38 protein-coding genes, 1 tRNA gene and 1 pseudogene are annotated in these 50,073 nt (G+C 39.8%); 21 read left to right on the forward strand and 19 right to left on the reverse strand.

All coding sequences use genetic code 11. The features are described 5' to 3' along the window. The first annotated feature begins 492 nt into the window (after positions 1-492). The 5 genes from VB620_RS17720 to VB620_RS17740 all read left to right on the forward strand — a co-directional run bounded on the left by VB620_RS17720 (position 493) and on the right by VB620_RS17740 (position 5,667). Positions 493-2,235: an iron uptake porin gene (locus tag VB620_RS17720; RefSeq protein ID WP_323197473.1), complete on the forward strand. Its 1,743-nt coding sequence runs from the start codon at positions 493-495 to the stop codon at positions 2,233-2,235. A 183-nt stretch (positions 2,236-2,418) separates the two neighbouring features. Then, on the forward strand, positions 2,419-2,856 hold the full coding sequence (locus tag VB620_RS17725) for an RrF2 family transcriptional regulator (RefSeq protein ID WP_323197474.1): 438 nt from the start codon (positions 2,419-2,421) through the stop codon (positions 2,854-2,856). A 44-nt stretch (positions 2,857-2,900) separates the two neighbouring features. Beyond that, positions 2,901-3,863 (forward strand): cysteine synthase A, encoded by a 963-nt coding sequence (gene cysK / locus VB620_RS17730; RefSeq protein ID WP_323197475.1) that lies wholly within the window; start codon positions 2,901-2,903, stop codon positions 3,861-3,863. Positions 3,864-3,878: 15 nt separating this feature from the next. Beyond that, positions 3,879-4,580, forward strand: coding sequence for a J domain-containing protein (locus tag VB620_RS17735; RefSeq protein ID WP_323197476.1), 702 nt, complete (start codon positions 3,879-3,881; stop codon positions 4,578-4,580). Positions 4,581-4,800: 220 nt separating this feature from the next. Next, positions 4,801-5,667 carry a 6-carboxytetrahydropterin synthase gene (locus tag VB620_RS17740; RefSeq protein WP_323197477.1) on the forward strand — a complete coding sequence of 289 codons (867 nt, stop codon included), beginning with the start codon at positions 4,801-4,803 and terminating at the stop codon, positions 5,665-5,667. A 48-nt stretch (positions 5,668-5,715) separates the two neighbouring features. Here VB620_RS17740 and VB620_RS17745 read toward each other — a convergent pair whose 3' ends face one another. Together VB620_RS17745 and VB620_RS17750 are read right to left on the reverse strand one after the other, a co-directional pair. Then, positions 5,716-6,636, reverse strand: a complete 921-nt coding sequence (locus VB620_RS17745) for a class I SAM-dependent methyltransferase (protein ID WP_323197478.1) — start codon at positions 6,634-6,636, stop codon at positions 5,716-5,718. A gap of 306 nt (positions 6,637-6,942) precedes the next feature. Further along, the gene (locus VB620_RS17750) at positions 6,943-8,604 is read right to left on the reverse strand and encodes a DUF3352 domain-containing protein (RefSeq protein WP_323197479.1); all 1,662 of its coding nucleotides are present in this window, start codon (positions 8,602-8,604) and stop codon (positions 6,943-6,945) included. 506 nt (positions 8,605-9,110) lie between these two features. On the opposite strand from VB620_RS17750, the gene VB620_RS17755 reads away from it, so the two are divergent. Beyond that, the gene (locus VB620_RS17755) at positions 9,111-9,344 is read left to right on the forward strand and encodes a DUF3134 domain-containing protein (protein WP_323197480.1); all 234 of its coding nucleotides are present in this window, start codon (positions 9,111-9,113) and stop codon (positions 9,342-9,344) included. A gap of 175 nt (positions 9,345-9,519) precedes the next feature. Here the strand turns inward: VB620_RS17755 and VB620_RS17760 are convergent, their stop codons facing one another. Beyond that, entirely contained in the window at positions 9,520-10,932 is a 1,413-nt protein-coding gene (locus VB620_RS17760; protein WP_323197481.1) for a 1-acyl-sn-glycerol-3-phosphate acyltransferase, read from the reverse strand. An 82-nt stretch (positions 10,933-11,014) separates the two neighbouring features. Here VB620_RS17760 and VB620_RS17765 point away from each other — a divergent pair, with 82 nt between their 5' ends. Then, a complete protein-coding gene (locus VB620_RS17765) occupies positions 11,015-11,650 on the forward strand; it encodes a DUF938 domain-containing protein (RefSeq protein WP_323197482.1) in 636 nt (211 codons plus the stop codon). On the opposite strand, the gene VB620_RS17770 is transcribed toward VB620_RS17765, so the two are convergent. Then, positions 11,651-11,723, reverse strand: a tRNA-Ala gene (locus VB620_RS17770). Positions 11,724-11,779: 56 nt separating this feature from the next. Here VB620_RS17770 and trhO point away from each other — a divergent pair. After that, positions 11,780-12,676 (forward strand): oxygen-dependent tRNA uridine(34) hydroxylase TrhO, encoded by an 897-nt coding sequence (gene trhO, locus VB620_RS17775; RefSeq protein WP_323197483.1) that lies wholly within the window; start codon positions 11,780-11,782, stop codon positions 12,674-12,676. Between the two features lie 119 nt (positions 12,677-12,795). Here trhO and VB620_RS17780 read toward each other — a convergent pair whose 3' ends face one another. Beyond that, positions 12,796-13,458: a class I SAM-dependent methyltransferase gene (locus VB620_RS17780; protein ID WP_323197484.1), complete on the reverse strand. Its 663-nt coding sequence runs from the start codon at positions 13,456-13,458 to the stop codon at positions 12,796-12,798. A gap of 653 nt (positions 13,459-14,111) precedes the next feature. Here VB620_RS17780 and VB620_RS17785 point away from each other — a divergent pair. Continuing rightward, entirely contained in the window at positions 14,112-14,369 is a 258-nt protein-coding gene (locus tag VB620_RS17785) for a hypothetical protein (protein ID WP_323197485.1), read from the forward strand. Positions 14,370-14,377: 8 nt separating this feature from the next. On the opposite strand, the gene mgtE is transcribed toward VB620_RS17785, so the two are convergent. The 5 genes and pseudogenes from mgtE to VB620_RS17810 form a co-directional block, all read right to left on the reverse strand. Next, the gene (gene mgtE, locus VB620_RS17790; protein WP_323197486.1) at positions 14,378-15,778 is read right to left on the reverse strand and encodes a magnesium transporter; all 1,401 of its coding nucleotides are present in this window, start codon (positions 15,776-15,778) and stop codon (positions 14,378-14,380) included. Between the two features lie 564 nt (positions 15,779-16,342). Next, entirely contained in the window at positions 16,343-17,089 is a 747-nt protein-coding gene (locus VB620_RS17795; protein WP_323197487.1) for a TVP38/TMEM64 family protein, read from the reverse strand. Positions 17,090-17,197: 108 nt separating this feature from the next. Next, on the reverse strand, positions 17,198-17,920 hold the full coding sequence (locus tag VB620_RS17800) for a TIGR04283 family arsenosugar biosynthesis glycosyltransferase (protein ID WP_323197488.1): 723 nt from the start codon (positions 17,918-17,920) through the stop codon (positions 17,198-17,200). A gap of 154 nt (positions 17,921-18,074) precedes the next feature. Continuing rightward, positions 18,075-19,058: a PRC-barrel domain-containing protein gene (locus tag VB620_RS17805; RefSeq protein WP_323197489.1), complete on the reverse strand. Its 984-nt coding sequence runs from the start codon at positions 19,056-19,058 to the stop codon at positions 18,075-18,077. 57 nt (positions 19,059-19,115) lie between these two features. Beyond that, a pseudogene (locus tag VB620_RS17810) lies at positions 19,116-19,346 on the reverse strand (hypothetical protein); the annotation flags it as partial. A gap of 25 nt (positions 19,347-19,371) precedes the next feature. Here VB620_RS17810 and VB620_RS17815 point away from each other — a divergent pair. The 9 genes from VB620_RS17815 to VB620_RS17855 all read left to right on the forward strand — a co-directional run bounded on the left by VB620_RS17815 (position 19,372) and on the right by VB620_RS17855 (position 30,258). Continuing rightward, complete coding sequence (locus tag VB620_RS17815) at positions 19,372-20,355, forward strand: glycosyltransferase (RefSeq protein WP_323197490.1); 984 nt, start codon at positions 19,372-19,374, stop codon at positions 20,353-20,355. A gap of 46 nt (positions 20,356-20,401) precedes the next feature. Beyond that, a complete protein-coding gene (locus tag VB620_RS17820; RefSeq protein WP_323197491.1) occupies positions 20,402-21,850 on the forward strand; it encodes an NAD(P)/FAD-dependent oxidoreductase in 1,449 nt (482 codons plus the stop codon). After that, positions 21,838-22,785 carry an NAD-dependent epimerase/dehydratase family protein gene (locus VB620_RS17825; protein ID WP_323197492.1) on the forward strand — a complete coding sequence of 316 codons (948 nt, stop codon included), beginning with the start codon at positions 21,838-21,840 and terminating at the stop codon, positions 22,783-22,785. Before VB620_RS17820 ends, VB620_RS17825 begins: the two co-directional genes overlap by 13 nt. 67 nt (positions 22,786-22,852) lie before the next feature. Beyond that, on the forward strand, positions 22,853-23,761 hold the full coding sequence (locus VB620_RS17830) for a glycosyltransferase family 2 protein (RefSeq protein ID WP_323197493.1): 909 nt from the start codon (positions 22,853-22,855) through the stop codon (positions 23,759-23,761). A 10-nt stretch (positions 23,762-23,771) separates the two neighbouring features. After that, entirely contained in the window at positions 23,772-24,866 is a 1,095-nt protein-coding gene (locus VB620_RS17835) for a glycosyltransferase family 4 protein (protein ID WP_323197494.1), read from the forward strand. A 342-nt stretch (positions 24,867-25,208) separates the two neighbouring features. Beyond that, the gene (locus VB620_RS17840) at positions 25,209-26,171 is read left to right on the forward strand and encodes a glycosyltransferase family 2 protein (RefSeq protein WP_323197495.1); all 963 of its coding nucleotides are present in this window, start codon (positions 25,209-25,211) and stop codon (positions 26,169-26,171) included. Positions 26,172-26,329: 158 nt separating this feature from the next. Beyond that, complete coding sequence (locus VB620_RS17845) at positions 26,330-28,120, forward strand: ABC transporter ATP-binding protein (RefSeq protein WP_323197496.1); 1,791 nt, start codon at positions 26,330-26,332, stop codon at positions 28,118-28,120. Positions 28,121-28,148: 28 nt separating this feature from the next. Further along, on the forward strand, positions 28,149-29,189 hold the full coding sequence (locus VB620_RS17850; protein ID WP_323197497.1) for a glycosyltransferase family 10 domain-containing protein: 1,041 nt from the start codon (positions 28,149-28,151) through the stop codon (positions 29,187-29,189). 118 nt (positions 29,190-29,307) lie between these two features. Beyond that, positions 29,308-30,258 (forward strand): glycosyltransferase family 2 protein, encoded by a 951-nt coding sequence (locus VB620_RS17855; protein ID WP_323197498.1) that lies wholly within the window; start codon positions 29,308-29,310, stop codon positions 30,256-30,258. A 35-nt stretch (positions 30,259-30,293) separates the two neighbouring features. Here VB620_RS17855 and VB620_RS17860 read toward each other — a convergent pair whose 3' ends face one another. Continuing rightward, complete coding sequence (locus tag VB620_RS17860) at positions 30,294-31,178, reverse strand: beta-1,6-N-acetylglucosaminyltransferase (protein WP_323197499.1); 885 nt, start codon at positions 31,176-31,178, stop codon at positions 30,294-30,296. A 321-nt stretch (positions 31,179-31,499) separates the two neighbouring features. On the opposite strand from VB620_RS17860, the gene VB620_RS17865 reads away from it, so the two are divergent. Further along, positions 31,500-32,471, forward strand: a complete 972-nt coding sequence (locus tag VB620_RS17865) for a glycosyltransferase family 2 protein (RefSeq protein ID WP_323197500.1) — start codon at positions 31,500-31,502, stop codon at positions 32,469-32,471. A gap of 187 nt (positions 32,472-32,658) precedes the next feature. Here the strand turns inward: VB620_RS17865 and VB620_RS17870 are convergent, their stop codons facing one another. Then, positions 32,659-33,483, reverse strand: a complete 825-nt coding sequence (locus VB620_RS17870) for a glycosyltransferase family 92 protein (RefSeq protein ID WP_323197501.1) — start codon at positions 33,481-33,483, stop codon at positions 32,659-32,661. A gap of 238 nt (positions 33,484-33,721) precedes the next feature. On the opposite strand from VB620_RS17870, the gene VB620_RS17875 reads away from it, so the two are divergent. Further along, on the forward strand, positions 33,722-34,894 hold the full coding sequence (locus VB620_RS17875) for a glycosyltransferase 87 family protein (protein ID WP_323197502.1): 1,173 nt from the start codon (positions 33,722-33,724) through the stop codon (positions 34,892-34,894). On the opposite strand, the gene smc is transcribed toward VB620_RS17875, so the two are convergent. The 4 genes from smc to VB620_RS17895 form a co-directional block, all read right to left on the reverse strand. Beyond that, a complete protein-coding gene (gene smc, locus VB620_RS17880) occupies positions 34,887-38,555 on the reverse strand; it encodes a chromosome segregation protein SMC (RefSeq protein WP_323197503.1) in 3,669 nt (1,222 codons plus the stop codon). The two genes, VB620_RS17875 and smc, sit on opposite strands and share 8 nt — an antisense overlap. Positions 38,556-38,777: 222 nt before the next feature. Beyond that, on the reverse strand, positions 38,778-39,851 hold the full coding sequence (locus tag VB620_RS17885) for a tetratricopeptide repeat protein (protein ID WP_323197504.1): 1,074 nt from the start codon (positions 39,849-39,851) through the stop codon (positions 38,778-38,780). A gap of 240 nt (positions 39,852-40,091) precedes the next feature. Beyond that, entirely contained in the window at positions 40,092-41,378 is a 1,287-nt protein-coding gene (locus tag VB620_RS17890; RefSeq protein WP_323197505.1) for a tetratricopeptide repeat protein, read from the reverse strand. Between the two features lie 214 nt (positions 41,379-41,592). After that, complete coding sequence (locus VB620_RS17895; protein WP_323197506.1) at positions 41,593-43,416, reverse strand: aspartate kinase; 1,824 nt, start codon at positions 43,414-43,416, stop codon at positions 41,593-41,595. Positions 43,417-43,933: 517 nt separating this feature from the next. Between VB620_RS17895 and VB620_RS17900 the strand changes: the two genes are divergently transcribed. Further along, positions 43,934-46,135 (forward strand): HAD-IIB family hydrolase, encoded by a 2,202-nt coding sequence (locus tag VB620_RS17900; protein ID WP_323197507.1) that lies wholly within the window; start codon positions 43,934-43,936, stop codon positions 46,133-46,135. A gap of 97 nt (positions 46,136-46,232) precedes the next feature. Here VB620_RS17900 and VB620_RS17905 read toward each other — a convergent pair whose 3' ends face one another. The 3 genes from VB620_RS17905 to ftsY all read right to left on the reverse strand — a co-directional run bounded on the left by VB620_RS17905 (position 46,233) and on the right by ftsY (position 49,898). Beyond that, on the reverse strand, positions 46,233-47,615 hold the full coding sequence (locus tag VB620_RS17905) for a PP2C family protein-serine/threonine phosphatase (protein WP_323197508.1): 1,383 nt from the start codon (positions 47,613-47,615) through the stop codon (positions 46,233-46,235). A gap of 63 nt (positions 47,616-47,678) precedes the next feature. Then, a complete protein-coding gene (locus tag VB620_RS17910; RefSeq protein ID WP_323197509.1) occupies positions 47,679-47,807 on the reverse strand; it encodes a hypothetical protein in 129 nt (42 codons plus the stop codon). 432 nt (positions 47,808-48,239) lie between these two features. Next, entirely contained in the window at positions 48,240-49,898 is a 1,659-nt protein-coding gene (gene ftsY, locus VB620_RS17915; RefSeq protein WP_323197510.1) for a signal recognition particle-docking protein FtsY, read from the reverse strand. Positions 49,899-50,073 lie beyond the last annotated feature (175 nt).

Consider the following 50,073-nt stretch of genomic DNA (forward strand, 5'->3'; position numbering starts at 1 on the left):
TTTCTCATACATCTAGTATTTGTTTTTGCCTAGCAAAAAAGCAATACTAGATGCAATCGTTATCACCCACCTTATATCCCGCCACTGATTCGGAGTACCAAATTCAGTGGGGGACTTACGGCGTAACTGTTAAAAGCCTGACGATATAGGCTTTTTCAGGAATCTATTCGGATAGGGAACATATAAATTCTGGGATCGTCTCTTTCTTTCAAGATGATTGTGTGTGACAGTCTAATGAGGTAGTCACTCATATGTTGCCATATACTTCAGATGCCCTATAATGGTATGCTAAGAGGTTCTGTTTTTGCATTAGTTAATCACATTAATTTAATTTGTAATTTTTAAGTTAATTAGCTATTAGCTTTGCAAAAATAAAAATTGTAGTAGTGGTAACTATCCCTCACGAAAAAAGTTCAACAGTTGTTGAATACTTCTTGAGAGTTAAGTACAGCAACAACAATTATCTATACAAGGTGTGAGGAAAAAGTGAAGATGTCTAATATCTTGTGGAAATCCCTGGTGGTTAGCCCAGCAGTTTTGGGAGCAACATTGTTAGTTTCAGGAACAGCAATTGCAGATCCAAGTACCACCACAGAAGTTTCGGTAACTGAACAACAAACCGCTACTGAAGTTGTTCAACAGCCAGAAATTTTTGCTCAGGTTACCAATGGTACCAATGTTATTAACGAAGTTAATGGCTACAGCAATGAAGGCAGAGAAAATACTACTCTGTCTCAAGTAACATCGGTTTCCCAATTTTCTGACGTACAACCCACAGACTGGGCATTCCAAGCGTTGCAGTCTTTAGTGGAGCGTTATGGTTGTATTGCTGGTTACCCAGATGCGACTTATCGCGGGAACAGGTCTTTAACCCGTTACGAATTTGCTGCTGGTTTAAACGCCTGTTTGGATAGGGTCAACGAATTGATCGCCACAGCAACAGCTGATATGGTGAGCAGACAAGATTTAGCTACCCTACAACGTTTACAAGAAGAATTTTCCGCAGAGTTGGCAACTCTTCGCGGTCGCGTAGACTCTCTAGAAGCGCGGACTGCTGAATTGGAAGCCAATCAGTTCTCCACCACTACCAAGTTGACTGGTGAAGCAATTTTTGCTGTTACCGATGCCTTTGGTGATACAGCTGGTGACAATAATAATACTGTTTTTCAAAACAGAGTGCGTTTAGGCTTACAAAGCAGTTTCACTGGTCGGGACCTTTTGACCACCCGTTTGGTCTCTGGTAATGCGAACACCCTTGACCTGGGTACTGCTACACCTTTCGGTACTGGTGCGCCTAGTGGTGAAGGTCTGCAAACCTTTAACATTGATAACACTGGTGGAAATAACGTTGAGATAGACAGACTGACCTACCAAGCACCTGTAGGGCCGGCTCAAGTTTATTTGGCGGCGAATGGTGGTAAACATAGTCATTATGCGGCTGTTAACAATCCTTATTTTGCTGACGGAACTGACGGTGGTAACGGTGCTTTAACTACCTTTGCTTCTGAAAGCCCCATTTATCGGATTGGTGGTGGTGCTGGTGCTGCCTTTACCTTACCTTTTGGTCAAGGTGGCGGTCTTTTCAAACCTAGCTCAGTAACTGTAGGTTATTTGGGATCAGAAGCTAACGAAGCGACTCCCGGTCAAGGCATATTCCAAGGTAACTATGCGGCTCTGGGACAGTTGAACTTTAGCGTGAGCGATCGCCTAGCTTTAGCTGCAACCTACGTTCACGGTTATCATGGTGCTGGTAGCACTATCTTTGACGCAGGGGAAAATAACTCTGCGGTCGTTGGTACTTCCATCGCCAACCGGGGAGGTATTGATAGAGCCAATGGTAGCCCCAATCCCTTCGCCACTAATTCTTACGGTGTTTCCGCCGCTTTCCGACCCAGCAATAAACTATCGGTCAGTGGTTTTGTCTCTTACACCGATGTCAATGGTTTTGGTGCTAACGACGCTAGCGAAGTTTGGAGTTACGGTGTTGGTTTAGCTTTACCTGACTTTGGTAAAAGAGGTAATGTTTTAGGTATCTTTGGTGGTGCTGTGCCTTATGCACACGGCGCTCAAGATGGTTTCAACAAAGTTCCATACCAAGTAGAAGGCTTCTACAAGTATCGCGTTTCTGATAACGTCTCAGTGACTCCTGGCGTAATCTGGGTAACCAACCCTGGACAAAGCAGCGACAACGATGATGCATTTATCGGTACTCTCAGAACCACCTTCACTTTCTAGAGTGTTGTAAATCTGGGAGAAATTTTTAACTTAAACTTCATTACGCCCCGCTATTATGCGGGGTTTTTTATGCTCAATTACAGTAAATAACAAACCCCAGTGGGGAACCGGAGTATACTAGAAAAGGTTAAACAGATTGATCACTTTTAACTTTTTTCTCATCCCTTACTCATATTGCTGCCTGTGGAACTATCCTGTAAATCTGAATACGCCATTCTCGCCTTAATCGAAATGGCAACTCATTATCAAAGTGGCGAACCGATGCAAATTCGCCAAATCGCCGCCCAACAAAGCATACCCGACCGCTATCTAGAACAACTATTGGCAACATTAAGACGAGGAGGTATAGTCAAAAGTCAACGCGGTTCCAAAGGAGGCTATTTTTTGACCCGCGAACCGTGGAAAATCACTGTCTTCGATGTTTTAGAATGTTTGGAAGGGTTAGATGTGCGGAACTGTGAAGAAGATGCCAATCCTAAAAGTATAGATACTTCTGTGATTAAGGAAATCTGGCAAGAAGCCCGTCAAGCGGCTAATTTAGTTTTACAAAACTATACACTTCAAGACCTTTGTGACAAAAGAGATTCCCGCCGCCAATTGGATATTATGTATTACATTTAGCCTCCTCTATTGTTGATTAATAACTAAATAAATTAGGAAAAATTATGAACACTGCACGTAACATTACAGAATTAGTTGGTCGTACACCCCTTGTACAGTTGAATCGCATCCCCCAAGCGGAAGGATGTGTGGCGCAAATACTGGTGAAACTGGAAAGCATGAATCCATCAGCATCAGTTAAAGACCGAATTGGGGTAAGTATGATTAACGCCGCAGAAGCGGAAAAGTTAATTACTCCCGGAAAAACCCTATTGGTAGAACCGACATCGGGAAATACGGGTATTGCTTTAGCTATGGCCGCAGCCGCTAAGGGTTATCGGTTAATTCTGACTATGCCAGAAACTATGAGTGGGGAACGCCGGGCGATGTTGCGGGCTTATGGGGCAGAATTAGAACTGACACCGGGAATTGAAGGTATGACTGGAGCAATTCGCCGCGCGCAGGAAATAGTTGACACTACACCACATAGTTATATGTTGCAGCAGTTTCGCAACCCTGCTAATACCAAAGTGCATCGAGAAACGACAGCTGAGGAAATCTGGTCAGATACTGATGGTCAGGTAGATATGATTGTGGCAGGTGTGGGTACTGGTGGTACTATTACTGGTGTAGCGGAAATTCTCAAAGCTCGGAAATCTAGCTTTCAAGCGATCGCAGTGGAACCAAGCAATAGCCCAATTTTATCAGGCGGACGACCAGGCCCCCACAAAATCCAAGGCATTGGCGCTGGGTTTGTACCTCAAGTTCTGAAAGTAGAATTGATTGATGAAGTAATTACCGTCAGCGATGATGAGGCGATCGCATACGGTCGGCGTTTAGCTAGAGAAGAAGGGCTACTATCCGGTATTTCCACTGGTGCAGCCTTATGTGCAGCCATTCGTGTTGCCCAACGGAAAGAAAATGAGGGACGCTTAATAGTGATGATTCAGCCCAGTTTTGGGGAAAGATATTTAAGTACACCTTTGTTCCAAGACTTGGAAGCGAAAGTAGCCACTAGCATCAGCTAACGTTACATTGGATAAATGGTCGATTTTAAACAGGTTTCTAATTACTACGAAACGCTAAAAGTTAATGCCAATGCTAGCCAAGCGGAGATTAAGCAATCCTATCGCCGCTTGGTAAAGTTATTTCATCCCGACAGCAATCAGGAAACCGCAGATAACGAGCAGATTATTCGGATTAATGCAGCTTATGAGGTCTTAGGAGATACTCAGAATCGGCTCAGATATGACCAAAAATTGCAAGAAAATTCCGAAAAATTAAATAGTAATTATCAACAACGGGCTGCATCCGCCCAAAAACGTTACCAAAGAACCAGACAAACCGGACGAGATGCGGATAAACAGGTAGAAGAATGGCTACGCTTAGTTTATCAACCAGTTAATGATCTACTTGACTGTATTCTCAATTCTTTGGAAGCTCAAATTGATGAACTAGCCGCCGACCCCTTTGATGATGAATTATTAGAAGAATTTCAAGAATACTTAAACGCCTGTCGAGATGACCTCAAGCAAGCCCAACTGACTTTTCGTTCTCTTCCAAATCCCCCTAGTTTAGCGAAAACCGCCGCTTATCTTTACCACAGTCTCAGTCAAGTAGGAGATGGAGTAGAAGAGTTAGCTTATTTTCCTTTGAGTTACGATGAGCGTTATTTGCATACAGGACAAGAATTATTCCGGATTGCTGCGAGATTGCATTACGAGGTACAAGAATCTGTAAGTTAATGGTTAAAACTATATTACGAATTACGCAAAATCATGAAAAAACGTTCGCGTAGCGTGCGCGAAGCGCATACCACAAAGGACACAAAGAACACGAAGTGAAGAGGGTTTCAGAGAGTCCTTGCATAAGTCCTACTAATTACGAATTACGAACTACGAATTATAGTTTATGCTGGAAATAGTGAAAGTTTAAGAAATTTTAAGCTCTGTTTACAGAATACTCATGCAATGTATTGTTAATCGCCGCGCTCAGTTTTCGGCTAGTCATCGGTATTGGTTACCAGAACTGAGTGAAGCCGAGAATACTGAGAAATTTGGTGCTTGTTCTAGATTTCCCGGACATGGACACAACTATGTTTTATTTATCTCTATGGCTGGAGAATTAGATAAATATGGCATGGTACTCAACTTGTCTGATGTGAAACACGTAATTAAGCACGAAGTTACCAGTCAACTGGACTTTTCTTACCTGAATGATGTGTGGGCGGAATTTCAAGAAACTCTACCCACTACTGAAAATATTGCACGGGTGATTTGGCAGCGTCTAGCACCGCATTTACCCTTAGTGCGTGTGCAGTTATTTGAACATCCTGAACTTTGGGCAGATTATATAGGAAACGACATGGAAGCCTACCTTACCATCAGTACTCATTTTAGCGCCGCTCATCGGCTGGCTCATCCTCAACTTAGTAACGAAGAAAATACTGAAATTTATGGTAAATGCGCCCGTCCTCATGGTCACGGTCATAATTACCATTTAGAAGTGACTGTGAAAGGTGAAATTGATCCACGCACGGGGATGATTGTTGATTTAGGGGGTTTAAATCAGGCTATTGAAGATTATGTGCTGGAAGCATTCGATCATAGTTTTTTAAACAAAGATATTTCTTTCTTTGAGGAAGTTGTACCCACTGCTGAGAATATCGCACTTTATATTAGTAATTTACTGCGATCGCCTATTCAAGAATTGGGAGGTACGCTTCACAAAATTAAACTGATCGAAAGTCCCAATAACTCCTGTGAAATTTACTGCACAGAATCGGATGCAAAAACCGAGAATGCAGTCAAATCTGAGCCAGTTTTAGTTTAAATCACCTCACCCCAACTCCTCTCCTAGTTCGGGAGAGGGGACTAGTAATCAGACACTCACTTGAGCAATGATAGTGCGATGACGAGGAGTGTTACTAGTGATGCTAGGAAGCTGAAAACCAGCCTCAACTAAGGTTTGCTCAATATCCAACGCGAAATATTGGTCTAAATAAGGTTCGGTACTTTTGAGCAGGGTCAAAATGTAGGGAGGCATTTTCTTGTAAATTTCTGATTGGGGATTCATGTCCATAATTGCCAAGTGACCACCAGGACGCAGCACCCGCCGCATTTCGGCAAAAATTTCTCTAGTAGCTGACTGGGGCAGTTCGTGGCACATTAAGGAAATAGAGACTAAATCAAAGGAAGCATCTGGTAAGCCAGTATTTTCAGCTGTGCTATGCAGCCAATTAATTTGAGCCTGATTCTCTTGGGCGCGATAATTAGCAACAGCTAAAAAGTAAGGAGATAAATCTAAACCTGTAATTTGAGACTGGGGATAAATTTCTTGCAGGGCGAAGCTACTTAAACCAACACTGCACCCCACATCGAGAATATTTTGGGGAGTGTGAGGAAGGGAGGCTGTGAGAATATTATGGTAACTCTGGCGTAGTTTCGCATCACCTTGGGGTTGTGCATCCTGCCAAATTTTAGCGTGAACAGCTTGAGCCGCAGGTCTTACCTCAAATGCAGCTTGCCAACTGAGATTTCCATGTTCGTAAGCATGAAATGAACTCACGTAATAGTCTGGGTAGGAAACACGAAGATTTTGGACTTGAGCTAATTCTGGCGACCAATCACGGGCTTGTAAGGTTTTGACTTCTTCTGTCCAGGGAACACCAATTCCTTCAGCGCGTTTAATCATCATTTGTCTGGCTTGATGCTTGGCTAGATTGGCTAAAGGTTTGATGGAGAGGATACCATTCACCAAACGGGAGGCTAAACCAGGAGTTGTTGTTACAGCAGTAGTCATAAATTTTCTAGTTTGGGTTTAACGCCATTTTTCACTGATGACATAATTATTGCAGGCTAGTCTAGCGTTTCATTTGCTTGTTACTAGATATTTAATTTTTAACTGGGGCTTTGGATAGACTGAGTGAGACTTGAGAATCTGATAATACTTAGGCAGGACTTACGCAAAATTATGAAAAACGAACCACAAAGGACACAAAGGACACGAAGTGAAGAGGGTTTAAGAGAGTTTTTGCGTAAGTCCTATTAGGTTTTATAGCAGTTGGGGATGGGGAAGAAGTCCCCAAATATAGCCCCTGAAATGTTCCTACTCAGCCGTTTTCGGTTTGAGAGCCAACAACATTTCTAATTCAGTCGTAAATTTATCGGGACTGGTGGCGGTGACACCAAAACCATGAATGGAATTTAGGACTGTGTTGAGTTCAGGTGGGAGAGGTTTTCCCTGTGGCGCAACGGAATTAATTAGGGACGTAGTTTTTGCGACATCTATATAAAAGTAACCTGCATTGGATTGTGGTAGTGAACCAGTTACAGTTTTAAAGGTGTCGCTACTATCGAGTTTGGGAGTATTATTTGTGGCGATCGCCTCCGCTACGGAACCACCAACGGCTAAAAATAGGGTGTCTTGGTTGAGCCAACCATGAGATAATAAAGCTCTTTGTCCCCGTAGTTGCCATTCAGTGACATCTTTACCGTCGATTTTTGTTTTCGTGACGTTGATTTGTTGCGTTTTGGCGAGATTATCTAGTTTGGTTAAAGTTGCGGATGCTGTTTGGCGATCGCTCGTTCCTAATAGTAATGCTCCTCCAACTCCCAAGTTTGGTAAAATCCCTGGATTTGAGGGAATAGTTGCAAAGGCAAATTCCTGATCCATCCAGCCAAAAACATCCTGTTCTAAGTCAATATCGACAAAATTCAGTTGTCCCCGCAGCAATTGTAATATTTGGTTAAACTGGGGATCGTCTTGAGATTGTTCTACTATCGCCGACCAACTACGACTGATATTATTACCACTGATCATCCCCAAGGTATCCAAGGGTAATTGACCGATGATTTTAGCTGGAGTTGGCTGATACTCCAATTTATTCAATTCTGGATCTAAATTAGCGATCGCCCTCATCCGCACTCCCTGATCATCCACTCCCACACGCGCCACCAGAGATTTTACTTGTTTAAATTGTTGCAGAGTTTGTGGTGGTAATTGCCTATTCTGGGGACTTGCCGCCACTAATTTTTCCATCATGTCTGCATAGTCTGGGATATACACTTGGGCGAGAATATTTTTCATGTCTGCGTTAGCAGTGAGAATCTTATTTCGACCTTCTTGACTAGCAAAAGATGGCTCTCCTTGAAAAGTTTCAATGGCATTTTCTACAGCTAGCTTTTCCCCAGACAATACTAAATAATCATTATTTAAGATAGCACTATAAGTCTGTCTACCATTTTGTGTAACTGCCGTGATTGTTTCACCTTTGTAGTCAGATTCCTCAACTGTAATCTCTTTTTCTGCTTTTAATTTATTAGCAAAACTCAAAGCTTTGACTTTATCTTTTATTCCCACCACCATCAAGACACCAGTTTTTGACTGTTTAGCTTGATTCGATTGTGCAACCGTAGTAGGATTGGGCGGTATTATAGCCAGCATCACACCACCAATCCAAGGCTTTAAATCCTGTTCGTAAGAAATATTACCTTCGCTAAATACATCTTCTTGAAAAGCTGCTAAACCTTCTGCTACTATCTTTTGGGCTTCTGGAGTGCCAAACTCTTCTAACTTCTCCCAGGCTTGAGAGTCAGTAGTAATGTAAGTAGCCATAACTGCTGTAGCAGGGACTAATTTAGCACTTCCCAAAGCACCTGAGCTATCTCCAGATGGCCCTTGAAAATACAAATAAGTTGCTACACTTCCTGCCAAAAGTACAGTAGCACCAACTACAGGAATTAATAAATTAGATTTACGTTCAGGCATTATTACTACTCTTATTGGTTAAAATTCTAACTATCGAAACTAATATTTCTGTGAAACAATTCCTGGATTTACTAAACAGCGACTTAATTTACTCAGATTAGGGCTTTTTCTCGCCCTGACACTGATGCATAGTTTTCTGATTTGTATCCCTGATTAACTAGTCGATAGTCGCCGGAATATCTCGGAAGCTGATCTGAAATCCGATTTTATCTCTAAAAGATATCAATTATGTGAATAACATGATTTATTTGTAAAGCTGATTTATACTTAAGGTGTGATGAACTTACCATGACTAGGCATAATTGTTGCTATTACTCGGATAATATACTTTGTCACATCCGACTAAGTTAACTCTACTGAGATTATAGTCAATATCAGCCAAAAATACCAGTTAAACAATTGCAGATATCAGAAATGCAATTTGAGGAAGTAAATCAAGGCTAATATATCTACTATTGTTTACTTCCAGCAAATCTAGTTTTTACCCTTAAAAGTGAGTTTTTTGTATGCCTAACAGCCCTTTAAGTGAACAACCTCGTAATCAACGAGCTACTGTAATTCGTACTAGTAATGAATTTGTTTTACTAGAATGGCTGAAGTCAAATGGTCGCCTCATCGAGCGTGAACCTCAAGAATCTCAGCGTCGGAGTCAAGTAGAAGAAATCTCTGACATGATTGAGCTAGATGATATTCCCTATGATAATGACGATGATGATTCAGAGATGGATTTAGAGGAGTAATACAGCAGGTGGTAATCTAAATATTTCGGGTTTAAAGATGGGGTTTTGTGATACCCCATTTTTATTCTGAGATCGGACTAGAATAATTAAACACAGATGGACGCAGATAAAGATGGATGAATGGAGTTAATGATTCTGTGCAGCCTAAAATAAAATTAGTATAACCAACAAATTACTAATTACTAATTAACGTTTCTAAAGCAGTTTGCAAGTCTTTTGTTAACTCACTGACAGCTTGACGAGTTAGAGTGCGATCGCCTTGAGATTTTTGCCAGCGTTCAGTTACAGAAATCGGTTCACCGACAGTTATCATCGCCTTTCTCAAACCTAAGCGGGGTCTTCCGGGAAGAGTAGATTCCTGAATGCGAGAAAGTAGATCAAACATTAATAAGGTCGTTTCTGCTAACCTTTCCGCCGTGGGTTTTTCTTGGATATAATTAGCACTCACAGCTACAAAACTTTCCACTATTCTCATGTGTTGCATTTTTAAATCTGCTTCTGATGCCACCCAATCTGCTAACCCACGTTTGAAGGGTGGTAAACTATTAATATCTGCTATATCATCGCGGTAAATATAATTCCAACCAGCTTCTTCTAAACGACGACAACGATCAATAAAATTCCCGTGGGCTTGCACTCCTAAATATGCTTCAGTAACCTGTAAAGCTGTATCCATTAAACGGTGCAATCTAGCAATTAGAATCTCATTAGGAGTAGCAGATTCATCAATAGAGATAGTTTTGGGGATATCTTGATGGTAGAAACGGCGATAAAACTCTTCCATTTCCGTAATCAAATATTCACCCAGACGACAAAGGCGTTGATAGTAAATTTCTGGCTGTGAATTACTCCCAGATTGATCAAGTGTTTCTAAACCGCTATCAGCTTCTAATTTAGTTAATAGCCCATGCAGTTTTGACCAAGGCGGATTAACGTAACTATACTGAATATTCACTGGTACAATCACCACAGTCTCAGAACGGTGAGCTTTTTGCAAATCTTCTACACACCAGAAACCTAATTGCGCCACACCGGGTTCTAAGGGACTGACAATTTCACTATGACCATTATTACCTCCTTCTGGGGCGACTGCGATCGCCATTTCACCATTACAAAACAATTCTCGCGCCGTTTGAATCGCCTGTCTATCTACTCGCCGACCACGACGAATGGGAACACCGCCAACTTGAGAGAATAACCATCCCAGCCAATTTCCTCCCCACACAGTCATCCCACGGTCATAAAGAAAATAGCTGTGAATCGGTTCTTGCAGTTTAATCCCCTGCTGGCGTGCAACTTTCGGCAAAATGTAGGAAAGTAGATATAGCATACACAAAGGATCTTCTACCTCTGGATGACGAAACGCAATCAAAAAGCGAATTTTACCAGCCTGGAATTGTTGATAAAGTTGAGCTAATGTCTCCACGTTCGTAGCTGAAATTTCAATAATACCCGCAGGTAACCACGGTCTAGTGCTAAAACGTAGCACCACAGGCAATAACCACCGCATTATTTGGAGTATAAACGGGTTAAACTGTTGGGGAATAAATTTTAGTGGTGGTTGGGTAGAGTGGATTGATTTAGGCAAGTGTCTCTCCAGGTTATTGAGTGAGAATATGGATTAGTGTCACGCAGAGGCGCAGAGGCGCAAAGGACGGAAGAGTTTGGATATGAATAAACCGGAGGATGCGCGACAGTACGCGCCAGCTACACAACGCAATCGTGAACCTATTTTAGAAGTGCTGTTACAAGTTTTACCCAAGAGTGGCACGATATTAGAAGTGGCTAGTGGGACTGGTGAACACGCCATATATTTTGCGCCCCGTCTTCGTCCTCGTCAATGGTTACCTTCTGAACAAAACCCTTTATTACGGGCTAGTATTGCTGCTTGGGCGCAAGAATGTCCATCAGATAATCTCTATCTACCTGTGGAACTTGATGCTAGTATGCCGATTTGGGCAGTAGAAAAAGATAGTTTACCAGACTCGCCTATTTTAGCCATAGTTAATATTAATATGATTCATATTTCACCTTGGTCAGCTTGTTTGGGACTGATGGCTGGTGCTGGGAGAATTTTGCCTCCTGGTGGAATACTCTATTTATATGGGCCGTTTAAACAAAATGGCGAACATACAGCACCTAGTAATATCGCTTTTGATCAATCTTTAAAGGAGCGAAATCCTGAATGGGGGGTACGTAATTTAGAGGATGTCATAGCCGCAGCTAGTAATGAGAATCTGAATTTTAAACAGACTCACCAAATGCCGGCTAATAATTTATCTGTAGTATTTCAACTCGGTGAGTAGTGGAGATTAGCAGACTCGAACTGCTGACATCCTGCTTGCAAAGCAGGCGCTCTACCAACTGAGCTAAACCCCCGTAACATAAAAACAGTAATTACCGCTTTAGTTTAAAATTATATCATTGCTCAAGAAATGAAGCAAGAAAATATTCAGGTAGTGGCAACACTGTATAAATTTGTCAGCTTGCCCGATTTTGCAGAAAAACAAGAACCCCTGCTTTCTTATTGTCAAAGTCAAGGTGTTAAGGGAACAATTTTATTAGCAGCAGAAGGGATTAACGGCACTATTGCCGGGTCACGGGTAGCAATTGACTCTGTTTTGGCGTTTTTGCGTGCTGACCCCCCTTTAGCAGACTTAGAACACAAAGAGTCATACACCGAAACACAACCCTTTGAACGAATGAAGGTACGGTTAAAGGCAGAAATAGTGACTATGGGTTTGCCGGAAGTGGACCCCAATCAGCAGGTGGGTACTTATGTGACTCCGGAAGAATGGAATGATTTGATTTGTGATCCGGAAGTAATTGTGATTGACACCCGTAATGATTATGAGGTGAATATCGGAACTTTCAAAACAGCACAAAATCCTCAAACTAAATCATTCCGAGAGTTTCCTGAATATGTGAGTCACAACCTCGACCCTAATCAACACAAAAAAGTGGCGTTATTTTGTACTGGTGGGATTCGTTGTGAAAAAGCTTCGTCTTTTATGCTTTCCCAAGGCTTTGCGGAAGTTTATCACCTCAAAGGTGGTATTCTCAAGTATTTGGAATCAGTACCAACTGAGGAAAGTTTGTGGGAAGGTGAATGTTTTGTATTTGATGAACGAGTAGCTGTCCGTCATGGCTTAGAGTCAGGTAGTCATGAGTTGTGCTTTGGTTGCGGACATCCAATCTCTGCGGTTGATAAGACTTCTCCTAAATATGAGGAAGGTATTTCTTGTTCTCACTGTTTTGATAACTTGACTGAAGAAAAAAGGGTGCGTCAGCATGAAAAGTGGAAACAATATCAATTAATTCGTAATTCGTAATTCGTAATGGGCTGCGTCCCGCTTCTCTGCGAGACGCTCTGCTAAGATAATTCGTAGTTTTTAATTCTATGAAGGAATCAACTAAACAATGGTCTTTTCTGAGATTACTCCTAGAGAAATTATTTCTTATAGGCGAGAGTTAAACCATCAGCGATGGGAACTAAACTGAGATTAATTCGCTGATCTTGATGCAGTTTCTCATTGAAGGCGCGAATCTTTGTGGTGCGATTGTCTTGGACTGCGATATCTGCAACTTTTCCTGACCAAAGCACATTATCAATCAAAATTAATCCACCAGGACGAACTAATTGTAGCGATCGCTCGTAATAACCATCATAATTACTTTTGTCAGCATCAATAAACGCGAAATCAAAGGTTTCGGCTTCACCTGCGGCGAGTAACTGATCTAATGTCTCCATTGCTGGAGCAATATGTAAATCAATTTTAGCTGCTACCCCGGCTTGTTGCCAATAACGACGGGCGATCGCTGTAAACTCTGCACTAGTATCACAGGCTACTACTCGACCCTCTGGAGGTAACGCCAAAGCCACCACCAGGGAACTATAACCCGTAAATACTCCCACTTCTAAAGTCTTTTTTGCTCCCATCAATTGCACCAATAAAGCCATAAATTGTCCCTGTTCCGGTGCAATCTGCATTTGAGCCATCGGATGCTGGGCTGTTTCTTCCCTGAGTTGACACAGAATTTCTGGTTCCCGTAAAGATACCGAAAGTAAGTAGTTATATAGTTGCGGTTCAATTCCCAATGTTTGATTTGCCATAATTCAGTGAAATTAAGCTGAAAACTATCTCTGATTATTCATTTATTTTACGTCTTAAGGATGAGAAAAGTTAATTTTTATTTCCATCCCCAGAATGATAGATTTACCCAATTTCATAGTTAACTTAAAAGCATAGGAACAGGATTTATCCTCAGTTTCCTAGAGAGTTGTGTACTTGTTTTCAGTGGTCAGATTAAGAGGGTGTGTCAGGTGTGAGGATAAAAAAGTTAGTCGCGTACAAATTACCTTCAATTTAGTATGTTTGGCTAATATCCAGGGTAAAATGTCTGAACTTCCAAATTCTAAGTGTGGAGTTAAACCATAAATTAAACCTTGGATTGAATTATCAGTTCAGGGTTTATTTTTAGAATTTGATCTGTAGTTAATTAATTCGGCGCTACTTCATGAAATAAGATTCCCAGAATAATTGAACGCAGATGGACGCAGATAAACGCCGATGAATTAATGGATTTTATTATTCTGTACAGCCTAAAATAAAATTATTATTAGCAGAGATCACAGAATGTCTTCCAGATATCAGACTATGAGATTTCCACTATGATAGAGCTAGATTAGTCTGCCATTAGATGGATGTCTTCATCCTAAATAAATGCTACCATAGTCAAACACATAATAAATTACAACTAGGAATTATGACATCCCCAAAACCATTGCTTGGCACAGAATTAGTAGATTGTGCAAGAGCAAATGCGAATCTGGGAATAGAAACTGCGGCTTATCAGTGCGGCTATGGCGATGATATCAATACTTTTACCCGCGAACTCAGAGAATCTTGTCAGAAAATGAATTTACAAGTTAAGGAACTCAACGAATTAATTACTGATCAAGATATGATTCTGGAATTAGGCACTGGAGAAATTATTGCCCCAGAGACAGCTTCGGAATTATAAATCAAAACTTATAAACCTAAAATCACTCGTGCCAATTTAAAGTAAATCAAAACACCTAAGACATCCACGGCTGTAGTGATAAAAGGTGCTGACATTAACGCCGGGTCTAAGCGGAAAGCACGGAATAAAAATGGTAGTGCAGAACCAGATACAGAAGCAATAATCGAAATAGCTACTAGACTGATGCCTACAGTGAATGCTACATCGGCGCGTCCTTGAAGAAAGTAAGCCCACACTGTGGCAATGCTACCTAACATTAGTCCCAAAAACCCCCCGGCGATCGCTTCTCTGCCAATTACCTGCCATATCTTCAGGGATCTAATTTCATCGGTACTCATCCCCCGAATCACCACTGTAGAAGACTGAGCGCCCACATTACCACCAGTACCTGTCAGCAAAGGAATAAACGCTGTCAGGATCACAACTTGTCTTAAAATATCTTCTTGGGACTTAATAATTGTCCCAGTTACTGTATTAGTTATCAGTAAAACAAACAACCACACCACCCGCTTGCGGGCAACTTGCAGTAAATTCATCTGAAAATAGTTGTCACCATCGGACTGCACACCACCACCTAAAGCGTAGATATCCTTAGTGGTTTCCTCTTGCAGAATATCCATCACATCATCAACGGTGACAATACCTACTAGACGCTGTTCTTTATCCACAACAGGCACAGCTAAAAAATCATATCTTTGAATTAATCTGGCGACTTCTTCTTGGTCTGTATCTGTGTGAACAAACACCACTTCACGGGTCATAATTTCGCCAATGGTTTGTTCAAGTTGAGACACCACCAACTGTCGCAAAGAAACAATCCCCGTCAAGCGCCTAGCGACATCGGTAACATAAAGGTAGTAAATGATTTCACTAACATTAGCCTGACTGCGAATCCTTTCGATGGCTTGAGATACGGTGAAATTTTCTTTCAGATAAATTAACTTTGGGGTCATGATGCGCCCAGCTGTATCACCTTCATAACCCAAAAGTTGGGCTGTGGCTTCCCGTTCTGCTGGGCTGAGTTGTTCTAGCAAGCGATTGACAACTTTTGCTGGTAATTCGTCAAATAACCTGGCGCGGTCATCTGGAGACATTTTATCTACAATGTCACGCACATCCTGACTTTTGAGTTTCTCGATTAAATGTTGTTGCACACTGTAGTCGAGATATTCATAAACCTCGATAGCCTCAGTCTTAGGAAGTAAGCGAAAAACCAAAGCGTGCATTGCTTCTGGTAATCCTTCAATGGCCTCTGCAATGTCCGCAGGTTGTACAGGTGCGAGAATAGTTTTAGCTTCTTGCAAGTTTCCCGATTCTAGGAGAACTTGGATTTGAGTTCGCACTAAATCTTGCAATTCGCTACGGGTGATATTTGGGGTGGTAGAGTTTAAATTATTGGTTTCAGTCAAAATCTACTTTCCTCAGCCTGTTTGAACAAGTGTGCTGCCTTTAGTGTAGGGGAATGTGGGAATGAGAAATAGAACTTATGCCATAAGTTTGAGTAAGTCAGACTGCGGGTTATTCCTCTGAATTCGACTTTATGTATTCAGGACTTACGCAACAATTGCCAACAATCTTGATTTATCGTTCGCGTAGCGTGCGCGAAGCACATACCGCCAAGCCGCCCGCGCGTAGCGATGCCCACAAGGGCTGTAGAACGCCAAGAAAATGTAGATTATGCGTAAGTCTAAGAGGATGTTTGAAAAGTATTAGGTGAAACCAATAATCTCCAAAAACCTAACCCCCCTTCCCCCCTTCCCTACCAGGGAATGGGGGTTTCAAAGCCTCTCCAGTAATAAAAGTAATTCCTTTCCCCTCTCCTTGTAGGAGAGGGTTAGGGAGAGGTCGGGGAGAGGTTTGGAGAGGGGTTTATTTATACATTAAAAACTTTTGAAACATCCTCTAAGTCCTAGCATTGTTTTCTTCTGTTTAGCAGCTAGTTTGTGGATAATATTGGTGATATTTTTAGATAATTAATTATTAGTTTTATTTTGGATGATTTCTGATTCTGTAATACTTTCTTTGAGAGCCTTTTGAGCAATTTTTGTCATATATATAGTTATCCCAATCGTGGCAATTAACCCAATTATCTGCATTACCCATTGCCAGATTTGTGCTTTTGGATTAGTTGGTTGATTAGGTGAATTAAGCATTGCTAAATTACCTGCTAAGGAACCTATATAAACATATAAGACTGTACCAGGAATAATACCAAAGGAACCTAATATATAATCTCTTAGAGAAACTTGGGTGACTCCAAAAGCGTAATTTAATAAGTTGAATGGAAAGATGGGACATAATCTAGTTAGTAAGACAATTTTCCATCCCTCTTTGGCTACTGCTAAATCTATGGCTTTAAATTTAGGATATTTATTAATTTGCTGCGAAACCCAATCACGGGATAGGTAGCGTCCGACAATAAACGCTGAAATTGCCCCGATAATTGCGGCAATTAACACATATATAGAACCCCACAAGAGTCCAAATAAGCAACCACCTTTGAGGGTTAACAGAGAACCAGGGATAAATAGGATTGTGGCTAAGTTATATATGACAATATAAGCAATGGGACCTAATGCACCAAGACTTTGCACCCATAAGATGGAATGATTTAAAATAACTGGAATATTGACGTATTGGGCAAGGAAAATTAGGGTAATAATCAGAAAGCTAGTTATTAATAATTTGAGTGTACTATTTGATAAGGGCTTTTTAAGCATACAGTTTACTTGAGTTTTTCGTCGCTAACTACGATATATGATGCTTAGATGAGAACGAAGTTAAAAACCAGAATAACTAACCGCAGAGACGCAGAGGACACAGAGAAATCAGGATTTGAGAGAGTTTTTGCGTAGGTCTTGTTTGTTCGATATTTCCCGACGATACCAACTGCGAATGCGTTCAGGTGAAACACCGAGGATATAAGCAGTAATTACTATTTGATTGAGTAGAGTTGTATAAATTACGCCTTTGTCTAGCCATCTCCGGGCTGAGGTGATAACTGGTACAGGAATTATGGAAATTTTACCTATAGGTTTTAAACGGCGAATGAGTTCAAAGTCTTCCATGATTGGTAGGTTAGGAAATTGTCCATTTTTTTGGAATATTTCTTTGGTTAAAAATATTGCTTGATCACCATAGGGCATTTGCCAATGATGCGATCGCCAGTTTACTCCTTTTTCTACCCATCTTAAACTCCACAAGGGAGAATCAATCTCTAAGGCAAAGGCACCGGCTACTGTTTTTGGCTGTTGTAGGGCTGTGCGAACCATGTTATCAAAGCCAGGAGGTAAACGGCTATCGGCGTGAAGAAACAGCAGGATTTCGCCAGTTGCAGCCATAGCACCGGCGTTCATTTGTACTGCTCTACTAGGGGCAGATGAGAGAGTTTTTACACCTAATGACTGAGCTATGCTGACGGTGTTATCTTGTGAGCCACCATCCACTACGATTAATTCTACATTGGTACTGGGTTGTGTGGATGCGATCGCACTCTCAATATTTGCCGCTTCGTTGAAGGTGGGGATAATAATCGAAATTGTGTTATTCACTGCTGAATTAAGAATTTATATCACGCAGAGGCGCAGAGGCGCAGAGAGGAGGAGGAGTTAAAAAATTAAATACCCCCTTCCGCTTTAATTATAGGAAGAGGGTTTAATTACGAATTACGAATTACGAATTACGAACTACGAACTACGAATTATCCTAATATCCGCCTTCTTCTTCGTATTCTGGCTGTCTTTCTTTGACTTTTTTGGGAATGTTAACTGGCTGTGGTGCATCTTCCCACGCATCGCCTTCTACATCGTCGTAATCGTCATATTCTTCAGCGTAAGGTTGGCTGTAAGGCTGGGGTTCATATCTAGTTGGTGGTTCTTGATATCTATCCTTACCTGTAGCTTCACTCCAGTTATCTTCCTCGTCGTCTTCATATTCAATGGGTTCGTACTGTCGCGCCCGCATGACTTGACGCTGTGGGATTTCTTCTTCCACATAGTCCTCTGTCCATTCTTCCTCAACTACGGGTTCGGGAGCGCGAACTCTGGTTCTGGGTGGTTGTAATGGAACTCCACTGGGTAGCTGATTAGCTGGTGAGACGGTACGCGGAGTATAGCCATATTCTTCTTCGGCTTCTCGTTCCCACGGTGCTTTACCTATGCCTAACCGTTCTAGTACACCGACGGTTAACTGATTAACCCGTTCTTCGGCTCCTTCAAAAACAATCAACCTGCTGGGGCCGGTGCTGACGATTTCATCTACCGAAAACTCGTAGGTGCTGAGAAATTGGTCGGGAATTTGGGGTAATCCTAAAGAAGCAATGACTATGGAGAGAATTTTTCCAGTTTCGCCATTGAACTTGAAGCCCCGCACTCTACCTAATACTTCGCCTGTTTCTGTAATTACTTCCCAGTTAATCAGATTACTTAAGGTTTCAACTTCGATGTCTTCAATAGCATCTTCGTTGTCAACTAGAATTACATCGCCAATTTGGTTGACGGTGCTGAGGTACATATATCGTGGCAGACCCGAAATAGAGATCAGGCTGTCTCGCAAACCAAGTGCCACAACCTCTCTTTGATCAATATCAACCCAAAGCTGATTGACGACACCGAGCCGTTTGCCGTTGTCGCGCGTAATCACCTGGGTGTTTAATATATCGGAACGCCTAATTGTCTGTTCAGAGGTCATTCTATACCGAGTCCTGATCTCGAATCCGGTTTATCCATACACTATTATTAACAAAACTCAAGCAAATGTATGGGAGGATTTTAATTTAATTCCCAAAACTTGAGTGTAAGCTCCTCGTGCTTGAGTAAAGCCAATGGTGCGCTCGGCTGATTCTATCATCGGACGACGCAAACTCACAACTATAAATTGCACTTGTTGGGCTTGTTATTTGATCATTCTAGCTAATCTCTCGACGTTTGCCCCATCTAAAAACATATCTACTTCCTCAAAGGTATAAAATGGCGAAGGCCAATTTAGGTTCATAACGGTGGAAATGAAGCCAACACAGCGATCAATTTCGGTGATCATTCCGGTTCATAATGGTGGTGAAAGTTTCCGCCAATGTTTGTTAAGTATTGGCGCGTCTATTTTTCACCCTACAGAAGTAATTGTGGTAGCTGATGGGGATACCGAATCTGGGGAAATAGCAGCCGACTGGGGAGCTAAGGTAATTAGAGTTGAGGAGAAAGGGGGGCCAGCACAAGCCAGAAATTTAGGTGCGGCTGCTGCTCAAGGTGAGATAATTTTTTTTGTGGATGCTGATGTCACCATAGAGCCAGATAGCATAAATCAGGTAAGGTCGGCGTTTACTGAAGATACAAATCTAGCTGCCTTAATTGGTTCCTATGATGATGCTCCAGGGGCGAGTAATTTTCTTTCTCAGTACAAAAATCTTTTTCATCATTACACCCATCAAAATGCCAATGAGAATGCTTTCACTTTTTGGGGTGCTTGTGGTGCAATTCGCCGGGATATCTTCTTAGCTATGGGCGGTTTTGATGAAACTTATCGTCGTCCTTGTGTGGAAGATATTGAGTTAGGCTATCGCCTCAAAGCCGCAGGTTACAAAATTGCATTGGTGAAAACGCTGCAAGTAAAACATTTAAAACGATGGGGAATCATATCTTTAATTAAAGCCGATGTGTGCGATCGCGCCTTACCTTGGACACAATTAATTCTACGTCAAGGACAAATGCCTTCAGACTTGAATCTTGGTTGGTCAAGTCGGCTAAGTGTGGTTTTAGTTTACTCTTTATTAATAAGTTTAATTGCTTGTTGGTGGCAGTGGAAATTATTAATTATATCTGCTTTTATCTGTGCATTGCTGACAATTATTAATGCCTCTGTTTACCGCTTTTTCATGAATAAACGGGGTATTTTATTTACATTGGGCGTATTACCTTGGCACTGGTTCTACTATTTTTATAGTGGTCTAGCCTTCGTGATTGGTATTTTGAGAAAATCCATAAAATCATAAATGTTCATGATATCATATCACAGAGAATAATAATAGGTAGTAATACTTGAAAAATACTTGTAGTGTAGTCATCATTGGTGCAGGACCGGCTGGCTTAACATCAGCTCATGAACTAGTTAAGCAAGGCATTCAACCCATTGTTATAGAACAAGCTGACCGAGTAGGGGGAATTTCCCGTACAGAAACATACAAAGGCTATCGCTTTGATATTGGCGGTCACAGATTTTACACCAAAGTTGGAGAAATTCAGCAAATTTGGGTAGAAATACTAGGGAATAACTTTCTAAAAGTCCCCAGGCTTTCCCGTATTTACTATAATGGGAAGTTTTTTAACTATCCTTTAGAACTAAGTAACGCCTTATCCAATCTGGGAATTATTAACAGCTTGCTAATGTTATTGAGTTATTTGCAAGTCAAAATCAACCCTCATGCAGTTGAAGAAAATTTTGAACAATGGGTTTGCAACCGCTTTGGTAAAAGGTTATATTTAACTTTTTTCAAATCTTATACCGAAAAAGTTTGGGGCATTTCCTGTACAGAAATCAGAGCAGATTGGGCAGCACAACGCATTCAAGGAATGTCATTAAAAAGGGCAATCCTTAATAGCCTATTTAAGACCAACCAAACTAAATCACTGATTAAAGAATTTTATTACCCAGAATTTGGTCCGGGAATGATGTGGGAAAAATGCCAAGAAATTGTCAACGATAAGGGCGGAAAAGTTCATCTCAACACAACTGTATATAAAATTTACCATCAAAATAATCAGATTCAAAAAATTAGTGTTAAACAGGACAATAAAACTTTTGATTTACAAGCAGAACAGTTTATTTCTAGTATGCCAGTAACTGCTTTGATATCAAGATTAGATCCCCCAGGACCAACAGCAGTTTTAGAAGCAGCACATAGTTTAAAATATCGAGATTTTTTAATTGTCTCGTTAATAATTGATGAGGTTGATTTATTTCCCGATAACTGGATTTATATTCATAGTCCAGAGTTTAAAGTAGGACGGATACAAAACTTCAAAAACTGGAGTCCGGCGATGGTTCCAAATAGTAGTAAAACCTGCTTGGGTATGGAATATTTTTGTTCTGAAGGTGATCAACTTTGGTCAATGTCAGATAGCGAATTAATTGAAATTGCTAGCAGAGAAATTGTCGATTTATCTTTGTTATCAAATATCAATAAAATTGAAGATGCGACAGTGATTAGACAATTAAAAGCCTATCCTGTTTATGATGAGGAATATCGTCAACATTTGCAAGTTATTCAAGATTATTTGCAGGGGTTTAAAAATTTACAAACCATTGGAAGGAATGGGATGCACCGTTATAATAATCAAGATCATTCCATGTTAACAGGATTATTAGCTGCAAAAAATATTTTAGGAGAACATCATAATTTATGGGATATAAATACGGAGCGTTCCTATTATGAAGAATTTAAGACACCGAATTTAAGTCAGCCAAAGGAATTAAAATGCACTTCATAATCACAGGAGGAGCAGGTTTTATAGGTTCTCATCTTACTGATGAATTATTATTAACAGGACATCAGGTAACAGTTGTTGATAATTTCATGACTGGGTTTCGTCATAACCTACCTGAACATTCTCATCTTCAATTTGTCGAAAAAGATATTTGTGAATGTCAACCCCAAGATTTTACTAAACCTATTGATGGTATTTTTCATTTAGCAGCTGCAAGTTCAGTACAAAAATCTTGGCTAAATCCTTTAGAGACCCATCATCATAATTTGTCTTCAACAATGGCTGTTGTTCAAATTTGTGAGGCTTTAGGAATTCCCCGTTTAGTTTTTACCAGTTCAGCAGCAGTTTATGGAAATCCGACTCAACTACCTTTACGAGAAACTCACTCCACAAATCCGATTTCTCCCTATGGTTTACATAAGTTAATGGGAGAGCAATATATTGACTTTTTTGCCAAAAATAATGGATTTTCGGCAGTTATACTGCGTTTGTTTAACGTTTTTGGCGATCGTCAATCTCCCAAATCACCTTATTCTGGAGTAATTTCCCTATTTTCATCAGCTATACAGCAGGGATTACCAATTAAAATCTATGGAGATGGAACACAAAAGCGAGATTTTATTTATGTGAAAGATGTAGTTAATGCTTTAATTCAAGCTGTAAAAACTCCCTTATCATTTGGTAATTCTCTTACCTGTAATATTGGTCTAGGAAAAAGGACTTCCTTACTAGAAATTTTAACTATTTTGCAAGAGTATTATCCTCAAAAGAAAGTACCGATAGAATTTGCACCGATGCGACAGGGAGACATTCATGATTCTTGGGCTAATATTGACAATGCTAGGGAAATTTTGGGATTTTCTCCGCCAGAAGAGATCAAACCTGGTTTATCTAGTTACTTAACTGCAATTAATTTTTGTCGAAACTTACTCAATTAGCCTAATTACAAAAATTTTCAGACAAAAAATAAAATGCCTGAATTACCTAAAATTAGTAACTTAGCTTATGCTAGAAACCCAAATTTTATTCTCAATCATTATTCCTACGTACAATCGTCTACAGCCATTAACAAATTGCTTACAATCTATAACTAATCTAGATTATCCTCGTAATCGCTTTGAAGTAATAGTAGTAGATGATGGTAGCAAAATATGTCTAGATAGTGTGGTTAAACCTTTCCAAAATCAACTCAATCTCACCTTAATTTCCCAAACTAACGCTGGTCCAGCAAGCGCTAGAAATACAGGCGCAAAGCAAGCACAAGGAAAATTTTTAGCATTTATAGACGATGATTGTACACCTGCAAATAATTGGCTACAGGTTTTAGAGAGTTATTTAATTGCTGATGTAAATGATTTAATTGGAGGATGTATAATCAATGCACTTCCTGAAAATATTTTTGCTACTGCTAGTCACGCATTGCTAGATTATATTTATGCTAGTTATCAGAATAAAAACACATTTCCCCAATTTTTCACATCTAATAATATAGCATCATCCGCAGAAACTTTTCTGGCTATTGGAGGTTTTGACACCAATTTCCCTTTAGCTGCGGCAGAAGATCGGGAATTTTGCGATCGCCTCCTATCTCACAACTATAAGATAAGGTACGTCCAAGAAGCAATAGTTTATCATGCTCATAATTTAACCCTAAGCACTTTTTACCGACAACATTTTAATTATGGACGCGGTGCATTTCTATTTCACAAAACCTACTCCCAACGACATCCCCAACAAAAAAGTATCCAGCACTGGTTATTTTACTTAAAACTAATAACCTACCCTTTAACAAAACAATATTCTCAATCGGCTATCCTCCTTTGCTTTCTAATTTTGCTATCTCAAATTGCCACAACATTTGGTATAGTTACAGAAAAATTATTATCTCAAAAAATATCGCCAAGCCTTGAATAATATTAAAAAAATGCCCCAAACAGACACTGTGAGAATAGGTATAGATGGTAGTTTCCTATCAGGTCAGAGACGAGGACATGCTCGTTATGCCTTTGAACTTTGCCGAGAATTAGATACATATTTACCCAACGCCCAATTTTTTGTTTATAGTCCCTGTCCGATAGAAATGCCCGTAATTTCCCCACGCTGGAAATTAAGAAATTATGGCAAAATACTATCAATATCACCAATATCATGGCTGAAACTTGTGGGCAGTTGGATATGTCGAAGAGATCAGCTAGACGTATTCTGGGGAACGTATTTTTTTCTGCCATATCTTGATAAATCAACCCGGACAATTCTTACTGTTCATGATTTTTGGTATGACATATCCCCAACAGGTATGTCTTGGCTGCACACTCAGGCTTTTAACTTATTCTTAAAAAATGATGTCAGCCGAGCCAATACCATCATTACTAATTCTCAAGGAACAGATAAACAGCTATTTAATTACACTGGTCGTAATTCCATTATTATTTCACCTGGTGTTGATGATATATTCCAACCACTACCAATAAATGTAATCAATCTTGAATTAAACCATCATCATATTTCCTGCCCCTATCTTCTCAATATAGCTACTTGGGAACCAAGAAAAAACATAGAATTATTAATAAAAACCTTTATTAATATGAAAAAAGATGGTTTAATTCCCCAGCATAAACTAGTTCTCGTTGGCAAAAAAGGTTGGAAATATGCAGGAATAGAAACCTTAATTAATAACGAAGGGCAAAATTATATTATTGTTCTTGGTTACGTTCCAGATCAACAATTACCAGCACTTTATAATGGCGCAGATGTATTTGTTTTTCCTTCGATTTATGAAGGATTTGGCATACCTGTAGCAGAAGCCAGAGCTTGTGGCACAAGAGTAGTAACCACAGATATTCCTGAACTAAGGGAAGCAGGTGGTATTGGTACTATCTATATCCAACCCACAGAGTCAGGTATCAGAGAAGGGATTTTAACAGCCTTAAATAAACCTCCCATAAGTCCAGATAATTTGCACATTCCCACTTGGAAAGATGGAGCGAGAACTTTAGCAAAAATTATGACTGCTAAGTAGACATCATAAACTACGTACACCAGAAAATATGAAAAAAACTAACTTTTTATTCCCCTCCTTCCTTGCCTACGGTGTACACACAAGTCCTATCAAGTTACCTCATCACGTTTTGATCCCCCTTAGCCGCCCTTGAGAAGGGGGGAATTAGAATCAAAGTCCCGCTTAAAAAGGGGGATTTAGGGGGATCAAATCACTTGTGTGTACACGGTAGTCTCGCTTGCGGTGAACCAGCGCTCTATGCGGGTTTCCCATCGTAGGCGACTGGTGAACCCGAAGGGGGAGGGGTTAGGGGTGGGGTCTTAGTTTCAAGTCAAATGCTAACCTAATTAAATTTATGAAATTATGAAATTAGATCCACCCGATATATCTGTAATTATTCCGGCCTATAACTCCGAAACATATATTAGAGAATCTATCAATAGTATTTTAGAACAGTCCTTCAGTAATTGGGAAATGATTGTTGTTAATGATGGTTCAACCGATCATACTCCAGCCATCATTCAAGAATATATCCTCAAAGACCAAAGAATCAAATTGATTATGCAAGAAAATAGTGGTTCTGCATTAGCAAGACGCACTGGTTTTCTAAACTCCCAGGGAAAATATATTTATTTTTTAGATGCAGATGATCGCAGCAAACCAACCACCTTAGAACGATTATACTTAGCTCTAGAAAGATGGACAGAAGCAGTTGCAGCCTATGGGAAGATAGTAGAAATTGACATATCTAATAATGTTATTTTTCAACCAGGTTCAATCGTTGAGGATCTGGTTCCCATAGATATGTTCCCTCGCACTATCGAACGTGGTATATTCTGCATCGGAGGAGTTTGTATTAGACGTAATTTCTTAAATCAAGAAGACTTTTTAACTGATTTAACCATTGGTGAAGATTGGTTATTTTGGTGTCGTCTGACTGCTAAAGGACCATTTATATTTATCGGAGAAGAAGCAATCATTGAAATTCGTCGTCACAATACAAATAAAACCAAACTTCCAATTTCTAAATTAGTGGAAAGCTGGAATAAGTCCAGAGAAGTTATTTTTACAGATCCAGCTATTAGGCAAAAATTACCGCCTAAATTATTAGCTAAACATTCCCAAATAAATAAATTTTACACCTATTATGATGTCACAAAACTATGTTGGAGATTAAAAGCCTATGATTTAACTACTATCTACTTTGGGAAATCAATAATAACGGCCCTAGAAAATCCCTTAGCATTCTTACATATTATGGGAAGATTTAACCGAGAAGTTTGGAGATATTTTCGATATTTTATCAAAAATCCTGATAAATATTGAGATAAGTAGGATGCGTAAAGCCCTTGCGGGCATGGCTTCGCTTAGAGCGATAGCGTAACACACTAAATTATTGATAATGGTGCGTTACGGATTTCATCCTAACACACCCTACAATACTATTACATCTCAACATCTATTCAAATCACAACAAATAAAAAATGTTTAAATTAATCAAAATATTAAAAATCCTAATTCCCTTAGTTCAGCTTTATCCTTGGGGAATTCCAGTAATTGTCATTTTAGGAATTTTTGCTTCCCTAGCCGAAGGAATAGGAATTAGTCTATTAATTCCATTTTTGCAAAACCTACAATCAGGAAATTCTCTACTAAGTAACAATCCAATCATTAAAAATATTGACCAATTTATGATTAATTTTGAACCTCAGCAACGAGTTTTATTGCTGACATTATTTATCTTAGTAGCAATTCTAATTAAAGCCATTTTATCTTATATTTATACTGCACTTTGTGCATGGCTACAAGATTCTACCCTTCATCGCTTACGCACCGCAGTTTATAAACAGTTGATTGCAGTCAGTCAAAGCTTTTGGGACACTAATAAAAGTGGTGAACTTTTAAATTTAATTACCGAACAAACATTCTACTCAAGTCAAGCATTAAGTTTTTTAATTTGGGTAATTATTAATCTGTCTATGATTGGCATTTTCGGTTTATTACTGCTGTTAATCTCTTGGGAATTAACATTATTAGTAACATTGGCATTTTTACTAATCTCTGTATTAATCCGCATTTTGACATCGAAAACACAAGCATTGGGAAGAGAATTTCAACAAGCAAATAGTTATTTGAGTAATCTCACTTTGGAAAACTTTACTGGAATTAAAACTATTCGGGCATTTGGTAAAGAAAACTATGAAGAAAAACGTTATTACCAAGCCTCTAAAAGATGCCGTGATATACGTATAAAGTTAGACGGGCAATCGGTAATGGTCGAGCCTATTGCGGAAGGATTATCAGTAGCAATATTGATGTGTGTGATGTTGATTGCCTTTTACACTCAAGTTACCATTCCTGTACTTATTACCTTTATTTTTATGCTTTATCGCTTGCAACCGCAAGTCCAGAAACTTAATAGTAACTTAACTCAAGTAATTGCTTTAAGTAGTTGCGTTAAATCAGTGTTTTTATTACTAGCATCTGAAGATAAACCTTATATTGTTTCTGGAGATATTAATTTTCAAAAATTACAAAAAGGAATTACTTTTGAGGATGTAAATTTTCTATATCCTGCTCAAAATAAACCAGCCTTAGAAAATATTTCTCTATTCATACCCAAAGGTAAAACTACTGCTTTAGTTGGCTATTCAGGGGCAGGTAAATCAACTATAATTAACTTGATTTTCCGCTTTTATGATGTCACATCAGGAGAGATTTATATTGATGATTATTCCATCAAAGAACTTGATTTACCTGCATGGCGTAGTCATATTGCCTTAGTTAGTCAAGATATACATATTTTCAGTTCTACAGTGAGAGAAAATATTGCCTATGGTCTTCCAGATGCTACAGAAACAGAAATTATAGCAGCAGCAAAACAAGCTCATGCCCATGAATTTATCTGTGAACTTACTCAAGGATATGATACTTTTGTCGGCGACAGAGGAATTAAACTTTCTGGAGGACAAAAACAAAGGATTTCTATTGCTAGAGCTATTTTATGCAATCCTGAAATTTTAATTTTAGATGAAGCCACAAATGCTCTTGACAATATTTCTGAGAAATTGATTCAAGATGCGATTGATATCCTTAGTAAAAATCGCACTGTGATTGTTATTGCTCATCGGTTATCAACCATTAAAAATGCTGACCAAATAATTGTTTTAAAACAAGGTAAATTAGAAGAAAAAGGTTCTTTTAATGATCTTCTAGAGAAAAAAGCTGTATTTCATGGACTCTATCAGTTAGACTACCAAAAAAATCAAAATTAAACCCAGACCAAATAGGATCTTAACAATAATGACTTTAGTGAGACTAATTGAAGGTTATCCAGAAGTAAATCCTCTAATTTCTCAGACTCCCCATAATTTGGGAATTTGGGAAGGTATTCAATTTACAACAGAACCAGTTAAAGAATGTGATTATCTTGTAATTATTAACTGTCTAGATAGAGATGTTCAGGTCAATTGTCCGAATAAAAATATTTGGGCAATTATTCAAGAACCACCAACTGAACAGTTTGACTACTTTTATAAACATACAGACCGATATTCTAGAATATACACTCCAGATGTTAATAAAAAAGGAAATATATATATTCACAGTGATGGAGCAATAGGTTGGTGGATAGGAAAAGATTATGATTTTCTCACTAGTGATGAAATACCGGAAAAGAATTTAAATCTTTCTTGGTTGACCAATGCAGATACCTTTATAGAAGGTCAACTCAAGCGACTTAATTTTTGGAATTATATTCAAAATTCAAATTTAGATATAGATTTTTTTGGTAAAGGTTTTCCACCACCAGTTAAACCAATTGCAAAGTGGGATGGAGTCGCTCCGTATAAATATACATTAGCAATTGAAAACTATAGCGGTCTCTATTATTGGTCAGAAAAAATTACTGATGCTTTTTTAGCTTATACCATGCCGATTTACTATGGTTGTACTAATATTACTGATTATTTCCCCAAAGAATCCTTTGTCTCGATTGATATTAATCAACCTGAACAAGCTGTAGAAATTATTAGAGAAACCATTAACAGTGATCTCTGGCTTCGCAATCGAGACGCGGTTATCTATGCTAGGGAATTAGTGCTGAAAAAATATAATTTATTTGCTTTTCTAGCCGAAGAAATTATAGAAGATCAACAAAAAAATGAGTCGAATGTCCAAGTTGTCAAAAAGTGTATAAAGTTAAAGCGTGATCAGCCTATATTGTATCGTGAAGATGTAGTGAAATCTGTCAATCTACTCTTGGCTATAAGTAGAAAAATTTTACCTAAGTCATTGCGAAATTGGTTATGGCTGAAAATTGGTAAGAAATTATTTTATTCTTGAAGATTTTGGTATTAGCTACTATCAGTTTTCTATTAAGAACCACGTCATTAAAAACCACAATGAAGTCAGCAATTATTACTGATGATTCGCCAATCTTACTAATGAGAGATATAAACTTATGAATCAAAATCCTTTAGTTTCTTGTATTATTATCTTCCTCAATTGTGAAAAATTCATTGAGGAAGCAATTGAAAGTATATTTTCCCAAACTTACCCCAACTGGGAATTACTACTAGTTGATGATGGTTCAACCGATCGCACCACAGAAATTGCCTTACACTATGCCCAAAAATATCCTGATCAAGTACGTTATTTAGAACATCAAAATCACGAAAATAGAGGTATGAGTGCCTCAAGAAATTTAGGAATTAATAACTCGCAAGGAGAATATATTGCTTTTTTGGATGCAGATGATGTGTGGTTGCCCTCAAAATTAGTAGAACAATTAGCTATTTTCCAAACTTATCCAGAAGCGAGAATGGTTTATGGGCGTACACAAATTTGGTATAGTTGGACAGGGAACCCACAAGATAGTCAACGTGACCATTTTATGGATTTGGGAATACCACCAAATACTTTAGTTCTACCACCTAAACTATTAGAGATTTTTTGGACAGATAAAAATCAAACTCCTACAACTTGTAATGCTATTATTCACCATTCAGTCTTTGAAAAAGTTGGTCAGTTTGAAGAAAGTTTCCGAGGACAATCAGAAGATAGTGTTTTTTGGACTAAAGTAGAACTCAATTTTCCTATTTTTGTTGCCGATAATTTTTGGGCAAAATATAGACAACATGATAATTCTTGCATGAATTTAATTTATAATAGTAACAAAATATTTTACAATCTTCAGAATTACTACAATTGGACAGAAAAGTATTTGTCCCAACAAGAAATAAAAGATCAGGAAATTTGGCACAGTTTTAAAAAAGCAAGTTTTATTTACCGTCATCCTCTATTATTTTTTTTCAAAAAAGGCTATATTGGGTGGTTAATGAGGATAGGCAAAATATTTTTACCCAAAAAACTGCGTCACTGGCTATGGGTAAATATTGGAACTAAACTTTGAACACAATTTTACTTTTTTAATTTTCAACAAGCATATTATCTAATAATAGCATCTAATTCATCAAGAATTCTGATATCTATATCGGCATCAAATTTTCTAGCGAAGTGTGCTGACGATGCCAGGAGTTTTGGCATATCTTCAAACATGAGAATTTTTGGGTGATTCCCTTCCCTTGACCAATCAATATAACGCAAGTTATCATTTTTGATTTTGAGGTGAGGATTATTACACAGTATCGTCTGATAATAGGATTCATCTGGAATCTCCACCCGACAGTAGTGGGAAGCTAAGGAAGGGTTTGTACCATGAAACTCAATCAGATATTCTGCTGCTTTGCGGTTAGCACAAAACCACTCTGCTCCAGCAAAGCAACGAAGTTTAGTGGAAAAGGGCAGAAAATATTTTGTTAATAATGGGTGTTTTAATAAAGTCAAGTTTCGCTTAGTTAAACGGAGATTTCTGTTGGGAAACGGAAACTGACACTTTACGGTACAATATCTTTCATAGCACGTTTTTTGCCAATTTCTCTCATAAGCATTGTATTTAATTTCCTCATTCTTAATGCAAACATCATAGGAAATAGAAGCTAAATCATCCAGTATTTGACCTGCTGGTTTGATTGGATAATCTGCTCCACTAAGTAATATACACCAGTCCGGCGAAGCAGTCCTTTGATACATTAATCTAAAGGCCTGCAATGTAGATTCTACAATAGAAAATTTACCCCACTCAGTTTTTATGTGAGGGTGTACAAGCAAAATATTCTTAGATAAGGCATCTATAGGCAAGTCACTTTTTGAAAAATCATGATGACAGACAATTGGTGGATGATCAAACATAAGATTTAGTCTGTTGACTAACCGAATTATCTGATGGGGTTTGGTATGTGTTAATAGAATGAAACCAATTGGCGGTAACATGATTTTCTTACTTAAGATTATAATAAGCTTTATTGTACAGCAATTATAATATTATAATTATTGATTAATAAAACCGATTTATGAAAATTGCTGATTGGCTTCCGTTTGTTGATAACATTATTATCGAGGTTCATGATAACTCTTGCTTTGGAACAGCTTCAGATATTGTCCTCAGTGCCGTTTATTCTTATAGTGGATTTAATGTCTCTAGATCCTAACGGTCCTATGTTTTCAAATGTCATTCATAAAAAATAACCCCCAAAAAAGGAGAATATTCAAGAATAGCTGGTATTAGGTTAAGGCAACAGACAAATAATAATTATGAATAAACAACCTTTGGTTTCTTGTATTATTATCTTCCTAGATGGTGAAAAATTTATCGAGGAAGCGATCGCAAGTATATTTTCCCAAACATACCCTAATTGGGAATTATTGTTGGTAGATGATGGCTCAACAGATAACAGCACAGTTATAGCCTTAGAATATACTCAAAAATATCCAGAAAAAGTCCGCTATCTTGAACATGAAAATCATCAAAACCGGGGAATGAGTGCTTCTCGCAACTGGGGAATTGATCACGCTCAAGGTGAGTATATTGCTTTTTTAGATGCTGATGATATCTGGTTATCTCATAAATTAGAACAGCAAGTTGCAATTTTAGAGTCTCAACCAGAAGCAGAAATGGTTTATGGATGGGTACAATTTTGGCATAGCTGGACAGGTAATTCTGAAGATAGTCAAAGTGATAAATTTATGGAATTAGGAGTTGTACCGAATACTCTGATCCAACCTCCAAAATTACTGATTCATGCCTTAAATAGTCCTTATCAACCACCTGCCCCTAGTAATGTTATAATTCGACGGGAGGTGTTTGAAAAAGTTGGTCGCTTTGAAGAGAGTTTTCGAGGATTTGGAGAAGATAAAGTTTTTTTTGTCAAAATACAATTAAACTTACCAATATTTGTGTCTGATGAGTGCTGGATTAAATATCGCCGACACCCAGATTCTTGCTGTGATCTTGTTAATAAAGATAAAAAGCTAATTGCGACAGGAGATCAAGATTTTTTCAATTGGATAGAGCCATATTTGTTAAATAAAGGTATGAAAAATACAGAGGTTTGGCAAGCTCTACAAATAGCAATGACAAAAAGCAGATTGCGTTACCGTCATTCAATTTTATATAGTTTATGGTTGGATTTTTTGAATTTATTGATGTTGACGGGAAGACAGATTTTACCTAATAAAGTTCGTCATTGGTTATGGACAAGTCTTGGCAGTAAATTATATGGTTAGAATCAAAAATATATTGATTGATTTATTTGATTTTCCTAATGAGGATGCTTGAAAAGTCTTGAAGAGTCAAATTATATGGGAATGAATCGGGAAAAGGAAAGGAGAGGAAATTTTTTCTTCCTTCTTTGTTTCTCTCTACTTCTGACTTGTGAGTTATTACGGTCGTACCTCATTTACCTGCACTCTACTATATCTCCACAGATGTAAACTGATCATTAAATCTCATCATCTCTTGATCTTTATCATCCAGTTGAAAATCAGCGTGGATATTTTGCTGAATCCAGGAGATTTCCCACTCATTGAACTTATAATGATTAAACCGAATCATTGTGTGATCTTCTATGAATTTTGTTTTTTTCTGGAAAACTGGTGGCTGATGTATATTATATTTATGTTTCCAAAACGGGATTTTTAACGTGCTGGTTTTTACCAAGGATTTTTTCCCAAATTCTGATGTTACCCAAGAATTACATTTAAAAATACTCATCACCTGGGAAACTGGTTGAGTCTCGTCGTCAAACCTTGAATCAAAACACTTTTGAGGTAAATTAATATAAGTGCAGCCTTTGTCTTCCACCCTGTCCAGGACATCGTGAATAGTATCACTCGCAACGGGGAAGATAAACTCATCCATATCGGTAAAACAAGTCCATTCAGAGTTTTGACCATATCGTTGAATATAATCCATAAACGCCCGATGTTGATCGTATGTAATCTGATATTTTCTGTCTCTAGGCTGCCACATAATTTGGGTAACATACCCCTTGGCAATAAATGGCTTTAGAATGTGGTCTAAATCCTGTTGAACTTCTGAATCTGTTTTATGGGAAAGTAACTTATAAATAGATTGACTCCGCTTATTTTTGCCGGTGACTTCTAGATTATTACCGCAATCAATCCAGTTACTTCCCATATTATTGTAGAGGTAAAAATGGTTAAACCCAATGGCGATATGATATCGAAGCCACTCTTCAATAAAAAAAATTTCTTCGCGGGGAAGAAAAACGGTCATGATGCTAACTGGATGTTTTGAGTTCATTTATAATAAGTTTGTATTATCTATTATTAACAATAATATCAGGCAAATACTAGATTTACGTGAAATTAGTTATCATCCTGAATGTAAAACTGTTGATTAAAGTATAACTAAAGTGATATGTAATTTAGAATCAATAGAATGTCTTCAAATTTTATGGAAGCTCTGTTAAAGTAATAGCATCATTAAACAAATCTATAAAATAGAATTTAAAATGGATAACCTCTTTTTTTGTAAAAGGGTCACTTCTCAAAAAATCATCTTTTGGCTTTCCATAATTTTAACTTTGCTCTGTTTAGTCTATTTTATCAGAGGTTATTATTACTTAATTGTAGATAAACAACTTGGTGCAGGGGATTTATATTCACGATGGAAAGAACAACAATATATCTATCGTGGTTTATATCCTTATGATATTACTGAAGGTTCACCTTTCATAGATTCCCAACTGGGACCAGTGATGTCAGGAGGATATCCACCTTGGGCTTTTTTCTCAGGCTTAATATTTTTTCCACCTATTTCTTTTGAAGTAACGCGCTGGTATCATGCTTTCTTAAATAGCATATCCCTAGTTATTTTAGCTATTTTTGCTTATCAAATTGGCAAGCCTCATGGGAAGTTAAAGGCTTGGTTTATAGTCAGTGCTTGTTTATCAATTGCTAGTCATTCTACTACTTTGAGTGCTGGTCAATATGGCATTATTATTAATGCTTTATTAATTGGAATGTTTTGGTTATTGCAGAAAGGGCATAATTTATCATCAGGTTTACTTTTAGGTTTAGCTTTACTCAAACCTAATATTTCTGCACTTTATTTTTTGATTTTATTTATTAAAAAAAGAATTAATGCAGTATTGGCTTGCTGTCTCTACATTATTATTTCTAGTTCAATAATAGGAATATTTATTCAAGTGTCTCCTATTTACATGATTGAGAAAATGATTAAAGTTTCTAAATATTATGTTAATACTGGATATTCGGGAATTAATGTTCTCACGAATTTGGGGATTAACCCAGCTACAGCAACAATATTATTAGCTGTAGTTGCTAGTGCTATAGTGCTTGGTTTATTATATTTATTCAAGGATCATTCGTTGCTATTTCTCTTTGCTATTGCTTCGGTTATTGGCAGATTATGGACTTATCATTTGGCTTATGATAATGTCATGTTGATTTTTCTGTTATTAGCTGTTATTAATTTGACTTTTAATAATTTAACAAAATTGAATATTTCGATATTAACGTTTCTATTATTGACTCTATTAATTCCGTCTGGAATGACTAATTTAGCTTATGTACAAATAGCCCAAAGTATAATTTGGGTATCAGCTTTAATATATCTTCTAATTTGCCAAAAAGAATTTAAAGAGGTGGTAACTACTAATTAGAGGATTTTAATTTAATTCCCAAAACTTGAGTGTAAGCTCCTCGTGCTTGAGTAACGCCAATGGTGCGTTGGGCTGATTCTATCATCGGACGACGCAGACTCACAACTATAAATTGTGCTTGTTGGGCTTCTTGTTTAATCATTCTAGATAATCGCTCGACGTTTGCTCCATCTAAAAACATATCTACTTCGTCAAAGGCGTAAAATGGCGAGGGGCGATAGCGTTGGAGGGCGAAGATAAAACTCAAGGCTGTGAGTGATTTTTCTCCGCCGGACATGGAAGCTAGACGCTGGACTGGTTTACCTTTGGGGTGGGCGACTAAGTTGAGTCCACTGTTAAAGATGTCTTCAGGATCTTCTAGTTGTAAATAACCGTCACCGTCGGAAAGGATGGCGAAAATTGATTGAAAGTTTTCGTTGACTGCATCGAAGGCTTCTTTGAAAGCTAGTTGGCGCAATGTGGTAAAGTTTTCAATTCTTAATAGTAATTCGGTGCGTTCTGCTTCTAAGGTTTGTAATTTTTCGGTTAGTTCTTGGAGGCGGTTCTGGGTGCGTTCGTATTCTTCTAAGGCCAGCATATTTACGGGTTCCATAGCCTGTAAGCGTTTGGCTAGGCTGCGTAGTTCTTTTTGTAAGTCCTCTAAATCTACTTTATCGGGTACTTCTGGCAGAGGATTGGGTAATTCTGCGCTGGTTTCTCGGAGTTGGTTTTGCAATGCTGTTAAATCTGAACGCCGCTTTTCTTGGGTTTCTTGGAGTTTTTGAATTTCCCATTGTAGTTGTTGTTGGCGTAAAAGTTGCGATCGCACTTCCTGTTCTGTTGCGTCGCGTTTTTGCTTTTCTTCCCCTAGATTCTGCTCCATTTGGCTCAAATTCGCCTGGATTTCGCTGATTTGGTTGTTGAGTTCAGAATGCTGATTTTGCAGGGTGTTGAGTTGATTTTGTTGGCTGGTTTGCTGATTATGGTATTGGTTAATTTTGGCTTCAGCTTCTTGAATTTTCTCTTGCGATCGCAGTTGCTGAATTTCCAGATTTTTTAATCTTTGCTGGGCATCCCGTAATTCTCCCTCTCGTTGTTGCAATTGTTGCTCTTGGCTTTTAATAGTTACTTGGATTTCTTGCCATTCACTAGGGGTTTGAGAGTCTTCTAACTCCGCTAAAGCTTGTCGTAATTGTTGCAGTTCACTTTCTTGTCCTGGTAATTCCCGATCTAAAACTGATAACCGGGATTGGGCGACGGTGATTTTTTCGTTGTTTTGGGTAAGTTGCGATCGCGTCCCCTCTAATTGCGCCGTTAAACCCTGAATCTCTTTTTGCAGTTGTGACAACTGTAACTGCTGTTCTCGTCGCCCCTGTCTGGCTTCTGTGAGGGCTTGGGTAAGTTCTTTGGTGTTGGCGGATAAAGTAGCGATCGCCTGGGTACAACGTTCGATAATGCGTTCAATATCTGCCAAGCGACTCTTTAAAGCCACAACTTCCTGAGATTCCGCCGATTCTCCCTGACCAAATTTTAAGGATGAACGCTGATTACTACTTCCCCCAGTCATCGCGCCGCTAGTTTCCAACAATTCCCCATCTAAGGTGACAATGCGATAGAGTCCGATATTGGGTCGCGCCTGTTGGATATTGGTAAAAACTACGGTGTTACCGAAGACATAAGTAAAGACATCTTGATAACGGCGATCGCACTCAATTAAATTCACCGCATAATCAACAAAACCATTCGCATAACGCAAGGTAGCATCTTGTGTATATTTACCAGCCCTAACCTTATTTAAAGGTAAAAAAGTCGCCCTTCCACCGCGTTTCTGTTTCAGTAATTCAATTCCAGCTGCGGCTACACTGTCATCTTCCACGACAATATGCCCCAAACGCCCACCAGCAGCAGTTTCTAAAGCTAATTGATAGCGGCTTTCCACTTTACCTAACTGGACAACTAAACCGCAAAGCCCCGGTAATCCCGACTGTAAAATAACTTTACTAGCTTGGGTTCCCTGTACCTCCTGTTGGGCTTGGGCTTGGGCTTCAATTTTATCCAACTGGCGTTGCTTTTCCCGTTGTTCTTGGAGAAGTCGCTTTTGGGTTTCCTGTTGGATTTGTAATTCTTGTTCTGTCGCGGAAAGATTTGCGGCTAAATTTTGGATAGGTTCACTAGCAGCATTAAACTCTGTTTCCAAGGAACTACATTCAGTTTCCTTCGCGGCTAACTCTGGTTCCAAACTTGCAATTAACTGAGTTTGTTCGGTAATCAGTTGCTGTAATTGATGATGGCGTTCCCTGAGTTGGGCTTGTTCAGTACGCTGGGGTTCCAGAGTTTGCAGTATAGTTTCAATTTGACGATTAAAAGCCGTTTGTTGCTGTACCCAAGCTTCCGAAGCGGTGGCGATTTCTGCTGCTGCGGCGCGAGAACCATCTAAAGCTTGTTGGGCTTCATCCCGTTGTTGCTGACAGGAGAGAATAGATTGCTGTTCGACAACCTGAGTTTGGGCAAATTCGGTTAAAGAATGCTGATATTGTTTAACTTCCTGCTGAGTTTGCGCCAGAAGCTTCACAGTTTCCTGAATAGCCGTATTTAACTCAGCTTGTCGGCGTTGGAGTTGTTTCCGTTCCGCCTGTTGAGTCGCCAGAGTTGATTGTACAGCCAAAAGTTCCTCTTCACCCAAAGCTTTGACACGGGTGTTGAGTTCTTCCAATTCAGCCGATTTTTGAGAAATTGCGGAATTGAGGTTTGTGAGTTGAGAATTTAATTCCGTAGAACTGCGATCGCCTGTTTGAATTTCGCCAATTAACTTTTCCTGTTGTGCTTGAAGCGATCGCCAAGAAAGAACCGCCTCCCAAGACTGTTTAGCTAAAAATTCCGCCCGCAGTTTTTGATACTTTTCCGCCTTCGCCCGATCTTGAGACAGGCGATCGCGCTGAGTAGTTAACTCAGTCTCAATAATCCGACAACTATCCTCCTTATCCTTCACCTCATCCAGAGTCTTCTTAGCCTGAATAATCTTGCGATCATACGCCGAAACCCCAGCCAACTCATCAATAATTTCCCGACGTTCCTTAGCATTCATCGAGATAATGCTAGTAACATCCCCTTGAAGCACAACATTATATCCCTCCGGATAAATGCGGAGATTATTCAACTCCTCATGTAACTCCGTCAGAGTACAAGGCACACCATTCATATAATAATTCGACGTATAACTCCCGTGATGAGTCACCCGCAACCGCCGAGTCACACTCCATTCAGTTGGGGAGTGGGGAATCTCTTCATTTCCTTCTTCACTTTGCGCCTTTGCGCCTAACGCACTTCGTGCTTCGCTGTCGCTGGTGCGTGAAACATCCCCCTCTTCCTCTTCCTCCCTACGCGCCTCTACCCCTCTGCGCGAAACATCCTCCCCCGACAAATCAAAAGTCACCGTCACACTAGCCTCAATCGAAGCCCGTCCCCTAGAAGTTTGATTATTATTTACCAAATCCGGTAATCTATCCGCCCGCATTCCCTTAGAACTAGAAAGCCCCAAACAAAACAGCAAAGCATCGAGAATATTAGATTTACCGGAACCATTTGGCCCAGAAATGACAGTAAACCCCGGTAGTAGAGGGACTGAGGTAGTACCACCGAAGGATTTGAAATTGGTAAGTTCCACGCGCTTGACGTGTACCATAGGCGCTGCTTAACTGGGCTGATGGCTAATGAAAGATAAGTGTAACAATTAATTAAGGTTTCGCAACAGGGTAGAACAATTTATTAAACCACAGAGGCGCAGAGGACACAGAGGTTGAATAGCGGACTTTGGGTGTAGAACCTGATTTAGAGTGAAGATGATTAATTAACAGGACTTACACAAAATTATGAAACAATGAACCACTTTGGCGCTAGTCTCTCCTCATTCAATGAGATAGTTATCATCGCTTTTTTTGATGGCATCTTGATAGGATTTTTCATTCCCTGATTCTTTCTCTAAATTTGCAGCAATTTGAAGATCTTTAATTGCACCTTGGTTATCTCCTAATTCAGAGTGAGCAAACCCGCGACTGTAGTAAGCATCAGTATAATTGGGATTAATTTTGATAGCTTGGGTATAGTCATCAATTGCATTCTGCTTATCTCTTAAGTCAGAGTGAGCAAGCCCCCGACTGTAGTAAGCCTTCGCAGAATAGGGATTAATTTTGATAGCTTGGGTATAGTCATCAATTGCACCCTGCTTATCTCCTAATGCATAGCGACAAGCACCCCGTTCATTGTAAACATCAAAATTATTGGGTTTTAATTCTAACGCTTGATTACAATAAGCGATCGCACTTTCATAATCTTTTTTATTACAACATTCCTTAGCCAAATCAATATATTTATCAACTTTGGATGATATCAAATCATCTAAATAGCCATGTAAACCCCCAGCATAGAGCAATTCATCTATTCTTACAGAAGCTTTATCACCAGTCACAGGGATCATATCAGTTGGTAAAAAACCGGCTAGAATAAGATTACATTGAGCCTCTGGTTTAATCACTTCCTCTTGAATTAAAATACAAACTAGAACGGCATTTTTGGCAATTTCTTCTCGACTAACAAACCATTGAATTTGATCAAAATTGCCATGACGAACTTTAACCTGAATACCAACAGATGAGTCAGAAGTTAAGGTAAAATCAACTTTTCTATCTCCACCCTGGCATTTTTCATAGTCAACTTCAGTTACAAATTCACCTAGACGGGTTTTCACAACTTCCTCACCCAGCTTTCCCTTCATGTTTTTGATGAAGTACTTTTTCGGGTCATTGGGTCTAAACTTTGTGATCATCTCCCAGCAAAAACCCTGTAATTGCTTTAACCTCTCACCGGAGATGACAGTTAACTCACTATGCTTTCCTTTTTTATCACAATATAGTAAATCACCAGATTCAAGTCTGGCGATAAAATCGGTCTGTTGCGCTTTCAGGATTGTTTTCCAGTCCATTCGTCAGAATTTGCCTTCATTTGACAAAGAATATTAATTTCAGTATTCCCCATCAAATTTCAAAAATCACTCATCCCTATAAAATTAAGCTTTTAATCAAAAATATAACCTCACTCCCAACATCTCTCTTTACTAAGGAGAGGGGTGAGTTTGAAGGAAGTTAAAGCCGGGGTGAGTTAACAATATTTGCCAATTTAACGCCCCCTCGTCGCTTGCGGGTTGGGGGTGGGGTTCTTATATTCACTTATTTAGTAATAAGTTTAGTTCTTTCTGTGCATCTCTAAGACTAGTTGTTTCACCACTTTCTCGGAATAGTTGAATAGCTTTTTGGAAATCGGCGATCGCACCTTGTCGATTTTGCTGTTTCGCGCGATTCACACCCCGATTATAATAGGCTAAACCATATTCGGCATTAATGGCGATCGCCTGGGAATAATCTTTATTCGCAGCTTGGAGATACCATATTTGAGAATTAGCATTACCACGGTTATTGTAAGCCGCAGCGTCCTGAGAATCTAGTTCAATGGCTTTGGTATAATCTGCAATCGCGCCTTTGTAATCTCCAAAAGAAAAGCGGTGAATACCCCGATGATTATAAGCTACGCCCCATTGCGGATTCAGTTGTAAAACTCGATTATAATCTTCAGTAGCTTCCAATTTATACCCCAATTCACTATACATATTACCCCGGCGCAGATAGGCTAATGCATAATTGGGATCACGGTTAATTGCTTCAGTATATTCTCCAATAGCTGCATATTTTTGCTGATTACTAGCTTGAATCAAACCTTTTTGATAATAAGGTCTAGCATCATCGGGATTAATCTTAATGATCGCATCAAAATCATCCATTGCTGTTTGGAAAATTCTCAGGCGACGGCGAAGAATACCACGTTCTAAATAGGCTTTAATATAATGAGGTTGCAGTCTGATTGCTGTGCTGAAATCTTCATTAGCTTGTTTATTTTCCTCTATCTTCACTAAAGCTAAACCCCGCCCATAATAGGCATTTTCATTTCGAGGATTTAATTCAATGGCTTTGGTGTAGTCAGCAATTGCTTCTTGATATTTGCCTAGTTCATATAATGCAAATCCGCGATCATAATAAGCATCATCATTTTGAGGATTTAATTCAATGGCTTTAGTGGTATCTACCTGCGCTTGCTGATAGTCTCCCAACTGATAAAAAGCATTACCTCGTTTATTGTAAGCTAGATAATTTTGAGAATCTAGTGCGATCGCCTCGGTGAAATCCTCAATGGCGGCTTGATAATTTCCGGCTTGATATTTTCTGACACCCTGCTGATATTTATTTTCTAAATTAATTTCAGTTACCAGATTTCTGCTTGAGTACACAAACCAGGTAGCTGTAACCAACCCGATAAAACTAACTATACTGACTAAAATTAACCAAAGTTTTGGTTGATGCTGTTTTTCCTGAGTAAATTTATGGGTTTTCACCTGCTGTATATCCTGTAAAAGTTCAGTTACAGACTGGTAGCGTTTCTGATAGTGAAAGCGTACCATTTTGTTCAGAATTTTAGTGAGTTTTTGACTGACTGTTATATTTTCCGCCAAATCATTTTGGCTATGAGTAAAATTTTCTGATTTTATTGTTAGCTGATTAATTTAAGATAGCGGCGATCGCAACTATTAAATTAGTGAACAGTTATCACGGTGATTTAGTTAGGTATTCCAACCCAATTATGTCTTTTAACTGATAACTGTTCACAGACAAGTATTAAACTGGAATCACGAATTTTTTGCTCCCAGCTAGACCAAAGGCGGCGTGAATCACTTGCAAAGCTTTCACACCTTCTTCTTGTGCTACCACACAGCTAATTTTAATTTCTGAGGTAGCAATCATTTGAATATTGATTTTATGTTCCGCCAAAGCCTCAAACATTTGAGCTGCAATTCCTGGTTGTCCCAGCATTCCAGCCCCGACAATACTGACTTTAGCGATCGCATTATCTAAGACAACTTCACCCCATCCTAACTCTCCGGCTACTTGAGTCAGCATTTTTTGTGTACTTTCCCCATCGATCCGCGACACTGTAAAAGCAATATCTCGTTTAGGAATACCGTCCACCATGCGACAGCGCTGAGATTGAATAATCATATCCACACTGACATTATGCTGGGCTAATAGTCCAAACAATTTCGCCGCCATCCCTGGTTTGTCTGGTACTTGACGAATTGCGAGACGTGCTTGGTTGATATCCAGCGCCACACCACGGACGGGGGGATGGGAGGAAAATGAGGCTGAGATTGCTTCTTTTTCTTCCTTGATCTCATGATCTTCTTCAATTTCAAAAGCATCACGAAGTGCAGCCACAGCGCGATCGCATTCTGTAGCATCTACCACACAACTAACTTTTACCTCACTGGTGGAAATCATTTGGATATTCACCTGCGCTTCTGCTAGGGTGGCGAACATTTTCGCTGCTACCCCAGGACGACCAATCATTCCCGCGCCAGCGATGCTAACTTTAGCAATATCTTTTTCTATCATCACCTCCGCTTCGTCAGGGTTGGGGTGAGATTGATTTCTCAAGGCTGGGGCGATCGCTGCTGCGACTGCTTCGGCGCGTTTTAAAATGGGTGCAGTTACAGTAAAGGCAATGTCATTACTATTACCTTCATGTATGGACTGAATAATCAAATCTACATCGACATTTTGCCGAGATATTTCCCCAAATAACCGCGCCGCCACCCCTGGTTTATCTGGTACGCGCAACAATGCTACTTTGGCTTGGTCGGTATCAAAATCTACATTATCTACAGGACGGGCAATTTCTAAATTCACTAGCGATCGCCCTTGCTGTTTAGGTGATCTTACCCAAGTACCAGGATCATCACCCCAGCTAGATTTCACCACCAGAGGCACACCATAATTACGGGCAATTTCCACAGCACGGGGATGTAACACTTTTGCCCCCAGGCTTGCCAGTTCCAGCATTTCATTACAGGTAATTTCGTCCATCAACTGAGCTTCCGCTACCAAACGGGGATCAGTAGTTAATATCCCTGGGACATCTGTATAAATTTCACAAAAGTTCGCCTCAATTGCCGCCGCGATCGCCACAGCAGAAGTATCGGAACCCCCACGCCCCAAAGTCGTAATTTCCATATTTCCGAGGCTAGATATCCCCTGAAACCCAGCTATTACCACAACCTTTCCTTGAGTAAGGTGATAATTCAGGCGTTCAGTTTCAATATGCAAAATCCGGGCGCGGGTATGTTCAGCCTCAGTCATAATTCCTACTTGAGCGCCAGTCATCGAAATTGCAGCTTGTCCGATTTCTTGCAATGCCATACTGACTAAAGCAATAGTCACTTGCTCACCAGTAGAAAGCAGCATATCCATTTCCCTACGGTTGGGATTTTCAGAAATCTCCTGAGCTATTTTTACCAGTCCGTCAGTGGTTTTACCCATAGCCGAAACCACCACAACCACCGAATTTCCCGCCTGAACAGTCTTGTAAACACGCTGTGCAACAGCTTGAATACGTTCAACCGAGCCAACAGATGTACCACCGTATTTTTGAACTATGAGCGCCATAAGTTTATATTTAAAATCCTGCCTACTGTCTTCGATGATCCGCCAGTTGGGGAACCCTAGAAAGTATTGCTAGTTGTTTAGTTTATTCATATCAGAATCAGTGCCGACAAAAAACCAACAATATAGGTTTTGTGATTGATCCCTGGCTAGATGTATCTAATTTAACTTAATAATAGTAACTTGGCTGATATTACTCAAAAATAGTATACTCCTCGCTAGCCCAGAATTGGTGTTTTATTACTGGAACACAGCTAGAATCTTGAAGCAGAAATTTAATGTTTGCAGAAATAAATCATTTTTTGGTAACTGTTGATACAGTAAATAGTTAACTCATATTTACCTTTGTAACAGAGCTTTGATCCACAGTCTCCACAGACAAAATATTAATAATCGACCCTTTTGTTTTATAATTCATAAACATCAGCAGAATTTTTTTTACTAAATCTGTAGCGGTAAACAGCTATGTGTAAGATAAGCTGTTCCCGGGCTGTAATACAGTAAAATTGAGGAATGCAAAATGTCAAATAGCCCAGGGTTGTATATTCTACTAATCAGTGTTCACGGCTTAATTCGTGGTAAAAATTTAGAATTAGGGCGAGATGCCGATACAGGTGGACAAATTAAATATGCTCTAGAACTGGCTCAAGCCTTAGCAGAAAATCCACAAGTAGAACGCGTAGACCTGGTAACTCGTTTAGTTAATGATCCCAAAGTTAGCTCTGATTATGCTCAACCCGTAGAAGTTCTAAGTGACAAAGCCCGAATTATTCGTGTTAACTGCGGGCCACGTCGTTATCTCCGCAAAGAAGTTCTCTGGCCGCATTTAGATAATTTTGCCGATGAATTACTCAAACACCTGCGCCAAGTAGGAAAATTACCCCATGTCATTCACAGCCATTACGCTGATGCGGGATATGTGGGTTGTCGGATTGCTGGTTGGTTAGGTGTACCACTTGTACACACTGGTCACTCTCTAGGACGTGTGAAACAACAACGGCTTTTAGAACATGGTACTAAAAAAGAAACCATTGAAAACACTTATCACATTAGTACACGCATTGAAGCCGAGGAAGCGACTCTGGCTAGTGCAGCCTTAGTCATCGCCAGTACCCATCAAGAAGTAACACAGCAGTACGGCATTTACGACCACTATCAACCTAATAGAATGGTTGTTATTCCTCCAGGAGTAGCACTCAAAGAGTTTTATCCCGTTCCCGAAAATTGGCAAGAACCACCAATTTATCAAGATTTAAAACGATTTCTCAATAATCCCGAAAAGCCCATGATTATGGCGCTTTCTCGTCCAGCTGTTCGTAAAAATGTAGCGACTCTGGTCAAAGCCTATGGTGAAGACCCAGAATTACGTCATTTAGCGAATTTAGTCTTGATTTTAGGAAATCGAGATGATATCACCACGATGGAATCAGGGCCACGTCAAGTCCTGACAGAAATTTTCCAGTTAATCGACCGCTACGACCTTTACGGATACGTCGCCTATCCTAAACATCACCGTTCCGATGAGGTAGCTGACCTGTATCGATTGTTGGCGAAAACAAGGGGCGTTTTTATCAATCCGGCATTAACCGAGCCATTTGGTCTCACCTTAATTGAAGCTACAGCTTGTGGTGTGCCAATTATCGCTACATCAGATGGTGGACCGCGAGATATTCTAGAGGCTTGCGAAAATGGGATGTTGATTGACCCTCTAGATATTAAACAAATTCAGGATGGTCTGCGAACAGCACTCACAGATCGGGAAAAATGGGAAACTTGGTCTAAAAATGGCTTAGATCGAGTTCGAGACAATTTCTCTTGGTCTAGTCATGTAGAACGTTATTTAGAACAGGTGCAGCAGTTACCACAAAGACGAGTAAAATCTGTACTGAGTCCCCTAGCAAAAGCTTTAGCAACTGACTTACCTGATTGGAACATTCCCGACCAAAACCGCTTACCAACAGCAGATCGTTTTCTGGTTTGTGAAATAGATAATACTCTGTTAGGCGACCAGGAAGCTTTACATAAACTGATTGAACGACTAAGGAACGAAGGTCAGTCCACTGGGGTGGGGATTGCTACCGGGCGAAATTTAGAAAGTTCTTTGCAGATGTTAGAAGAATGGCATTTCCCCCGACCGGATTTGCTAATTGTATCGGCAGGTAGTGAAATCTATTATGGGCCGCAGGTAGTCCCAGATAGTAACTGGCAAAGACACATTAGCTACCATTGGAATGCTGAGGTGGTTCGTCAAGCAATGGAGGAACTACCCGGAGTCGAGTTACAACCCCCGGAAGCTCAAGGTAAGTTTAAACTCAGTTACTTTATTGATGAATCCAAATCCTTAAGCTTTAAGGAAATCATGCGTCATTTGCGAAGACAGAGACTCCATGTTAAAGGCATTTATAGCCATAATATGTATCTTGATTTGTTACCGATCCGGGCTTCTAAAGGTGATGCTATTCGTTATTGTGCCTTGAAGTGGGGACTACCAATTAAACGATTCTTAGTAGCAGGTGCATCTGGTAATGATGAATCGATGCTGTCTGGGAATACTTTAGCTGTGGTTGTGGGTAATTACAGTCCCGAACTGAAAAAGTTGCATGGCTATCCACAAATTTACTTTGCGGAAGGGAATTATGCTTGGGGAATATTGGAAGCACTAGACCGCTACGACTTTTTTGGGAATCTATATCAGACAGAACCAGAAATGACCGCAGTGTAAAGAACCTATCAACTCCAGAAGATACCCAAATCTACTATGGTGCGGGCATCTTTGCCCGTTCATCAAACTCTTATTTCTCAGTGTCGTCAGTGGTTCGTTATTGAATTTTCAGGACAACTAAGGTCATATCATCGGTGTTTTGCTTTTCACTACCGATAAATTGCAGAACTTGGTTGAATAGGTAATCGACAATTTCCTCTGGTTCAGTGCAGTATCTGCAAGCTGCGCTAAAGGCAGCAACGAAATTTTCTTCATCAAAGCGATCGCCACTGGCAGCTGCCGCATCAGTCAAACCATCTGTATAATAAATAACTGTATCACCCGGTTCTAGCTGTGCCTGGGCATTTTCGTATTGGCTATTGGCATCTAAACCAATCAGCATTCCCAACGTATCTAAGCGGGTAATGGTTTTAGTGGCTGCGTGCCACCACAAGGGAGGATTGTGTGCCGCATTACTATAAGATAAAACTCGGTTAAAAGGGTTATATTCCGAGTAAAACAGCGTCACAAAGCGGTGAGAATTTTCTAAATCCGCATACATAACTCTATTCAAGTTTTGCAGAATTACCGATGGGGAATTACCATGTAATACCTCTCCCCGCAGCATTCCCCGCATCATGGTCATAATTAAGCCGGCAGGGACACCTTTACCCATGACATCCCCAATCACCAAACCCCAACACCCCCTTTCCTGGGCAGTAATCTGCACCTGATCGTTATTAGTGGGAATAAAATCGTAATAATCTCCACCCACACGATTAGCAGGTTTACAACGTGCAGCTAAAGACGCACCAGGAATATTTGGGCAGTTACGTGGTAGGAGTCGCCGTTGAATTTCTGCACCAATTTCTAGTTCTTGATCGAGGCGCTCTTTTTTCCGCAATTCTACCGCTAGTTCGTCGTTTTCAATGGCTACAGCTGTTTGGTCTGCTACCAGTCTGACTAACTTTTGTCTGGTTTCCGTCCAGCTATATTCCGGGTCACGGCTGAGGACGTAAAGCCACCCTCGTTCCGTATGCTTCACCAGAATTGCTGTGCCAAAGATTTGCACATCAGGCCCCAAGTGGCGATGCATTTGGTCATCTAAAATCCCGGTAGCTGTTGTTAAAGGGGCTGAATTGGAGAGCAGGGTAATTTGACTACTGGCGGTTTCTAAGGCTTTGCGGATGTTCTTACGCTGGCGGCTATCCTGCCAATGTAGCTGCTCTAACCTAATTTGACCGTTAGGTTTATGCAAGAATAAAGCACTACCATCTGCATCTGTTACTCTAGTTGCCATGAGCGGGATTAACTCCAAAAACTGGTTTAAGTTATTGAAGCTTCTCAGAGCAAATCCTAAAGAACTGAGTAAATCTTGGATTTTATTCTGTTCTCGGTGCAGCCGTGCCACGAGTTCTTTGAGTGCGACGACTGGGGTGACATCCGTCGCAGTACTACTATTACTATCAGTGGGTTGAGAGGGCAATTGAGACACAGGCAAAGGTATGATTGCACTTAATATAGGTAAAAGTCAGACATAATTAGAGATAAATATTTTATTTGCTTATAAAATCTCTAGATCAATAATTATCTTTGTTAATTTTCCGGCTTGTTGCCCATAAGTATCTAATATTTCCATTTCTTTCGCTTCTACACGGACTTTTAAATTTTTCTCTAGGCTGCATATTGCCATTAGAAATATGCTAGATAGCATGACAGGGACTAAAATGCCTTGGCCGAGTGTCGGAGTATTTCACCAAATCATACATCTTTAGACTCCAAAAAATCCTTTGTCAACAAAACAATTTTGTGAACTTTGTTGGTTTTCTCCTATGAATGTGAAGTTTCCAGGATTATAGCCTTGATTACTGAGTCTTATCTGTGCCTTTGCGCCTTGGTGTTGAAATAAATCAATTATTCTAAGGCACACTAAGGCAGGACTTACGCAAAATATCTCACTTCGACAGAGCTTGCCGAACTGCTCAGGGCATCGCAGTGACCACTCAAACCCTGTTTTCTCTGTGTACTCTGTGTCTCTGTGGTATGCGCTTCGCGTTAGCGATAGGTTATTCCGTCACTTGTGCGTAAGTCCGATAAGGAAAAATATTAACTGAACAAACGCCAATTAACCACTCAATAGGGCTTCGACAAATTCGTAGCTAGAAAAGGGACGCAAATCTTCGATGCCTTCCCCAGCACCAATAAAGCGAATGGGCAAACCTAGCTGCTGCACAACTGCTAGGGCTACACCTCCCTTGGCTGTACCATCTAGTTTGGTTAAGACTACGCCACTGAGTTGGGCGGCTTGGGCAAAAACTTCAGCTTGGCGCAGTCCATTTTGCCCTAGAGTGGCATCTAAAACCAATAGGGATTCTATTTTGGCATTAGGGGCTTTTTTGTCGATAATCCGCCGAATTTTGGCGAGTTCATCCATTAAGTTTTTCTTGTTTTGTAGTCGCCCGGCTGTATCTACTAGGAGTAATTCGGTTTGTCGGGCTTGGGCGGCGGCGATCGCATCGAAGACTACGGCGGCGGGGTCGGTATTTTTCCCTGGATTGGCAATAACTTCCACACCACTGCGTTGACCCCAAACTTTCACCTGTTCTACAGCCGCAGCCCGGAAAGTATCTGCCGCCCCAATTAAGCATTTATAACCGGATTTTTGGGCGAGGTGGGATATTTTGCCAATAGTAGTGGTTTTCCCAGCACCATTGACTCCCGTAATTAACCAAATATTTAAGGTTTCTTTTTCTGGGGTAAAGCTAGAAGTTCCGGCTGTTTGTAATGGTGCATCTAACATTTGCCGCAGCAGTTGTTTCAGGTAGGCGATCGCCTCCTCTGGCGGGGTGACTTCTGCTAATAGTTTTTTCTGTAGCGCACTAATAATATAATCTGTAGCTTCTACGCCCACATCAGCCTGTAAGAGTGCAGCTTCTATTTCTGCCACAGCCGCTTGATTTAGTGGCCCCTGCCCAACAATGGCCTTCAGTTGGTTAAGTATGTTACGACGGGTTTTGTCTAAGCCTTGGCGCAGTTTTTTCAGCCAAGTAATTTCCTCCAGGGAAACATCTTCTGGCCGTCTACCTTGGGCCGCTAATACTTCTGCTGACCAAACAAAACCTTCATCAAAAGCTAATCCGCCTACCTCTGCACTGATTTCTGTGGTAGGTGTTGATACTTCCGGTGCTGGGACTTCAATGGCGTTAGCTATCAGCCGTTCTTGCTTGGCTTGCCGTTCTGCCGCCGCCCGTTCTAAAAATGATAAGTTATTGGCTGCTGCGGTGGGTGCAGTTTCTGGTTCTTCAGTTGGGGTAACTTCACTTACCGTAGGTGGTTCAGGTTCTGGAGTTTCCGGTACTGTTTCTATATCTGGCGCATCAACTACAGGTTCTGGAGTTTCTGTAACTACTTCTACATCTGACGCATCAGCTATAGGTTCCGGTGTTTCTGTAACCGCTTCTACATCTGACACATCAGCTACAGGTTCCGGTGTTTCTGTAACCGCTTCTACATCTGACACATCAGCTACAGGTTCCGGTGTTTCCGTTACTGCTTCGACATCTGGCGCATCAGCTACAGGTTCTACTGCTTGAGTTTGTTGTTTTTCCTGGATATTCTTATAAGCAGATTTAGCAAAAGCTAATAAATCTGCCGTCGAGTCCGGTGTAGAAGTTACGGCTGGTTCTGCTTGGGTTTCTGGTGCTAGAGGGGTTTCTTCCTGTTGTTGTTCCGAGGGGGTATCAGAGGAATCGTTATATTTACGGCGGAACCAATTAAAAACCATTGCATCTATAGGTAAGATTTATAAGTATCAATATGAGTTTGACACTCTCCGGCGTGAACGCACGGGGATTCTTGGATCTAAGACATAACTTGCTCATGCAGGTTTTCACCAACATGAGTAGAGGTTTCATCTCCCCAAGCGTTGCTTGCGTCTAGCGCAAAGGTTCCGGTATGCC

This window comes from Nodularia harveyana UHCC-0300, from assembly GCF_034931085.1.
GTDB classification, from domain to species: domain Bacteria; phylum Cyanobacteriota; class Cyanobacteriia; order Cyanobacteriales; family Nostocaceae; genus Nodularia; species Nodularia harveyana.

Bases quoted from the DNA above. Each gene is read 5' to 3' on its own strand.
- VB620_RS17840 (WP_323197495.1), top strand. From the start codon at position 25,209: ATGAAATTAGATCCACCCGATATATCTGTAATTATTCCGGCCTATAAC.
- VB620_RS17845 (WP_323197496.1), top strand. From the start codon at position 26,330: ATGTTTAAATTAATCAAAATATTAAAAATCCTAATTCCCTTAGTTCAG.
- VB620_RS17825 (WP_323197492.1), top strand. From the start codon at position 21,838: ATGCACTTCATAATCACAGGAGGAGCAGGTTTTATAGGTTCTCATCTT.
- VB620_RS17885 (WP_323197504.1), bottom strand. From the start codon at position 39,851: ATGGACTGGAAAACAATCCTGAAAGCGCAACAGACCGATTTTATCGCC.
- VB620_RS17895 (WP_323197506.1), bottom strand. From the start codon at position 43,416: ATGGCGCTCATAGTTCAAAAATACGGTGGTACATCTGTTGGCTCGGTT.
- VB620_RS17735 (WP_323197476.1), top strand. From the start codon at position 3,879: ATGGTCGATTTTAAACAGGTTTCTAATTACTACGAAACGCTAAAAGTT.
- VB620_RS17745 (WP_323197478.1), bottom strand. From the start codon at position 6,636: ATGACTACTGCTGTAACAACAACTCCTGGTTTAGCCTCCCGTTTGGTG.
- VB620_RS17875 (WP_323197502.1), top strand. From the start codon at position 33,722: ATGGATAACCTCTTTTTTTGTAAAAGGGTCACTTCTCAAAAAATCATC.
- VB620_RS17855 (WP_323197498.1), top strand. From the start codon at position 29,308: ATGAATCAAAATCCTTTAGTTTCTTGTATTATTATCTTCCTCAATTGT.
- VB620_RS17890 (WP_323197505.1), bottom strand. From the start codon at position 41,378: ATGGTACGCTTTCACTATCAGAAACGCTACCAGTCTGTAACTGAACTT.
- ftsY (WP_323197510.1), bottom strand. From the start codon at position 49,898: ATGGTTTTTAATTGGTTCCGCCGTAAATATAACGATTCCTCTGATACC.
- VB620_RS17850 (WP_323197497.1), top strand. From the start codon at position 28,149: ATGACTTTAGTGAGACTAATTGAAGGTTATCCAGAAGTAAATCCTCTA.
- VB620_RS17860 (WP_323197499.1), bottom strand. From the start codon at position 31,178: ATGTTACCGCCAATTGGTTTCATTCTATTAACACATACCAAACCCCAT.
- VB620_RS17765 (WP_323197482.1), top strand. From the start codon at position 11,015: ATGAATAAACCGGAGGATGCGCGACAGTACGCGCCAGCTACACAACGC.
- VB620_RS17740 (WP_323197477.1), top strand. From the start codon at position 4,801: ATGCAATGTATTGTTAATCGCCGCGCTCAGTTTTCGGCTAGTCATCGG.
- VB620_RS17910 (WP_323197509.1), bottom strand. From the start codon at position 47,807: ATGGCAATATGCAGCCTAGAGAAAAATTTAAAAGTCCGTGTAGAAGCG.
- VB620_RS17785 (WP_323197485.1), top strand. From the start codon at position 14,112: ATGACATCCCCAAAACCATTGCTTGGCACAGAATTAGTAGATTGTGCA.
- VB620_RS17720 (WP_323197473.1), top strand. From the start codon at position 493: ATGTCTAATATCTTGTGGAAATCCCTGGTGGTTAGCCCAGCAGTTTTG.
- VB620_RS17780 (WP_323197484.1), bottom strand. From the start codon at position 13,458: ATGGCAAATCAAACATTGGGAATTGAACCGCAACTATATAACTACTTA.
- VB620_RS17835 (WP_323197494.1), top strand. From the start codon at position 23,772: ATGCCCCAAACAGACACTGTGAGAATAGGTATAGATGGTAGTTTCCTA.
- VB620_RS17900 (WP_323197507.1), top strand. From the start codon at position 43,934: ATGTCAAATAGCCCAGGGTTGTATATTCTACTAATCAGTGTTCACGGC.
- VB620_RS17750 (WP_323197479.1), bottom strand. From the start codon at position 8,604: ATGCCTGAACGTAAATCTAATTTATTAATTCCTGTAGTTGGTGCTACT.
- VB620_RS17795 (WP_323197487.1), bottom strand. From the start codon at position 17,089: ATGCTTAAAAAGCCCTTATCAAATAGTACACTCAAATTATTAATAACT.
- VB620_RS17755 (WP_323197480.1), top strand. From the start codon at position 9,111: ATGCCTAACAGCCCTTTAAGTGAACAACCTCGTAATCAACGAGCTACT.
- VB620_RS17870 (WP_323197501.1), bottom strand. From the start codon at position 33,483: ATGACCGTTTTTCTTCCCCGCGAAGAAATTTTTTTTATTGAAGAGTGG.
- smc (WP_323197503.1), bottom strand. From the start codon at position 38,555: ATGGTACACGTCAAGCGCGTGGAACTTACCAATTTCAAATCCTTCGGT.
- VB620_RS17865 (WP_323197500.1), top strand. From the start codon at position 31,500: ATGAATAAACAACCTTTGGTTTCTTGTATTATTATCTTCCTAGATGGT.
- cysK (WP_323197475.1), top strand. From the start codon at position 2,901: ATGAACACTGCACGTAACATTACAGAATTAGTTGGTCGTACACCCCTT.
- VB620_RS17815 (WP_323197490.1), top strand. From the start codon at position 19,372: ATGAAGCCAACACAGCGATCAATTTCGGTGATCATTCCGGTTCATAAT.
- VB620_RS17805 (WP_323197489.1), bottom strand. From the start codon at position 19,058: ATGACCTCTGAACAGACAATTAGGCGTTCCGATATATTAAACACCCAG.
- VB620_RS17830 (WP_323197493.1), top strand. From the start codon at position 22,853: ATGCTAGAAACCCAAATTTTATTCTCAATCATTATTCCTACGTACAAT.
- trhO (WP_323197483.1), top strand. From the start codon at position 11,780: ATGAAGCAAGAAAATATTCAGGTAGTGGCAACACTGTATAAATTTGTC.